Source organism: Amycolatopsis sp. NPDC003865 (genome assembly GCF_053605345.1).
This window is the reverse complement of record NZ_JBSGJA010000008.1, coordinates 55,522-110,995: the sequence shown is the minus strand read 5'-3', so window position 1 is coordinate 110,995 and position 55,474 is coordinate 55,522. Positions and strand designations below refer to the sequence as shown.

The window sequence follows — 55,474 nt, the reverse complement described above, 5'->3', positions numbered from 1 at the left end:
CGGTGCTGGAGTCCGCGGTGGCGCTGCCGGTGCTCGGCGCGACGGCGGTGGTCGGCGCGACCGGAGCCGTCGCCGGGTTCGTGTCGTCGGCGCTGAGCGGCGGCCCGCGCCGCGCGGTCGACTCGGTCGCCGGCGCGGCGACGACGCTCTGGCACAGCGCCACGGGCACCGGCGAGCTGCTGGGCCCCTCGACCGCGACCGGCCTGTGGGAGGGCGAACCCGGCGTCGAGAAGACCGCGGCCTGGGGAGACCCGGTCCCGCTCGGCACGCTCGCCCGGATCGGCCACGAGACCGGGACGACGGTGAACGACGTCTGCACGGCGCTCGTCGCGGGCGCGCTCGACCGCTACTTCACGGCACACGGCACGGTCCGCCCGGACCCGTCCGACCTCGGCTGGCTGATCCCGGTGAGCCTGTCGTCCTTCGACGACGAGCTGCCGGCGAACCTGGGCAACCACTTCTCACTGGTGCTGGCGCAGCTGCCGCTCGGGCGCCGGACGTTCGCCGAGCGCCTGGCCGAGGTGCACCGCCGGGTCGCCCGGATCCGCGACTCCTACGAGCCGGTGCTGACGTTCGGGGTGCAGTACGCGATCGCCCGCGGCCCCGCGGCGCTGGGCCGTCCGGTGAGCCGGTTCTTCGCGGGCAAGGCGGTCGGGGTGCTCACGAACGTGCCGGGCCCCCGGACCCCGATGACGCTGGCGGGCGCCCCGGTGGCGGGCATCGTGGGCTGGGCACCGTGCAGCGGCCGCCAGGCGATCACGATCTGCATCTTCAGCTACGCCGGCGAAGTGCGGTTCGGGTTCGGCACGGACCGCAAGCTGATCCCGGACCCGGAGACCCTGGTCGACGCGCTGGCGGCGGAGTTCGCGGCCGTCGGCGGCCGATAGCTCAGCGGGCCGCGTCGCGGAGGGCCGGGAGCTCCCGCTCGATCGCCTTGACCAGCACCTCCGTGTCCGGCACCGCGTCGGCGTCCGAAGTGATCCCGAACGTCACCTGTCCCGCGTAGCTGAGCATCGCCACGCCGATCCGCACCCGCAGGGCGATCGGGACGTACGGGTAGATCTCGACGATCGGCCGGCCGAGGGCGGACAGCGGTTCGGCCGGGCCGCGGACGTTCGTCGTCACCGTGACGATGTTGCGCTGCGGCAGGTGGGCGGCCGCCCGGATCGCCCACGCCACCGGGGCGAACGGCTCGCGCGCGGCCGTCGCGGTGAGCAGCGCGCCCGCCGCCGCCTCCTGGCCCGACTTCAGCGTGCCCAGGCGGCGGTGCACCCGGAGCAGGCGCTGGGCCGGATCCGGCAGGTCGACCGGCAGCAGCGGCAGCAGCAGCGAGACCTCGTTGTCCAGGGACGTCCCGGTCCGCACGGACACCGGGACCAGGGACCGCACGCTGTCGGCGGCCGGGGTCTCCCCGCGCTGCAGCAGCAGCTCGCGGAACCCGCCCGTGACGGCGGCCAGCAGGACGTCGTTCACCGTGACGCCGAACTTCCGGGCCACGGCCTTGACCTCGGCCAGCGGCACCGAAGCGGTCGTGTAGCGCCGGTCTCGGCCCAGCGGGCCGGTCAGCGGGGTCGGCGACGCCGGCAGCAGGGCCGAGGTCATCGTCACGAGGCCGCGGGCGACGTCGCTCACGCGGCGGGCCAGCCGGTTCGGGTGCAGCAGCTCGCCGGCCAGCGCACGGGCCTGGTCCCACGGGAAGCGCAGCAGCGTGCCGACCGCGTCCGCCAGCAGCTTCGCGGAGCCGGGGTCGGGTGACTCCCCGGCCGGCTCCGGGCCGGCCTCGGCGGTCCCGAACAGGATCGTCTGCAGCCGGGTCGCCGCGAGCCCGTCGGCGAGCGCGTGGTGCACCTTGGCCAGGATCGCCCAGCGCCCGCCCGGCAGGTCCTCGATCACCCAGAACTCCCACAGCGGCCGGTCGCGCTCGAGGCGTTCGCCCATCAGCAGCGCGACCAGCTCGCCCAGCGCCGCCCGGTCGTGCGGCGCCGGGAGCGCGACCCGCCCGAAGTGCGCGGGCGGGTCGAACGCGGGATCGTCCACCCAGGCCGGCGGCCCGAGGTCGAACGGCACCGTGCGGACTTTCTGGCGGTACCGCCGGATTCCGGCCAGCCGGCCGAGCACGGCGGCGACGAACTCGTCCTGGCCGGGTGCGGGTCCTTCGGCGATCGCCACCGAGGCGATCGCCAGCGACGAGCGGGGGTCTTCGTCCTCGATCTCGAGGAAGGCAGCGTCCAAGGGGCTGAGCCGGTCCATGCCGTCCTCTCAGTGGGCGATGTCGAGGACCACCCGGCGAACCCGGTCCGGCCCGGTCTGGGTGAACACGCGGAACGGCAGCTTCGCGCGCACCCCGACGGCGAACGTGCACTGGCCTTCGAAGGACCCGGCGAAGCGCACGGCCCGCAGGGACGGCCAGCCCGGCGTGCTCACGAGGGTGTCGCCGATCGCGGCGAGCACCCGGCCGGGCTGGTGGCCCGAGTCGTCGGTGCCGAGCGCGGGCGCCCGGACGACGACCTCCAGGGCCGCGCCGCCGGGCACCGGCAGCGGGTCGCCTTTCGGGTCGGTGGTCACGGCCGGGACGTACTGCACGGCGTAGCCGGCCTCCGCCGGGCCGTTGACGTCGAAGACCACGCGGTCGAAGCACGCGTGCCGCCCGGCTCGCACGAGGTAGAGCGCGTCGCGGCTCATCGTGTCCGAACCACGGGGATCCGTGCGCCAGCCCGCGGTCTCCGCGCAGGACGGTCTCGCCGGGGGTGGCGTCGGGACCGCCGGGGCCGGCTTCGCCGTGGTGGCCGGTCCCGGGGTCGCGGTCGTCGCCGTCGCCGGCGGCACCGAGGACGACGCCGAAGACGACGCCGGGGGCGGCGTTCCGGCCGGCGGGGAGGCGACCGGGCCGCTCCCGCACCCGGCGGCCGCGAGCCCGCACACCAGCGCGAGGAGGAGCGTCCGCCCGTGCACGGTCAGCTCGCCCGGTCGAGGGCGTCCCGGCGCAGGTGGTACTCCTCCTGGTCGATCTCGCCGCGGGCGAACCGCTCGTCGAGGATCCGCCGGGCGGTCTCGGCCGACGTCGGTGGCTGCGGCCCTCGCCGGGCGAGGACGACGGCGAGGCTGACGACCGCGGCCAGGACGAGCGCCATCAGCACGAGCATGCCGATGCCGCCGACCCAGCCCATGGTTGCGGGGTAGTGCCAGTACGGCATGACCGGCTCCTTTCCTAGTGGGCCTGGAAGTGCTTCGGGGGAGCGTCCAGCGGCTGCAGGACGTCGGAGAGGTCGCGGCGCGGCGTCGCCGGCACCGGGTCGGCGTTGGCGGGCGCCCAGCCGATGCGCAGCACCATCTGCGGGAACGAGCCCCCGGTGACGCGTTCGATCACGGTCTCCCGGACGTCGCGCAGCTCCAGCGGCTCGGTCAGCGGGCAGGACGACAGGCCGAAGGCGTTCGCCGTCAGCAGCACGGCGCTGGTGGCCTCCCCGGCGCGCAGCCGCGACATCCGGTCGTCGGAGGCGGTGCTCAGCACGAGCAGGACGGTTTCGTCGTCCTCGGCCTTGGCATCGGGCGGCTGGGCCAGCAGCGGGTCCGCGAACGGGCGGGTGCGCAGCGCGCCCGGGGTGTCGTCGGGCGCCGGGGTGTTGCGCGCGGGCACGCCGTCCGGCGAGATGTGGCGGCCGCTCCAGGCCGCCAGTTCCGTGCGGTAGGCGGGGTCCCCGGCGTGCCGCCGCGACGCTTCTTCGATCGCCGTCGCCAGGTAGTAGCGCGCCGAGTTCTCGGCGACCTGCAGCACGGTGCCTTCCAGCGCCGCGGCCTTGGCGAGCGCTTCGACGTGCCCGCGCGGCACGGCCCACGAGCTGTGCCGGCGCCGGTCGGTCCGCCGCCGCGGGATCGCCGCCGCCATCGCGATCTCGTCCTGCTCGGGATCGTGCCGGTGCAGGGTGATCGCGGCGAGGTGGTCGGGCTCGTCCGGGTTGGGCAGCCGGTGCACCTCGGCGCCCCAGCCGAGGGCGGCGAAGCCGATCCGGAGGTGGTGCAGTGCCGCGCCGCAGCTGAGGATCAGGTCGCGGCCGTCGGGATCGGTTTCCCCCAGCCGGCGGCCGGGGTCGGCGTAGAGGTGCAGGGAACTATGCCCGAGCCGCCAGAACCACGGCTGGGTGTTGTGCACCGACGGTGCGCGGACGGCCATGGCGACCGCGGTCCTGACGGTGAAGTCGTCCGGAAGTCCTCGCTCCATCATCGGCCTTCCTCGGGCTCGGGGGTCTGTTCGGTTTCGACCTTCGCACCGCGGCTCCGGCCGCCGGGAGGGCCGGAGTGCCTCAGCCCGAGGGACTTTGGGTGCTCCGGCACCAGGGCCGCGATCGCGCGGGCGAGCGACTCGGCCGGGGTGCCGGTCGTCGGCAGGGGGTGCGCTTCGGGCCACGGGTCGGCGTCCGCGGCCATCCGGTGCGCGATTTCCGGGGTGGCGTCGGACAGGGTGCCGGTCCGGGTGGTGATCCGCCGCGCGGCCGTCTCCTCGGGGACGTGGCACCGCACGGCGACGAGCGGGCTGTCCGTGCGCGAAGCCACGCCGGCCGCGAGCGCGCGGTGCCGGGCGGCGGTCCAGGACGCGTCCAGCACCACCGTCTCGCCGAGGCCCAGCAGCTCGCCGGCCCGGCGGACGAGCTCGGCGTAGGTCGCGTCCGTGTGGGCGGTGTCGTAGAGGCCCTGCCGGTAGCCTTCCGCGGGCCGCCGGACCGGGTCGAGCCCGGCCAGCTCCTTCCGCAGCCGGTCCGACCGCAGCAGCGTGGCGCCGGTCCGGTCGGCCAGCCCGGCGGCGATCGTGGACTTGCCGGTTCCGGGTTCCCCGCCGACGAGCAGCAGGCGCACCCGGCCGAGGCGCAGGTGCCACAGCGCGAGCTCGGCGTAGTCCCGGGCCAGCGCGGCCGCTTCGGCGTCGCCTTGGGCGTGGCGCAGGCAGGCGACCTTGACCCGGACGAACGCGCGGTAGGCGAGGTAGTGGTGCACCAGCGCCGGGGGAGCGGGATCGCCGGTGAACTCACGGTAGCCGGCCAGCAGCCGGGCACCCAGCTCGGGAGCGCCGAGCCGTTCGAGGTCCATGGCGAGGAAGGCGACGTCGTCGAGGACGTCGACGTGCCGGAGGTGGTCGTCGAATTCGAGGCAGTCGAGCACGCGGGGGCCGTCGTCGAGGCAGAAGACGTCGTCGGCGAGCAGGTCGCCGTGCCCGTCGACGACCCGCCCCTCGGCGATCCGGCGGTCGAACAGCGGCTCCCGGCCGGCCAGGAACTCCTCGGCGAGAGCCTCGGTCTCCAGGGCCGTGGCGGGGTCGAGCACGTCGCCGTGGAACGGCCGGACCTGCGCGAAGCTGTCCCGCCACCGGGCGCGGACGGCGTCGCGGGTCTCGTCGGCGTCGATCTCCGGCCCGCGCGCGGCCCGCGAGTGGAAGGCCGCGAGCTGCCGGGCCAGCCGCCGGACCGTCCCGTGCAGGGGCGCCCGCCGGCGGACCAGAGTGGACAGCCGCCGGTCCGCGGGCATCCGGCGCATGACGACCAGGTGGTCGCGGACCTCGCCGTCCGGGCCGGTCACGTCGGCGACGCCGAGGTAGACGTCCGGGGCCAGCCGCCGGTTCAGCTCCACCTCCCGGTGGCACACCCGCTCGCGGGTCTCCCGCGCGGAGAAGTCCAAGAAGCCGAGGTCGACCGGTTTCTTCAGCTTGTAGGCGAGGTCCCCGACGAGGAAGACCGCGCCGATGTGGGTTTCGCGCACCTCGGCCCAGGGTCGGTTCATCCCGCGAGCATCGGTCACCGCGCGGGACTCGCGCCGGGGACGAAAGTCACCGGGGCCGGGGACCGCGGCCACCTGTCGCGGGCCGGGCGGGCGCCCACCATGGACGGGTCGAGGGCAGGAGCGACGGGGAACGGAGTGACTCCCATGTCCACTGTGGAGCTTTCCGGCTGGACGCCCGCCGAGACGGAGGTGCTGGTCCGGTCGATGATGCGCGCGCCGTCGGTGCACAACACCCAGCCGTGGACGCTGGACGTCGCGCCGGGGGAGCTCCTGGTGCGCGAACGCGCCGAGCCGGTCCTCCCGCACCACGACCCGCACGGCCGCGACCGCGCGGCTTCGTGCGGCGCCGCGGTCGCCAACCTCGAGCTCGCGGTCCGGACGCTCGGCCGCACGGCCGAGGTGGCGTTCCTGCCCGAGGAGGACCAGCCGGACCTGGTCGCCCGGATCACCGCGGCCGGCTCCGAAGCACCGAGCGTCGAAGAGCTGCGGCGCTACGGCGCGATCGCGCGGCGGGCCAGCCATCGCGCGCCCTTCGACGGCCTCGCCGTCCCGGCGCCGGTGGTCCGCGGGATCGTCGCGGCGGGCGGCGCACCCGGCGTCGAGGCGCGGCCGCTCCGGCCCGGCCGCGAAGTCGCCGTGGTGACGCGGCTCCTGCACTTCGCCGCGGAAACCTTCCGGCGGGACAGCGGTTACCAGCGCGAGCTGTCGCTGTGGACGATCCGGGACGAACGCGCCCACCGCCACGGCGTGGGCCTCCCCGCCGGCCGCGTCCCGGCCGGCTCGGTGCCCTGGGCCGGGCTGGTCCGCCGGGCGACCGAGCTCCCGGAACCGGCCGAGCTCGAGCGCCGGCTCGCCGCCGAAACGCTGCTGGTGTTCGTCACCGCCGACGATGCCCGGCTCGACCACGTCCGCGCCGGGTACGCGCTGGAACGAGCCTGGCTCGCGGCGGTCGACGTCGGCCTGGCGGCCGGGGTGCTGACCCAGCCGCTGCACCTGGCGGCCGTCCGGTCCGCGCTGTGCGAAGACCTCGGGCTCGGCGGCTTCCCGCAGGCGCTCGTGCGCATCGGCTACGCGGCGGAAGCGGACCCGCTCGGGCCGCGCCGGGCCGTCGAAGAGGTGCTGCGCCACGGCGCCGCACCGGCCGGGCCCCGCGACCCGTGACCCCGCGGACGCGCCCGGTCGTCGACCGCGCGAGCCCCGGCTGCTCGCGGCCCGCGGGGAAACCGTCGGCGCGTTCGCGATCGCCGTGCCGGTGTCGGGGCGGGCCGCGGGCGCCGGGGCGGCGCTCGGCAACGCGGTCAGCCCGCTGCTCGTCACCGTGCCGGTCCGGGACGCGATCCCGCTCGGCGTGGGCGTAAGCGGGAAGCTGAAGGTCGTCTTCGAAGCGCTTTCCCACGCGGGAACCCTGACGATCTCGGAACTGGCGCTGCTGTGCCGCGAAGCCGGCTGAAGAGCGGCCTTTCGGCTCTCCCGCCGAGGACCCACGACCCTGCGGTGACCCGGCCCCGCGGACGACGATCGGAGTGAACGGAGGTCACGATGACGACCGGCGTGAAGCCCCCTCGACGGCCCGCCCGCACCCGGCTCGCCGGGTACTTCGCCGGGGTGGTGGTCAACGGTGTCCTGCTCGTGCTGATCAACGGACGGCCCGGCTGGGCGGTGGTGCCGTTCCTCACCCCCGCGTTCTCCTCCGTGGTCGGGGTCGTCGACCTCGCCCTGGTGGCCGGCGCGGTCACCGGCTTCGTGCACCTGTGGCACGACCCCGAGTGGCTGGTCGCCCTCGACGGCGTGGTGACGACGGCGGCCGGCCTGGTCGCGCTGGTGCGGCTGTGGCAGGTCTTCCCGTTCGACTTCGGCGGTTCGTCGTTCGACTGGGCCGCCGTGGCCCGCATCCTGCTCGCGGCCGGGTTCACGGGCTCCGTGCTCGGACTGGCCGTCGGGCTGGTGACCCTGGTCCGCGCCGGCCTCCGCAAGCCCCGCGGGTGACCTGCCCGCCGAACGAAAGGCACGGCCATGACCGACACCGCCGTCACCGGCGAAGACCTGCTGACCGACCGGTTCCTGCCGAGGTTCGACGTCACGCTGATCGAGCACGTGGTCGCCGACGCCGACGTCGGAGAAACCTGGCGAGCCGTGGCCGAGCTCGATCTGCTGCGCGTCCGGTCGCCGCTGACCGACCTGGCGGTGTTCAGGCGGACCACGGCGGCCGAGCTGAAGCCCTTCGGCCGCGGCACCGGGCTCCCCGGCTGGGTGCGGCTGGGCGAAACGCCGGGACGCGAAGTGGTCCTGGGCACGGTCGGGCGGTTCTGGCTGCCCGGCGTCGAGTGGTTCGACGTGCGGGCGATGACGCCCGCGGAGTTCGCGGAGTTCACCGAACCCGGCTGGTGCCGGGTCACGGCCGGGATTTCGGTGCGGCCCTACGGCTCCGCACGCACGTTGGTCACTTACGAAGCCCGGGCCGCCGCCACCGACCCGGGGTCGGCCCGCCGGTTCGCCCGGCATTGGCTGCTGGTCCGGCCCTTCGCGCGCTTCGTCATGCTGGCCACGTTGCGGACGATCCGCGACGACGCGGCGTCCCTCGTCGACGGCCGCCGCGCGCGGCCGGACGGCCCGGTGCACCGGTGGTACCGCCGCCAGTACCGCGGCGGCCGGCCCCACGGCGTGGCCCGGCTGATGAACCGCGGTGCCGCGCTCGCGTACGGGGCCGGCGTGCTGCCGAAGCGGGTCGTGACGCTCGAGGTGCCCGGCCGGGCCACCGGGCGGCTGGTCCGGGTTCCCCTCGTGGTCGCCGACCACGACGGCGAGCGCTACCTCGTGGCGATGCTGGGCGAACGGACCCAGTGGGTGCGCAACGTCCGCGCCGCCGGCGGGCACGTGCTGCTCCGGCACGGCCGCGACGAAACCGTGCGGCTGCAAGAGATCGCCCCCGAGGAGCGTCCGCCGGTGCTTCGCCGCTACCTGGCCGTCGCACCCGGGGCCCGGGCCCACATCGCGGTCGACCGGCGCGCTCCGCTGGAAGACTTCGCCCGGATCGCCGCGGACGTCCCGGTGTTCCGGATCGTGCCGGAGGTCCCGCCCGCAGGGGAGTGAGCTCACCGCGGCCGGGCCGCGCCGACCGCGGTGCGCAGGCGGGCGGCGGCGTGTTCCGGGACCACCGTCGTCACGGGGACGCCGGTCGCCAGCTCCAGCCCGGCCGGCACCTCCAGGCGGGGCACCACTTGCAGCGACCACGCGAGGAACGGCGCGCTCTCGTAGCCGCGGGGCGCGGTCCGCAGGACGACGTTGTACGCCGGATCGGCCAGCTCGGCGCGCAACGCGGCGAGCACCGCCCGCAGGCACCCGGCCGCCGCGTGGATCTCCTCGGCGGTCGCGGCCGCGAAGTCCGCCCGCGGGTGGTGCGGGACGATCCGGACCTCGTAGGCCGCGATCGGCGCGAACGGCGTGTAGGCGACCGCGTGGTCGTCGGCGAAGACGATCCGCTTGCCCTCGCTGAGCGCCGCCCGGAGGTGTTCGTCGGCCGGCCGCCGCCCCCGGTCGCGGTGGTGCGTGCGCGCGGTCTCCAGTTCGCGCCGGGTGCCGGCGGACAGCACCGGCAGCCCGGCCACCTGCGAGTGCGGGTGCGCCAGGGAGATCCCGGCCGCGAGGCCGTGGTTGCGGAACACGACGACCTGGGCGGCCGAGGGCCGCAGCGCCCGGAGGCGGTGCTGCCACGCCGTCAGGACGTCCGCGACCTCGGCTTCGGTGCCGGTCGCCAGATCCCAGTCGTGGCGCGGTGATTCGATGACGATCTCGTGCTTGTCGGACAGCGCGTAGCGGTTCGGGACCGCGCGCACCCGCCAGCCTCCGCCGGCATCGGGCAGCCGCCAGGTCTCCGGCGGGGTGTCCTCGCCGGCACCCGGGCAGAACGGGCACCCGGCCGGGCCGAGGTGGTGCGGGCGGTCCTGACGGCCGGGGGCGAGCACGGTCCAGTCCTCGGTCTCGGCGTTCCAGCGCAGTTCGCCGCCGTGCCACTGCCGGGTCGTCACGATGCTTCTCCTTCCAGGAAAGCGGTGCGGCACCGGGACGAGCAGAAGCGGTGGGTCTGCCCGTCGCGGACCGTGGTGGGCGCGCCGGGCGGGACGGTCAGCCCGCAGACCGGGTCGCGGTGGTCGGACCGGGTCAGCAGCGCGCCGGGCGGGTCGCCGTGGGCGAGGCCGTCCAGCAGGGTCAGCTCGTCGAGCAGGAGCCGGGGGAGGAGGAAGTGCCGCCGGACCCGCTCGCGGCCCGCCGCCCCCGTCGCCGCCGCGCGGACCGGGTCCCGCAGCAGCTCGAGCAGCGCCTTCGCGCACTCGTCGGTCGAGCCGACGAGCAGGCCGCCGGTGTCGTCGGCGACCTGCAGGGGGATCCCGCCCGCCCGGCCCGCGACGACCGGCGTGCCCTTCCACAGCGCCTCGGAGACGACGAGCCCGAACCCCTCGCGGACCGACTTCTGGATCATCACCGACGAACACCGCTGGAACGCGTTGACCTCCACGTTGCCGACGCCGGTGAGGTTGGTGAAGACGTGGATGTCCGGGTCGTCGCGACCGGCCTCGCCGATCTGGCGGTAGACGTCCCAGCCCTGGGGGTCGTCGAGCGCCATCGAGCCGACCAGCGCGAGCTGGAGCCCGGGTACCTCGGGCCGGATCAGGCGGAACGCGTCGATCACGCCCAGCGGGTCCTTCCACGGGTCGAACCGCGACACCTGCGTCACGAGCGGGCGGCCGGGTTCGATGCCGATCCAGTTGAGCACCGCGTGCGCGGTCCGCTCGTCGAGGGACATGTTCTTGGGACTGAGCGGGTCGATCGCCGGGCAGATGAGGTCCGCGCGGTCGCGCGGCAGCGTCGGGGGCACGAAGTCCGCCATCGTGAAGACCGTCGCGTCGTAGCGTTCGACGAACCCGCCGAGGTAGTCCCACGCGCCCGGCGCGGGCTCGGACGTGTCGATGTGGCAGCGCCACACCGACCGGGCCCGCCGACCGTCCGCATAGGACAGTACGGCGGCGGGCTGCGGATCGTGCACGAAGACGAAGTCGCAGTCCCGGAAGTCCGGGTCGGCCGACAGCTGTTCGGCGTTGCGGCGCGAGGTCTCTTCGTAGCGCCGGATGTCGGCGTCCGTGAGCGGTTCGGTGCCGCCCTGCAAGGCGTTGTGCAGCTTCTTCGTCACGGCGAAGAACTCCGGCTCGCCGCTGATGATCTTCCAGCTCGTGCGGACCCCGAGATCGGTGTAGAGCGGGACGACCGAGCGCAGCAGCTCGGAAACGCCGCCGCCGTAGGGGGTCGCGCTCAGGTGGAGCACCCGCGCGCCGCGCAGCCGGCCCGCGACCTCCAGCAGGGGCTCCACGATCCAGTCCGGGGCGACCGTCCGGTAGGCCGAGACGGACAGCGCACCGACGTCGACGGTCTGCATGGGGCGGCCTCTCACTCGACGGGCTCGCGTCCAGCGTCGGGCTTTCCGGGCTGCCACGGCCAGGGCCCAAAGTCACCGGAACCGCGGTGGCGGGAACGGCCGCAGGGCCCGCGGGACGAGGACTGTTTCCCCTGCGCCGCGCCCGCGGTCCCCGGCCATGCTGGCGGCAGGTTTCCGGCGGCGCGGAGGGCAGGAGCGATGGACACCAGGATGCGGTTGACCCGGCTGCGGCACAGCCTCCTGCCCGGACGCGGCTCGCCGGCCCGGCCGTCGGACCGGCTCCAGGCGCGGCTGCTGGGCCTGGTGATCCTCCTGTCGCTCGTGGCGGCCGCGGGAGCGGTGCTGCTCGGCATCGGCGTCTACGCGGTGGAGGCGGCGAAGTCCCGCGAACAGACGGCCACCCGCTACACCGTGGCAGCGACCCTGCTGACCGACGGTCCTTTGCCGGCCGCGGCCGGCCGCGGCGGCACGCCCTTCGACTCCGGCCCGGCCCGGGCGACCTGGTGGACCCGCGACGGGCAGCAGCGCGTCGGCGACGTCGACGCGCCGGCGGGCGCGGCCGCGGGCCGGCGGATCGACATCTGGCTGGATCGGACGGGTACGCCGAGCGAACGCCCGCTCACCGCGGCCGCGGCGGTCGTCGGTGGCCCGCTCGCGGCGCTGACCTTCTGGGCGGCCGTGACGTCGGTGCTCGTCGGTGGCTACCGCGTGGTGGTCTTCGTGCTGGACCGCCACCGCTTCGCCCAGTGGCAGCGGGAGTGGACCGCCCTGCAGACCGGCCGCCCGCGCCGCGACGACCAGAGCCCGGCCGGTTCCTGAGCGCGGGGATCCCCAGGCGCAGGCCCGGCAGACGGCGGACCACCGTGGCCGGAGCCCTTCCACCCGGCGGACGGTGAACGCGAGCGCCGCGGCGTCCGCGGACGGGTAGGGACCGGGCTCGACGTCCATCGCCCGATCGAGGGGCACGCCCGGGCCGGGGCATACCGCTGACGGCGGTCCGAACTTTTCCGGCCGCGACTGCAACAGCGCGGCGGAGCGGCGGCATCTTAAGGGGTGTGCAGTTCGAAGAGTTCTCGCGCGAGCAGCTGCCCGGTCTCGTGCGGTTCGCCGCCGTGCTGACCGGGGACCGGGAACTGGCCCAGGACGTCGTGCAGGACGCGCTCGTGCGGGCGCACCAGCGGTGGCGGCACGTGGCCGCCGCCGACCGGCCTGAGCTCTACCTCCGGAAGATGGTCGTCAACGGCTACCTCGGCTGGCGGCGCCGGTGGTACCAGCGGTCCGTGCGCCCCACGCCGGACGTGGCCCTGCTCCGGGAGCAGGCCGCGCCCGATCCGGCGCGGCGGATCGCCGACGCCGACCAGCTCGACGGGCTGCTCGCGCGGCTGAGCCGGGCCCAGCGCGCGTCGATCGTGCTGCGGTTCTACGAGGACCGCGACGACCAGGAGATCGCCGCGGTGCTCGGCTGCGCGCCCGGAACCGTGCGCAGCCACATCTCGCGCGGCCTGAGCTCGCTGCGCGTCGGGATCGAAGAAGGCAAGGAGAGCGTGTGATGACCGACCTCGACGAGCTGCGCCGCGTGCTGCGCGCGCAGGAGTCGCTGGCCCCCGACCCGGGTGCCGTGCTCGCCGGCGCCACCCGGCGGATCCGGCGGCGGCGGGCGACCAGCGTCGCCGCGGTGACCTTGACCGTGGCCGCGCTGGGTGCCGGCGCGGTCGGGCTGCTGGACCGGGGCAGCCCGGCGGTGACGCCGCCGGCCACGCTCGCGGGCCCGGGGTCGTCCGCGCCGAGCGCGGCACCGGACGCCGCGAAGGTGCCCCCGCCCGCGCCGGCGATCTCCCTCGAGGACAAGTCCTGGAACCTGCTGTTCTGGGCCGTCCAGCCACACTTCGCCAGCCTCCACTACGGGCAGGACCACCGGTACGGGTTCGAGATCCAAGTCCGCGACGGCCGCGCCCCCGCGGGCGCACTGCCCGCGAAACCCACGACCGCCGGGCAGCTCGCGCACCCGCAGACCGTCATGTGGCAGGACGGACCGCAGCGGTGGGTCCGGGTGGAGACCTCGAAGCCGGTGCAGGCCGCGGAAATGCTCGGGCTGCTGGCGAAGATCGGTACCACGCCACCGGCGCTCGCGTCCCCGCTGAAGTCCCTGCAGGTCCCCGACGGGCAGAAGGTCGCGACGTTCACCAGCGAGCCCGAGACCAACACCCTCGTGCTCTGCCCCGACCTCGAAGCGAACCTGGCACCGCTGCCCCCCGGGTGCTTCTCCCTGTTCGTGTTCCTGACCGGCACCGGCGAATCGACGGGCGCCGTCGACCCGAAGGACCCGCTGCCCGCGCACCTGAGCAAGAAGCTCGGCGGGTACACCCTCGAAATGAGCAGCTCCTACCCCAATAAGGCGGCCGCGCAGGCCCTGCTGGATTCCGTGCGGCTCAACCGATAGCGGGGCTGCGCGCCCGGCCGAAGGGGTTCCGATGCGTGGTTCCGTGCTCCTCGCCCTGGTCTGCCTCGTCGTCGGTGCGCTCACCGCGGCGGTCTGCCTCCGTCCGGTGCAGGCACCCGTCGCGGCGGAACGGCCGGTGGTGTACCTGCCCGTCCCGCCGGTCACGACCGCGCCGGCCGCGGTGGACGAGGTGGTGACCGTCGACGTCCGCGGCGAATGGTCGTGGGCGTTGCGCGACCTCGGCACCGGCGCCGTCGTCGGCGACGGGACGCTGCGCACCACGACCGAATCCCTGGTCGAGCTCTGGCTCGCCGCGGACTACCTCGCCTCCCGGGACTCGCCGCTCCCGGCCGCGGACGAGGCCAGGGTGACCCGGGTGGTCCGCGGCGGTGACGACCGCGCCGCGCAGACGCTGTACCGGCGGCTCGGCGGGGACGCCTCGCTCGCCCGGATGATCCGGACCTGCGGGCTGCGCGACACGCTGGTCCACCCGGGCCGGTGGGCCGAGACCACGATGTCCGCGCCCGACGCGAGCCTGCTCGGCCGGTGCGTGGCCCGCGGTCCGGGCCTGAGCCCGCGGTGGCGGGACAAGCTGCTCGACCTGATGCGGCAGGCCGGGCCCGGCGACGCGTTCGGCATCCCGGAGGCGCCGGTCTTCGCCGGGCTCCACCCGGCGCTCGGGAACGACCGGGCGCGGCAGGGGAACCGGTGGGCGGTGACCTGCCTGGCGATCTGGGACCGGTGGGTGCTCGCGGTCATGGTCCGCTACCCGGACCAGGGTGCCGGGTACCGGTACGGGGCGGAGGTCTGCAAGAGCGTCGCCCAGCAGCTGTTCGGCCGCACGGATCCCGGGGTGCGCCGGGCCGGTGGGTGATCGGCGGAACATCCGCGCGCACCCGCGGGTTGAGCGTGGCATGAGCCAACTCGTGGACCGCACGATCACCGCCCTGCGCACCGAGCACGACGCGCTCGCCGGCCTCGTCCGCACCCTCACCGACGAGCAGCTGGCCGCGCCCAGCGGCGCCGCGGAATGGACCGTCGCCCAGGCGCTCTCCCACCTCGGCAGCGGCGCGGAGATCGGCCGCGCGCCGATCGCGCGGGCCGCCGGGGAAACCGTGGCGGCCGAGGACAACCAGACGATCTGGGCCCGCTGGGACGCGTCCGCGCCGCGTGCGCAGGCCGAGGGGTTCCTGGCGCACAACGCCCGCTGGCTCGACACGGTCGAGGCGCTGACGGCCGGGCAGCGTTCCGCGCTGACCGTCGACCTCGGCTTCCTGCCGGAGCCGGTCCCGCTGGTGACCGCGCTGGGCATGCGGCTCAACGAGGTCGCCAACCACTCGTGGGACGTGCGGGTGGCGTTCGATTCCCAGGCCGGGGTGGACGCCGGATCGGCGGAGGTGCTCGTCGACCTGCTGACCGGGCCGCTGGGGTTCCTCGTGGGTTTCTTCGCGAAGCCGGCCGAGCTCACGCAGCCGGCGTCGGTCGCGGTCCCCGGCGGTGCCCTGGTGATCGACGACGCGGTGACCGTGGTGGACCACCTCGAGTCGCCGTCCGCGACGTTCACCGGCCCGGCGGAAGCGGTCATCCGGTTGCTCAGCGGCCGGCTGAAGGCGCCGTACGACCAGGGGGTCACGGTCGAAGGGAGCGTCACGCTCGAGGACCTGCGCCGGGTGTTCCCCGGGTTCTGAGGATCAGCACCCCCCGCTCGGCGTCGCGCCGGGCGGGGCGAACTCCAGGCGCAGCGCGCCGGAGCGGGGGACGACGAACGCGACGCCGTCCGACGGGCGCCACCGCGCGGTCACGAACACGTACTGCCCACCGGACTGGAGCAGCAGCTTCAACCCCGTGTACCGGTACTTGTACGCGGCTTCCGGCTGTCCGCAGCCGGCTTGCCGGACGCCTTCCGCCTCGAGGCTGAGGCTGCGCTCGCTGTAGACGGTGACGGCGGGCAGCGCGGGTATCCGTGCCGCGGCGGTGAACGCCTCCCGGACGCCGACCTGCGCCGAGTAGTCGGAGACCGCCCAGAACAGCCCGAAGGCCACGAGCAGGTACGTGGTGATCCATTCGGCGACCAGGAACGCCGGGGCGTGCGTACCGGGCACCAGCCGGCGCCAGCCGGTCACCGCGAGGACCACACCGGTCGCGAAGGCCAGCCCGGGCAATCCGGCGTAGAGGTCGAACGGGTCGGCGCCGAGCACCGCGGGCACGGTGACCCCGACCAGAGCCAGACCCGCGATCGTCGCGACCGGCGGACCGATGCGGGCCAGCGCAGCCCGGATCCGGTCCGGCAGCAGGAACCGCGCGAGCCGGACGACGGCGAACAGCACCAGCCCGGTACCCGCCGCGGCGCCGATCGGCAGGTGCAGCCCGAAGGCGCCGCGCGCGAGGATCTCTTGCGCGGTCTGGTCGAGCACGGTGTAGTGCACCCGGAAGTAGCCGAAGAACTGTTGCGTGTAGACGAGTCCGAAGAAGTACAGCAACGCGCTGAACAGGGCGAGGTTCGCCGCCACCGACGCGATCACCTTGAGCGCCTGCGAAGCCCCGGCCTTCGCGCGGGCGGCGCCGTCTTCGGGTTCGGGTCGCCGCAGGCCGGTGCGGCGGGCTCCGCGGCCGGGCACGGGCACCTACGGTGTTTCCGAAGGCGAGTCCGACGTGCTTCCCGCCGGCGGAGCCGGTTCCCCGGTGTCCGGGCACGGTGCGGTGTGGACGGTGACGACCCCGCCGCGCCCGACTTCCAAAGCCGGGGTGAGCAACACGGCGCACGCGGTTTCGCTGCCGTCGATCCGGACGGTGATCCCGCACCGCGGTCGCGGGCACCCCAGGCCCCGGGTGGCGTCGTCCAGTTGCCCTTCGAGGGAGTCCCGGACGTCCTTGGCCAGGCGGTCGTGCGACCCGACCTGGGTGCTGTCGTACCTGATCGGGCTGCCCAGCGCGCCGGGCGGGTCCGGGCTCCGCGACGGACCCGGTGCCGGCGGCTCGGAGGGCTCCGCCGAAGGTCCGGACGTCACCGGAGCCGGTTCCCCGGTCGTCGCCGCCGGGTTTCCGGGCGCGGACGTCCCGTCGCATCCCGCCACGAGCATCGCGGCCGCGGCCGCCGCGCTCCACCACACCTTCATCGACGGTTCGCCCCCTCACCTGGACTTCCTGGGTAGAGGAGGCGCGGATCCGCGAGAAAATACAACCACCGATCCGGTGACGGCGGGCAGTCAGCCCGCCGTGCACGATTCGACAAAAGCGCGGACGCCCGATTCGAGCGCGTAGTTCATCGACCCGCCGTTGGGTTCGAAACTAGTGTGCTCACCGGCGAAGTGGATGCGGTTCTCCGGCGCGCGGATGGCCGGCATCAGCTTGCTGTGCCCGCGCTCCGGCAGGACGTAGGACCCCTCGATCCACGGCTCGTGGTCCCACGCCACCGAAACCCCCAGTTCGAACTGCTCGTGCGCGCCCGGGAACATCGTGTCCACGTGGTCCAGCACGAACCGCACGCGCTCCTCCTCGGTCATCGCCGCGATCGCGCGGGCGCGCCAGCCCGTCATCAGCACCTCGAGGATGCGCCTCGGGCCCGGCTGGTTCGCCGTCGCGTCGCGGACCCAGCGGATCGGCAGGTCCGTCGACACCGAGACGTTGTGCCCCTTCCAGAACTGCTCGCGCACCTGGAGGTAGACCCGGACGATGGACGCGTACCGCAGTTTGCGCATCGCGTCGACCTTCGCTTCCGAGAGCCGCGCGTGGCTGACGTCGACGTGGCGGATCGCGCTGAACGGCACCGTCACCACGACCCGGTCGGCGCCGAGCCGGGCGAGCCGGCCGTGGTCGAGGTAGGTCACCGTGGCCGAGTCGTCGTCCTGGTCGAGCCGCACGACCGGCGCCCGGTAGCGGATGCGGTCGCGCACCCGGTGCGCGAAGGCGCGAGGCAGCTCGTCGGTGCCGCCGTCGATCTTCCCCCACCCCTCGGTCGAGGTGAGCAGCGAGCGGTAACCGCTTTCATGACGCAGCCACGACAACGCCGACGCCGAGAGCAGGTCGCCGCCGCGCATCTCGAGGAACATCGGTTCCATGAGGTCGATCGCCGTCTGCGACGCCCCGCGGGCGCGCAGCACTTCGTCCACGGAGGATCGGTCGAGCTCCTCGAGGTCGGCCGAGGGTGCCCAGTGCGGCGCGGTCAGGCCGGCGCCGAGCTCGTCGGCGGCCGCCGTGACGTACCGGGCGATCAGCTCGGGGACCCCCAGACCGCGCTCGTGGTCGGCGAGCGGCAGGCCGGCCGCGGCGAGGGAATCGGCGTCCGGGCGGACGAACCTGCCGTCGACGAAGTAGGAGAAGTCCTGGTCGAGCAGGTCCGACCGGTCCAGCCCGACGCCCAGCCGCTGCCGGTAGTGGGTGACGTAGTGGCATTCCGGCGTCACGGTCATCGCCCCGGCCTCGACCCGCAGGCCGTCGGCGAACGGCTGCCGCAGGGTGCGGGCCCGGCCACCGGCCCGTTCGGTGGCCTCGAGCACGGTGACCTCGCACCCCGCCCGGTGCAGCTCCCAGGCGGCGGCCAGGCCGGCCAGCCCCGCCCCGACGACGATCGCCGTCCGGGGCGGGCGCAGGCCGCGCAGGTCTTCGCCGAGGTGCCGGCGCAGGTCGGCGGAGGTGAGCGCGGGCACCGTCACCAGCTCCAGCCGCGCTCCGCGGGCGGGGTCCAGACGTTCGCCTTCTCCAGGTACGGGAAGACTTCGCCCATCAGCTCGATCTGCTCGGCGTCGTACATCACCGGCAGGAACATGAACCCGCGCACGCCGGTCTCGCGGTGCAGGTCCAGCAGCTGCCCGGCGACCGTCTCCGGCGACCCGACGAGCACCTTGCTGCCGCACGCCAGGCCGAGCGTCCGGGCGATGTCGTCGAACTCGCCCTCGTAGTTCTCCTGGTAGGTCTCGCTGCCGCCCATCAGCTCGGTCGCGATGTCCCGCGCGGCACCCATGTCGAGCGAGTCGCGCACCCAGGAGAACTTCTCCTGGGCCTCGGTGTCGGTCTTGCCCAGCAGCACGCCGACCGCGCCGGCCATGTTGACGTCCAGCGGATCCCGCCCGGCGGCCTCGGTGCGCCCGGCCAGCGAGTCGACCGTCTTGCGGACCTTCGAGTAGTCGTCCGGCAACGGCGTGAACGCGAAGTCGCAGGTTTCGGCGATCAGCTGCTGGCCCGCGGCCGAGACACCGGCGTTGAACAGGCACGGCCACGGCTGCTGCTCGATGTGCGGGCCGATCAGGCTGCCGCGCAGATCGTGGTATTCGCCGTGGAATTCGACGTGCTCACCGCGCGCGGCCCACAGCGTCTTGACCGCTTCGACGGCTTCGGTGGTGATCTTGTAGCGCAGGTCGTGGTCGGTGTCGGTGGGCGCGCCGAGCAGCTCGGCCTCCGGCGTTTTCCAGCCCGGCACGATGTTCCAGCCCCAGCGGCCGCCGCTGAGCGCGTCCAGGTTGGCGCCGAGGCGGGCGATGACGCCGGGGGAGAGGTAGCGGGTGTGCATGGTGGTGACGACGCCGATGTGCTGCGTCGCGGCCATCACGACCGGCGCGTAGATCGGCGCCGAGATGTGCGGCTGGGCGTGCCCGATGCGGGCGCTGTTCTCGCCGTGGGTGATGTAGCCGTCGGCGAAGAACACGTAGTCCATGCCGATGTCTTCGACGCGGCGGGCGAGGTCCATCTGCGTGGCCGGGTCGAGCGAGTCCGGGTTGCGGTCGGCGACCGCCTTGGACGTCGCGGTGGGCGTCGGCGAGCTGAGCCACATGAAACCGAATCGCAGCTGCCCGTCGGGGAGGCGGTCCTTGGTCGTGCCACGGGACATGCGCATCTCCTATCCGATGGTTGCTTTCCGGCAACCATACTAATCACTCGATAGGGTGATGTGTCAACCGTTTCGCTTGTGGATCAACGAAAGTGCGCAAAATATACTGTCCTCAGTGGACAGTTAACGAGTACACCGGGAAATCACTTCGCGTTCTCGAGGTCTGCCCGCAGGTATTCGGCCGTGAAGGACTTCTTGTCCTTGAGCAGCTTCTCCGGCGTCCCCTCGAACAGCACGCGCCCGCCGTGGCGGCCGGCCTCCGGGCCCAGGTCGATCACCCAGTCCGCGTGCTTCACCACGTCGAGGTCGTGCTCGATCACCACGACCGTGTTGCCGCCGTCCACCAAGCGGTCCAGCAGGTCCAGCAGGTGCCCGATGTCGGCCATGTGCAGACCGGTCGTCGGTTCGTCGAACAGGTAGACGTTGCCGGTCTCCCGCAGCCGGTGCGCGAGCTTGACCCGTTGGCGCTCGCCGCCGGACAACGTCGACAGCGGCTGTCCCAGCGTCAGGTACGACAGCCCGACTTCGGCCAGCAGGTCCAGCTTCTTCGTGATCGGCTCTTCGTCGAAGTAGCCGAGGGCCTCTTCGACGGTCAGTGCGAGGACCTCGACGATGTTCTTGCCCCGCAACGTCTTGTCGAGCACCTCGGGCCGGTACCGCTGCCCGTCGCAGGCTTCGCAGATCGTCGTCACCGGGTCCATGTACGCCAGATCGGTCTCGATGACGCCGCGGCCCTTGCACTCCGGGCAGCCGCCTTCGGAGTTGAAGCTGAACAGCCCCGGCTGCGCGTTGTTGGCTTCGGCGAACAGCTTCCGGATCGCGTCCATGACGTCCAGGTAGGTCGCCGGCGTCGAGCGCGTCGACACCCCGATCGCCGACTGGTCGATCAGCACGGCGTCCGGGTGCTGCTCGCGCAGCGCCCCCGAGACGAGGGTGCTCTTGCCCGACCCCGCCACCCCGGTCACCACGGTGAGCACGCCGGTCGGCACGTCGACCGTCACGTCGTGCAGGTTGTGCAGATCGGCCTTCTCGATGGGCAGCTGCCCGGTCGGCTCGCGGAACTCCTCCTTGAGTCCCGGGATGTGCGTGAGGCACTTGCCGGTCGGTGTGGAAGAGCGTCGCAGCTGCTTGACCGTGCCTTCGAAGACGACTTCGCCGCCGTGCGTGCCCGCGCCGGGCCCCATGTCGACGACGTGGTCGGCGATGGCGATGACGTCGCGGTCGTGCTCGACGACCAGGACCGTGTTGCCCTTGTCCCGCAGCTCGCACAGCAGCTCGTTGAGCCGGTGCACGTCCCGCGGGTGCAGCCCGACGCTCGGCTCGTCGAAGACGTAGGTCAGGTCGGTGAGGCTGCTGCCGAGGTGCTTGACCGTCTTGAGGCGCTGGCCCTCGCCGCCGGACAGCGTCGAGGTCTCGCGGTCGAGGCTCAGGTACCCCAGCCCGATCGCTTCGACGCGGTCGAGTGCCGCCAGCGCGCCGGCCAGTACCGACTTCGCCGCCGGGATGTCCAGGGACTTCAGCTCGGCGATCAGCTCGCTGACCTCCATCGCGCAGTGGTCGGCGATGTTCTTGCCGTGGATCTTCGACGCCAGCGCGGCCTGGTTCAGCCGGCCGCCCTTGCAGACCGCGCACGGCCCTTCGGCGACGATCTTCTCCACCTCGCGGCGGTCGCGCTCCTTGAGCGTGTCCAGGCCGTTCTTCAGGTAGCGGCGGGTCAGCTTGACGACGACGCCCTCGTATTCGTTCGAATAGTTCTGCCGCTTGCCCGAGCGGTCCACCCGAAACCCGCCGCCGTGCAGCAGCAGGTCCCATTCCTTCTTCGTGAACTTCTTGAGCGGCTTGTCCGGGTCGAACAGCCCGGACTGGGCGTAGAGCTGCCACATGTAGGTGCCGATGGCGAACAGCGGCGAGTCCAGCGCGCCCTCGTTGAGCGTCTTGTCGTAGTCGATCAGCAGGTCGAGGTCGAGTTTCGTGGTCCGGCCCAGCCCCTGGCACTCCTCGCACATGCCCTGGGGGTCGTTGAACGAGTACAGGTTCGACGACCCGGCGCTGGGCTTGCCGTACCGGGAGAACAGCACGCGCAGCATCGCGTGGATCTCGCTCATCGTCCCGACGGTCGAGCGGGCGTTGCCGCCGATCGGCTTCTGGTCCACCACGATCGCCGTGGACAGGTTGCTCATCCGCTCCGCGCGCGGGCGCTCGTGCTTGGGCAGCCGGTTGCGGATGAACCAGCTGAACGTCTCGCTGAGCTGGCGCTGCGACTCGACCGCGATCGTGTCGAACACGATCGACGACTTGCCCGAGCCCGAGACGCCGGTGAACACGGTGATCTCGCCCTTGGGGATGCGGAGCGAGACGTTCTTCAGGTTGTTCTCGCACGCACCCTCGAGCACGATGTGGCCGCCGGTGCGCCGGGTCTGCCCGTTCGCCATGACCTGCGCCTCCTCGTCCCGGAGCGGCGGGTGCGCGGCACCGGGGTCGATCGGACGATTGGTTTCCGTTCGGCAATCACTTTACCAGTCGGTGGCCTTCGCGGCCGCGCGAGGAGCGTCGTGCTCCGAGGGTGACCTGCCGGCGAACGCGAAGTGATATCCTCTGATCTTCCGACTGCGGCGCGCTTTCCCTCGAAAGCTGAGGTGGGCAATGACGAAGTTCCACGGTTCCCCGACCGCTCCGCCGGGCCGTCCCGGCGAACTGGAGAACGCGCTGTCCTATCTCCAGTGCGTACTGGTGGCGCGGCGCACGCGCGCGACCCCGGAGAAGATCACCTGGTCGCAGTACGACGTGCTGGAGACGCTGCGGATCCACGGCCCGCTGACGCCCTCGGCGATCGGGGAGTCCCTCGGGATCTCGCGGCAGAGCACGTCCAAGCTGCTGCGCGTGCTCAAGGACCAGTTCCTCATCGAGCAGACCTCGCGCGGCACCGACCGGCGCGAGCAGACGACGTCGCTGACCGAAGAGGGCGAAGAATTCCTCATGCGCGCAGCTCAGGGGCGTCGGGAGACCGCGAAGGTCGCCGGGGCGGCGCTGACCGCGGGCGAGGCGAGCCTGTTCGCCGAGCTCTGCCAGAAGGTCGCCGACTCCCTGCACTCCACACCCCAGCCTTTCCCGCTCCGCGACGTCTGAGCCGCGCCGGTCACGCCCGGCCCCCAGTCGTGCACTCCCGGTGGCGAGTGCCCTGGGGGCCGCCGGCCCAAACGCGGCCGGCGCGATGTCACCCGGCGTGCACGCCGGGCCTTCACATCCCTCGCTGGGCCGATCGGAGCAGCGCGCACCGCTGATGGTCGTCAATCCGCACCGGATCCGCGCGCCCGAGTTGCGGTGCCCGCGGCCGCCGGTACGGTTCGCGCGCGAATTCACGGCTATTCACCATTTTCTCAGGTAATCGATTTCACGCGATAAGCGCGACGCTCGGTTATTTGAGTTTCGAACGAATTCGGGGCGGGTTGACAGCCTCTGGGGCCCTTTGCATACTGGTTGCTGAAAAGAAATCATCTCGTCTGAATTGATCATTGCTGCCGCCGTTCGTGCGGCGCCATCGGACCGGGGGATCCCATGCTTGTCGACGGAAATCCGGCCGGGTACGAAGAACTCGTGCTGCCGCGGCTGTTCGAGCGCGCCGCCGCCGGCCATCCACATCGGACGGCCCTGAGCGGCGACGGTCCCGAAGTGTCCTATGCGGACTTGAACGCCCGCGCCAACCGGCTCGCCCGGATCCTGCGCATGATGCAGGTCCGCGACGGCGCGCCGGCCGGGCTCTACCTCGACCGCTCGGCGGACCTCGTGGTCACGCTGCTCGCGGTCCTCAAGGCCGGCGGGTGCGTCGTCCCGCTCAACCCGGCGTACCCGGCCCGGATGATCCGCCACATCGTCGAGGCGACCGGCCTGCGGACGATCGTCCACCAGGGGCAGCCGTCACTGGCCGAGGCGGACCTCCCGGTCCGGCAGGCGCACGTCGCCGACCTGCTCGGGGAAAGCGCTTCACAGGACGGCGGCGACCTGCCCACCGCGCCCGCCGCCGGGGACGACGCGTTCGTCCTGTTCACCTCCGGGTCCACCGGGCGGCCCAAGGGCGTCCGGCTGGCCCACCGCGGCCTCGCCCGGCTGGCCGTCGCCGACCCGAAGCTGACGATCACCGCCGACGACTGCCTGGTGCAGCTGGCCGCGTTCTCCTTCGCCGCCTCCGGCAACGAGTTCTGGCTGAGCCTGCTCAACGGCGCCGAGCTCGTCCTGCTCCCGCCCGGCCTGCCGTCGCTGTCCGATCTGCGGGACGTCGTCCGCAAGCGCGGCGTCAGCGTGCTGAGCCTGCCCTGCGGGCTGTTCAACCTCCTGGTCGACAACGAACTCGACGTCCTGCGCGAGCTGCGCGTGATCATGGTCAGCGGCGACTTCCCGTCGCCCGCGCACCTGGCGACCGCGGCGGAGAACACCGGCGCCGCGATCTTCAACGGCTACGGCTGCACCGAGAACTCCGCCATCTCCTCGCTGTACCCGGTCACGCCCGAGGTCCGCGAACTCGACCGGGTGCCGGTCGGCAAGCCGCTGGCCGGCGTCACCATGGACGTGCTCGATCCCGACGGCAGGCCGTGCCCGCCCGGCGACGTCGGCGAGCTGGTCGTCGGCGGCCTCGGCGTCGCCAACGGCTACCTGAACCCGCCGGACGCGCCGGCCGCGAAGTTCGTCGACGGCGGCACGCGGTACCGCACCGGCGACCTGGCCCGGCTCACCCCCGACGGCGACGTCGTGCTCGTCGGGCGGTCCGACAGCCTCGTCAAGATCCGCGGGTTCCGCGTCGAGACCAGCGCCGTCGAACTCGCCCTCAAGTCCATCGACGACATCGAGCACGCCGTCGTCAAGGCGTTCGGCGACGAGGCGGGCGAAAAGAGCCTCGTCGCGTTCTACACGACCTGGAGCGGTCAGGAGATCGGCGCCGGCGAACTGATCGCGCAGCTCGCCGACGCGGTGCCGGAGTACATGATCCCCTCGGACTTCCACCGGCTCGACGCGATGCCGGCGAACCTCAACGGAAAGATCGACCGGGCCGCCCTGCACGACCCGCGCGCCCGGTCCCGGAAAGAAAAGGAGCAGCCCATGACGAACCCCCTCGAAACGGTCATCCTGCAGATGTGGCGCGACATCATCGGCACCGACGACTACTCCGCCACGGACCCGTTCGTCGGGCACGGCGGCAATTCCCTGCACTTCGTGAAGTTCGCTTCCGGGCTGCAGTCGGTCTTCGCGGTCGAAGTGCGCCCCGAAGACGTGTTCCGGCACGGCACCGTCCGGGGCCTCGCCGAGCACATCGAGTCGCTGCGGGCGGGCACCCCCGCCCGCTGAGCCGGCAGACCGAACCGACGCACGGGGGGTCCGCGATGATCGGAGAGGTACTGACACCATGGAAAACCCACTCGAGTCGGTGATCCGCCGGATCCGCTCCGGCGTCACCGCCGACGGTGCGGCCGGCCACGAGCAGTTCGCCGGGCTGCTCAGTGCGCTGCTGGGGGTCACCCTGGGGGCCGAAGACGTCCGGCGCCACGAGGATCCCGCCGACCTGGCCCGGCACATCGACGACCTGCGCGGGGGCCCGCCCGGGCTGACCGCGACCGCGGCGGACGGCCCCGCCCCGGCGTCCTACGGCCAGCGCGGCATCTGGTTCATCGACCAGTACTCGCCACGCCCGGCGGCCTACAACGCGCCGTTCGTGTTCACCGTCAAGACGCCGCTCGACACCGGCGTGCTGCACGAAAGCCTGCTGGCGCTGATGGCCGGGCACGAAGTCCTGCGCACCACGTTCTCCGCGGAAGACGGCGACGTCCGCCAGCACGTCGGCGCGGAACCGGCCTGCGATTTCTCGGTCGTCGCCCTGAGCGCCGGCCGTCCGCTGGACGAGGTCGTGGCCGAGGTGGTCGACACCGAGTTCGACCTGGCCGCCGGGCCGCTGGTCAAGGTCGTCTGCGCGGTCGAGCCCGACGGGCCGGCGCACGTCGTGTGCAGCATCCACCACATCGTCTTCGACGCGGCGTCGGCCGGGGTGTTCCTCACCGAATGGTTCACCCGCTACCACGCCGCCCTCGCCGGGGACGCCTACGACGAAGGCGAACCCCGGCCGCAGTACCGCGATTTCGCCCGCCGGCAACGGGAAACAGTCCGCGGCGACCGCCTGGAAGAACTGCTCGCGCACTGGGAGACCCGGCTCGCCGGGCCGCTGCCGCTGCTCGACCTGCCCGCCGACCGCCCACGGCCGCAGGAGCAGTCCCACCGCGGCGACATCGTCCGCTTCGACCTCCCGCCCGAGCTGACCGACCGGCTGCGCGCGCTCGCCGCCGACGAAGGCGTCACGCTGTTCATGCTCCTGGAGGCTGCCTACGCGGCGTTCCTGCACCTGCACACGCGCCAGGACGACCTGCTCGTCGGCAGCCCGGTCTCGTTGCGGGACCTGCCCGAGACGGCGGACATGCTCGGGTACTTCGTCAACATGGTCGTCTTCCGCCACCGCGTGCGGGCGGACCTGCCGCTGCGCGAACTGTACGCGCAGTCGCGCACCGAGGTCACCGAAGCGCTGCGGCACAAGGACGCGCCGTTCGAGAAGGTCATCGAGCGGGTCAACCCGCCGCGCAGCCCGAGCCACGCGCCGGTCTTCCAGACCATGTTCGTGCTCCCCGACTCCGACTGGGCGGCGCTGGACCGGCTGGGTCTCGACGCCGACCTCGACCTCTACGTCAGCCGCAGCTCCAAGTACGACCTCTCGCTGATCGTCGAACAGGACGGAACCGCACTGCGCGGGGTGTTCGAGTACGACACGGCCTTGTTCGACCGCGAGACCGTCGAGGCGTTCGGCGACCGGTACGTCCGGCTGCTCGACGCCCTCGCCGACCACCCCGGCGGCACCGTCGGCGACCTGGGGCTGCTCTCGGAAGAGCAAGAACAAGAGGTCCTGGAATGGTGCGCGCCGCCGCCGGAGGACACCACCCGCCGCCCGGTCGCCGAGCTGTTCGAGACCCAGGCCGCGGTGACCCCGGACGCGCCCGCGCTGGAGCACGGCGACCGCGTGCTGACCTACCGCGAACTCAACGGCCGCGCCAACCGCCTGGCCCGGGACCTGCGGGCGAAGGGCGTCGGACGCGGCGACCGCGTCGGCATCCACATCCCGCGGTCGCCGGAGATGGTCGTCGCGCTCCTGGGCGTGCTGAAGGCGGGCGCCGCGTACGTGCCGGTCGACCCGTCCTACCCCGCCGAGCGGATCGACTACATGCTCGCGGACTCCGGCGTCGCGCTGGTGCTGGAGTCGGGGGAGCCCGAAGCCGGCGACGAAACCGACCTGGGGCGGCTGAAGAGCGGCGACGACGAGATCTACGTGATCTACACCTCCGGCTCCACCGGCCGGCCCAAGGGGGTCGTGCTCACCGAGGCCACGGTCACCAACCTCGTCGAATACCTGCGGCGCACGTCGCCGGTCGGCGCGACCGGCCGGACGCTGCAGTACATGACGCTGTCCTTCGACGTGTCGGTGATGGAGATCCTGGGGACGCTCTGCGCGGGCGGCACGCTCGTGCTGATCGACGAAGACCTGCAGAAGGACCTGCACCGGCTGAGCGACTTCCTGCGCGAACGCCGGATCTCCCGCACCTACCTGCCGTACGTGGCCGTGCAGCAGCTGGCCGCCGTGGCCGAGGACAAGCCGTTCCCGGACCTGGTGGAGATCGCCTCCGTCGGCGAGCAGCTGGTGATCACCCCGCAGATCCGCGAGTTCTTCGCCCGCCGCCCGGAAATCCGGTTCCTCAACATGTACGGGCCGTCCGAGACGCACCTCGCCTCGGCGCACGAGCTGACCGGGGACCCGGCCGGGTGGCCGGAGGCACCGTCGATCGGCGGCCCGATCGGGGGCCTGTCGATGCTGGCCCTCGACGAGGGCGGCCGGCTCGTCCCGCCCGGCGTGCCGGGCGAGCTGTACCTCGGCGGCGACCTGCTTTCGCCCGGCTACCACGGCCTGCCCGAGCAGACCCGGGAACGGTTCGTGGAGACGCCGTTCGGGCGCCTCTACCGGACCGGCGACCTGGTCCGCTACGACCGCGGCGGCGAGTTCGCCTACCTCGGCCGCGCCGACACCCAGATCAAGATCCGCGGCTACCGCGTCGAACCCGCCGAGGTCGAGGCGGCGCTCAACGAGCTGCCCGGCGTCCGCGCGTCCGCCGTCGCCGCGGTGGCGTTCGGCGCGGGGGACCGGCGGCTGGCCGGCTACCTCGTCACCGACGACGAGATCGACCCGGTCGCGGTGCGGTCCGCGCTGTCCGGGACGCTGCCGGACTACCTGGTGCCGTCGCACTTCGTGCGGCTCGCCGCGCTGCCGACCGCGCCCAGCGGCAAGATCGACCGCAAGGCGCTGCCGGACCTGTTCGACCCCGGCCCGGCGGGTGCGTCCCGGCCGCCGGAGACGCCGACCGAGCTGGCCGTCGCCGAAGCGTGGACCGACCTGCTGGGCACCGGCGGCGTCGGCGTCGACGAGGACTTCTTCGCCGCCGGCGGGCACTCGATCCTGGCGACCGAGCTGATGTACCGGCTGCGCAAGCGGTTCGCCGTCGACGTCCCGCTGCGGACGCTGTTCGACGACCCGACCGTCGGCGGGATGGCCGCGCGCATCGACGCGCTGGTGGCCGGGACCGACGACGGCGGCCGCGTCGACCTGCGCGCCGACGTGAAGCTGCCGGACCACATCCGCGCCACCGGGAGCGCGGCCACCGCCGAAGACGTCCTGCTCACCGGCGCGACCGGGTTCCTCGGCATCCACCTGCTGCGCGAGCTGCTGGCCGGGACGGCGAACCGGGTGCACTGCCTGGTTCGCGCGCCGGACGCCGGGAGCGCGTGGCAGCGGATCGCCGAGACGGCCGAGCGGTACGGCATCGGCGAGTCCCTCGACCGCGACCGGGTCACGGCGGTGCCGGGCGACCTCGCCGCCGACCGGTTCGGACTGTCCGGACCGGACTACGACGACCTCACCCGCCGCGTCGGCACGATCCACCACACGGCCGCGCACATCAACTTCGTCGCCCCGTACGCATCGGTGAAACAGGCCAATGTGGACGGTCTGGTCCGGGTCGTCGAATTCGCGGCGACCGGCCCGGTCAAGCCGGTGCACTACACCTCGACCGTGGCGGTGTTCTCGCCGAAGCCGCGCGCCGAGCCGATCACCGAGGACGACGTCCCGGACGACGCGGACGACCTCACGATCGGTTACACGCAGAGCAAATGGGTCGCCGAAGAGATCGCGCGGCTGGCCCGCGACCGCGGGGTGCCGGTGACGATCTACCGCATCGGCCGGATCGCCGGCAACAGCGAAACCGGCGCCCTGCAGACCGAGGACTTCCTCTGGCGGCAGGTCAAGAGCTTCCTCGAGCTGGGCGTCGTCCCGCCGCCCGAGGAGCACGACACCGACCTGCTGCCGGTCGACTTCGTCGGCCGCGCCCTGGTCCGGCTCTCGCGGGCGCGGCCCGCGGAAAACCGGACGTGGCACCTGTTCAACCCGGACATCAAGACGTTCGACGTCGTCTACCGGGCCATCCGCGAACTGGGGTACCCGCTCGAGGAAATCCCGGTGGGGGAGTGGCGGGCGGCGCTCGCCGACCGCGCCAACCCGCTGTCCGCGATGGCGCCGCTCTACCAGGAAGGCGCGCTCGACATCGGCGACAACACTTACGCCAACGAGCGCACCGGACGCGAACTGGCCCGGCTGGGCCTGCGCTGGCCGGAGATCACCCCGGCCGTGTTCACGAGAATGATCGGCTATTTCCGTGAAACGGGCGAATTCACCGGCTGAGGCCGCTTCGCCCCCGTTCTTTCCCGATTTTCCCTCTCCAGCAAGGAATGCGCGATGAGGAAGACGCTGCCCGCACGGGTCCGGCCGGTGCTGCACCGCACCCCCGATCCGGGCGCCGAGCCCCTGACCGGCTACCCCGCCGCCCAGCAACCCGAGTGGCCCGACCCGCACGCGCTCGCCGAGGTCCGCGACACCCTGGCCGAGCGCGAAGACGTCGTCGGCCCCGCCGAAGTGCTGCAGCTGCGGTCCCTGCTGGCCCGCGCGGCCGAAGGCGAGTTCTGCGTCCTGCAGGCCGGCGACTGCGCCGAGGACCCGGCCGACACCGGCGTCCGGGCGGTCGCCCGCAAGGTCGGCATGCTCGACACGCTCGCCGAGGTGATGCGCGTCGGCTCCGGACGTCCGGTCCTGGAGGTCGGCCGGATCGCCGGCCAGTACGCCAAACCGCGCTCGGCGAACGTCGAGGAGGTCGACGGCCGGGAGCTGCCGGTCTACCGCGGCCCGATCGTCAACAGCCCCGAGCCGACGCCCGAGGCCCGCACACCGGACCCGGCCCGGATCCTGGCCGCGCACCGGGCCGCGCTCGACGTCCGCGCGTCGATCGGGCGGCTCGGCCGCGGCGCGGAGGCCGACCCGGCCGGGCGGATCTGGACCAGCCACGAAGCACTGCTGCTGGACTACGAGGTCCCGCTCGTGCGGCAGCTGCCGGGCGGCCGCCGCTACCTGGCGTCGACGCACTGGCCGTGGATCGGCGAGCGGACCCGGCGCCCGGACGGCGCGCACGTGCACCTGCTGTCCACTGTGGTCAATCCGGTGTCGGCGAAGGTGAGCGCGAAGGCGTCGATCGACGAAGTCCTCGAACTGTGCGGGCGGATCGATCCCTTCCGCACCCCCGGGCGGCTCACGCTGATCCCGCGCTTCGGTGCCGCCCGGATCGGGCAGCTCGCCCCGCTGGTGCGGGCGGTGCGCGACGCCGGGCACCCGGTGCTGTGGCTGTGCGATCCCATGCACGGCAACACCGTCGTCGCCGACGACGGGCTCAAGGTCCGGTGGCTCGAGGACATCATGAACGAGCTGCGCCAGTTCGTCCGGATCGTCACCGTCGAAGGCGGCGCGTGCGCCGGGCTGCACGTGGAGGCCTCGCCGAGCGAGATCTCCGAGTGCCACGGCGCCGGCATCACGGCCGCCCGCGGGCCCGGTTACACGACGCTGTGCGACCCGCGGCTGAACCTGACCCAGGCCGTCGCGCTGACCGCGCACTGGCAGCCGGAGACCACGAGCGAACTGAGGATGGAGCTGGCGTCATGACCGTGACCCTGGTGACCGGCGCGGCGAGCGGCATCGGCGCCGCCACCGCGACCCTGCTCGCCGAGCGCGGGCACACCCTGGCGTTGTTCGACCGCGACGAGGCCGCCCTGACCGACGTGGCGAAGCCCCTGCTGGACGACGGTCGCAGCGTCTACACCTACACCGTGGACGTCACCTCCAGCGCGGAGGTCGACGCCGCCGTCGAGCGGGTCGAGAACGGCTTCGGCCCCATCTCCGGCCTGGCGAACGTCGCCGGCGTGCTCCGAATGGGCCGCGTGGCCGAGCTGTCCGACGAGGACTGGAACGCGACCTTCGCGGTCAACGCGACCGGCGTGTTCCACGTCTGCCGCGCGGTGTCCCGCCGGATGGCCACGCGGAAGACCGGCTCGATCGTCACCGTAGCCTCGAACGCCGCGGGCGTGCCGCGCAGCCACATGGCCGCCTACGCCGCGTCCAAAGCCGCCGCGACGAGCCTGACCCACAGCCTCGGCCTGGACCTCGCCCCGCTGGGCATCCGCTGCAACGTCGTCGCACCCGGTTCGACCGACACCCCGATGCTCCGGTCCATGTGGACGGACGAGACCGGCTCGAAGTCCACTTTGGACGGCGACCCCGGGCAGTTCCGGCTGGGCATCCCGCTCGGGCGGATCGGCTCGCCCGAGGACGTCGCCCGCAGCGTGGCGTTCCTGCTGTCCGACGAAGCCCGGCACGTGACGCTGGCGACCCTGCTCGTCGACGGCGGCGCGGCGCTCGGCGCGGTCTGAAGGAGGCCTGATGAGCGGCATCACGATCGAACCGTACGACCTGCCCACGACCGTCCCGGCCAGCACCGCGGACTGGCGGCCCCACCCGGGCCGGGCGGCCCTGCTGATCCACGACATGCAGCGCTACTTCGTCGGCTTCTACGCCCAGGACAGCGAGCTGCGGCGCAGGCTGGTCGCCAACATCGTCCGGGTCCGCGAGACCGCGGACCGGCTCGGCATCCCGGTGTACTACACCGCCCAGCCCGGCTCGATGACCCCCGAGGACCGCGGGCTGCTGCACGACATCTGGGGCCCGGGCATGAAGGCCACCCCGGCCGACCGGCAGGTGATCGACGAGCTCACCCCGACCCCGGCGGACCTCGTGCTGACGAAGTGGCGCTACAGCGCGTTCCACCGCACCGACCTGCTCGACCGGTTGCGCGCGGCCGGGCGCGACCAGCTCGTCGTCTGCGGGATCTACGCCCACGTCGGCTGCCTGATCACCGCGGTCGAGGCGTTCACCCACGACATCGAGACGTTCTTCGTCGCGGACGCGGTCGCCGACTTCGGCCCGGCCGAGCACCGGCTGGCCGTCGACTACGCCGCGCGCAACTGCGCGGTCGCCACCACGACGTCGGCGCTGGTCGGGGAGCTGGAAGGCGCGGTGGTCGCGTGAGCCCGCTGCCGATCCGCGCGGGGTCGCCGTACGCGATCCTGCACCGGCCCGGCAGCGGCCGCGGCGACCACGTCGAGGTCGTCTCGGGCCCGGTCCGCACGGCCGAGCGGCTGGCCGACCTGACCCTCGACGACGGGTCGTGGGAAGGCCGCGGCCGGCACACCAAGCTGGTCCTGCTCCCGTACCGCCAGCTCGCCGAGCGCGGCTACGACTGCCCGGACGACCGGGTCCCCCTGCAGGTCATGGACATCGAGTCCCAGGTGACGCTGACCCTCGCCGAGACCCTGGCCGCACTGCCGGACCGGGCGCCGCCGCTGGAGGACCGGGCGTTCGACCTCGGCGACGACGAGTACGCCCGCACGGTCGAACGCATCCTCGACGCCGAGATCGGCGCCGGCGAGGGCGCGAACTTCGTGCTCTCCCGCAGCCTGCGCGGCCGGTTCCCGGGCTTCGACGACGACGTGGCCCGGGCGGTGTTCAAGCGCCTGCTCGGCGCGGAAGCCGGCGCGTACTGGACGTTCCTGGTCTTCACCGGCGAGCGCTACCTGCTGGGCAGCACGCCGGAGCAGCACGTCCGGCTGTTCGACCGCACGGTCACGATGAACCCGATCAGCGGCACCTACCGCTATCCGGAAGGCGGCGCCGACGCCGGCGGGCTCCTGGAGTTCCTCCACGACGAGAAGGAAGCCGACGAGCTCTGCATGGTCGTCGACGAGGAACTGAAGATGATGGCCGAGCTGTGCGACCGCGGCATCCGGGTGTCCGGGCCGCGGCTGCGGCGCATGTCCCGGCTGGCGCACACCGAGTACTCGCTCGAGGGCGAGACCGGCAAGCCGCTGACCGAGGTGCTGCGGCACACGCTGCTCGCGCCGACCGTCACCGGCAGCCCGCTGGTCAACGCCTGCCGGGTGATCCGCCGCTACGAGCCGCAGGGACGCGGCTACTACAGCGGCGTCATCGGGCTCGTCGGCAGCGACGACGACGGCCGCCGCTCGCTGGACTCGGCGATCCTCATCCGCACCGCCGACATCTCGCCCGGCGGCGACGTCCGGCTGGCGGCCGGGTCGACGATCGTGCGCGAGTCCGCGCCGCTGTCCGAAGCCGCCGAGACGACGGCGAAGGTGTCGGCGGTCCTGAAGTCCCTGTCCGGCGAGGCCCGCCAGGCCGTGACCCCGCCGCCGCCGACGTCGTCGGACGAGGTGCGCTCGGCGCTGAAAGCGCGCAACAGCGGGAAGTCACGGTTCTGGCTCGACGGCGTCCGGCCCGGCCGCGGCGCGCGGGTGCGGATCGCGATCGTGGACGCCGAAGACGCGTTCACCGCGATGCTGGCCTACCAGCTGAAGTCGGTGAACTGCGCGGTGACGACCGTGCCGTGGGACGCGCCCGAGCTGCCGGACCACGACCTGGTGCTGCTCGGCCCCGGACCCGGCGACCCCAACGACGTCGAGGGCGCGAAGGTCGGGCGGCTGCGCGCGCTGGCCGCGGAGCTGCTGCGGTCCGGACGTCCCCTGGCCGGGGTCTGCCTGGGCCACCAGGTGCTCTGCGCCGAACTGGGGTTGCCCGTCCAGCGGCTCGCGCGGCCCAACCAGGGGCGCCAGGCGCACGTGACGATCGACGGCGAGCGCCGGGCCGTGGGGTTCTACAACAGCTTCGCCGCGCGCACTCCCGACGACCGCGTCGAAGTGCCCGGCCGCGCGCCCGCCGAGGTCGTCCGCGGCCTCGACGACCAGGTCATCGGCCTGCGGGGACCGCGGCTGGCGACCATCCAGTTCCACGCCGAATCGTTCCTCACCGAGGACGGCCCGGCCATCCTGCGTGATGTCGTCGACCACGCCACCGAAGGAGGAAACCCATGACCACGACCGCCCCGGCGTTCGACCGCGCCCGGCTGAGGACCTTCCTCGGCCACTTCACCACCGGCGTCACCGTCGTCACCTACCGCCGCGGCGAACTGGTGCGCGGCGCGACGGTCAACGCGTTCACGTCCGTGTCACTCGACCCGCCGCTGGTCCTCGTTTCCCTGGACCGGCGCAGCCGCTCGGTCAACCACCTCGGCGACGGCCCGTTCGTCGTCAACATCCTGGCCGAGGACCAGCGCGACGTCGCCCTGCACTTCGCGGGCAAGCCCCTGGCGGAGGACGCCGTGCCCTGGGCCGACCTCGACTCACCGGTACCGCGCCTGGCGGGCACGGTCGGGCACGTCGAATGCACCCCGTGGCGCGCCTACGACGGCGGCGACCACGTGCTGCACGTCGGTGAGGTCACCGGCCTCGACCTGGCGGGCGGACGCCCGCTGCTGTTCTTCGGCGGCGAATTCCCGCGCCTGGCCGAAGCACCCGAAGCACCGCACTGGTCGTGGTCGCTGGACGGCCCGACCCCCCAACGATGGGAGCCAATCAGGTGAGCGAGACGACCACCCGGCCGCTGACCGGGGACGAGTACCTCGAAAGCATCCGCGACGACCGCGAAATCTGGGCCTACGGCGAACGCGTCGACGACGTCACCAAGCACCCGGCGTTCCGCAACACCGCGAGGATGACCGCCCGGCTCTACGACGCGCTGCACGACCCGGAGAAACAGGACGTGCTGACCACACCGACCGACACCGGCAGCGGCGGGTTCACGCACAAGTTCTTCCGCGCCCCCAAGTCCACACCGGACCTCCTGGGTGACCGGGACGCGATCGCCGAATGGGCCCGGATGAGCTACGGCTGGCTCGGCCGCAGCCCGGACTACAAGGCGAGCTTCCTCGCCACCCTGGGCGTCGACCCGGGCTACTACGGCGAGTTCGAGGGCAACGCGCGCCGCTGGTACGCCGAGGCGCAGGAGAAGGTCCTGTTCTGGAACCACGCGATCATCAACCCGCCGGTCGACCGGCACAAGGCGGCCGACGACGTCGGGGACGTGTTCGTGCACGTCGAGGAGGAACGCGACGACGGCCTGGTCGTCAGCGGCGCCAAGGTCGTCGCGACCGGGTCGGCCCTGACCCACGGCAACTTCATCGCCCACTACGGGCTGCCGGTGAAGAAGCGCGAATTCGCGCTGGTGGCGACGCTGCCGATGGACTCGCCGGGGCTGAAGCTGATCTGCCGGCCGTCCTACGCGCTGCAGGCGGACACGATGGGCAGCCCGTTCGACTACCCGCTGTCGAGCCGCCTCGACGAAAACGACACGATCTTCGTGCTCGACAAGGTGAAGATCCCGTGGGAGAACGTCTTCGTCTACGGCGACCAGGCCAAGGCGGCGACCTTCCTGTCCGCGTCCGGGTTCCTGAACCGGTCGACGTTCCACGGCGTGACGCGGCTGGCGGTCAAGCTGGACTTCCTGGCCGGGCTGCTGCTCAAGGGCGTCGACGTCACCGGCACCAAGGACTTCCGCGGCATCCAGACCCGGATCGGCGAGGTCATCGCCTGGCGCAACATGTTCTGGGGCCTGAGCGACGCGATGGCGCTGAACCCGGATCCGTGGAAGGACGGCGCGCTGCTGCCGAAGCTCGACTACGGCATGGCCTACCGCTGGTTCATGACGATCGGCTACCCGCGCGTGCGCGAGATCATCCACCAGGACCTCGGCAGCGCGCTGATCTACCTGAACTCGCACGCGAGCGACTTCCAGAACCCGGAGCTGCGGCCCTACCTGGACAAGTACGTCCGGGGTTCGTCCGGCTACGACGCCGTCGAGCGGGTCAAGCTGATGAAGCTGATCTGGGACTCCGTCGGCACCGAGTTCGCCGGCCGCAACGAGCTCTACGAGCGGAACTTCTCGGGCAACCACGAGAACGTGCGCATCGAGATGCTCACCGCGCAGCAGGCGTCCGGCCAGGTCGACGGCTACAAGGGGTTCGCCGAGCAGTGCCTGGCCGAGTACGACCTCGACGGCTGGACCGCCCCGGACCTGATCAACCCCGACCGGCTCTGACATGTGTCCGGAAGGGACGGAGGGCCTCCCCGCGGTGCGGGAAGGCCCTCCGGTCGTACCGATCTCAGCTCTCGACGAGCATCAGGCAGAACCCGTCGTGGCCGCGGCTGCCGACGGTCTGCACGGTCGTCGCGGTCACGCGCGGTTCGTCGGCCACCAGCCGGTTGAAGCGCCGCACACCCCGAACCGCGGGGTTCGGGCTGCCGGCCTCGACGACGAGCCCGTCGAGCACCACGTTGTCCACGACGATCACGCTGCCCGGCCGGGTCAGCTCCAGCGCCCAGCCGAAGTACTCCGGGATGTTCGCCTTGTCGGCGTCGATGAACACGAAGTCGAACGGCTCACCGCCGGCCAGCTCGGGCAGGGTGTCGAGCGCCTTGCCGACGCGCAGGTCGACCACGTCGGACAGCCCCGCGTTGTCGATGTTCCGCCGGGCCACCTCGGCGAAGGACGGTTCGGCCTCCAGCGTGGTCAGCGTGCCGCCCTCGGGCAGCGCCCTGGCCAGCCAGATCGCGCTGTAGCCACCGAACGTGCCGATCTCGAGGATCCGGCGCGCGCCGTGAGTGCGGGCGAGCAGGTGGAGGAACTTGCCCTGGTTGGGCGCCACCGCGATCTCCGGCAGCCCGGCCTCGGCACTCGCCTTGGCCGCGAGGTCCAGGGCGGCGTCGTGCTCCACCATCAGGGTCGAGGTGTAGGTGTCGATTTTCGTCCACTGGTCTTCGCTCATGTCTTCCGATCGTACTTGAGGATCGCGTCCGGCTTAAGGGAGAATCGAGATTCTTTTGCCGCCAACTTGATTTCCCGGCGGCAATCAATGTAGGCTCGAAGGAGATCGGGAGGTTGATATCACAGCCCTCCCGCCGATCGATCGAAGCCACTCTCGAGGCGCCGTCTGGGAATGTTCGCCCGGCGCCGGAAGAAAGGATGGCGACCATGACCGACCACGCCGTGGCGACCCTCGAGTCGCCCCGCCTCGCCCCGCTGCGCGCGGCGACCTTCCACCACCTCGGGATCCAGACCGCCGACCTGGACAACTGTGTCTCCTGGTACCAGGACTTCTTCGGGTGCAAGGAAAACTGGTCTCTGGAGGAGTTCTCCGAACTGACCACGAGCCGGCTGCCCGGCATCGTCAAGCTCGTCGAACTGCGCGCCGGCGGCACCCGGTTCCACCTCTTCGAGCGCGCCGGCGAGGGAGCCGGGGCGCCCGATCCCGGCGACGCGCAGTTCCAGCACGTCTGCATGGAGGTCGGCTCGCCCGCGGAAATGCGCGCGTGGCAGCGCCACTGGATCAAATTGTACGAATCCGGCCGGTACCATTTCACCCGCGACGAGCCGGCGACGGAGATCGTCACCGACGCCGACGGTGTGCAGAGTTTCTACGCGTTCGACGTGAACGGCCTGGAATACGAATTCACCTGGATTCCGGAGGCCGCCTGATGACCGTCCCCGTGCTCACCGAGGTCCCCGTGCGCGAGGGGTGGGACTTCGGCGACTTCCCCTACGGTCTCGAACCGCTGACCATCCCGGACGCGGGTACCGAACCCGGCGGCGACGGCCCCTGCTCCCGGTTCGCGGGCCTGTGCACGCACTTGGAGCACATGTCCCGCGGCGGCGTGCCCGGCACCCTCGAGCCCGTCGAATCGTCCGACCGGCTCTACTGGTTCCGCTGGATCACCGGCCACCAGGTCACGTTCGTGCTGTGGCAGCTGGTCGCCCGCGAACTGGCGCTGGCCGAGCGCGGCGAGCGCGACCGTGAAGCGGCACTGGCCTCGGCGGCCCTGTTCACCCGCGGCTTCAGCGCGATGCTGCTCTACACCAGCTCGACGCCGATCGACGTCTACCACGAGGTCATCCGGCCGAGCATGTTCCTGCAGCACCGGGGGTTCAGCGGTACCTGGGCGCCGGACTTCGCGCCGGTCCGCGACCTCTACCGCGGCAAGGGCCTGCCGGACGACGACTCGCCCGGGGTCGCGGCGCTGCGCGAAGAAGTCGGCTTCTACCAACGGGTCCACGGCGGGATCGCGGCGAAACTGGTGCCCAGCGGCCGCTCGCTGCTGCAGGACGCGTCCGGCGCGGCCGAGCCGACCCACCCGGACGTGCTGAGCGTCGTCTACGACAACTACTTCATGACGCTGCGGGCGCCCACATCGCTGGCCGACGTCGTGGCCCAGCTGCTGCGCCGGCTCAACGCCGTGGCGCTGGACGTGTCCCAGAACGGCGTCGATTCCGTGTCCGATGCCGAGGACCCGCCGAAGGAGCTGACCAGTCCCGAGGTCCGCGCCTGCGAGGCCGGGTTCGTCGGCCTGCTCGCCGACGTCGCCGCGTGCGCCGCCGGATCGCCGGCGGACTGAGCCGTGCGCCACGGCATCGTCCTGCTGCCCGAGCAGCGCTGGTCCGCCGCGCGGGACCGCTGGCGCCGCGCCGAAGAGCTCGGGTTCGACCACGCCTGGACCTACGACCACCTGATGTGGCGCTGGCTGCGCGACGAAACCTGGTTCGGCTGCCTGCCGACGCTGACCGCCGCGGCGGGCGTGACGTCGAAGATGCGGCTCGGTTCCCTCGTCGCGACGCCGACGTTCCGCCACCCGGTGCCGTTCGCCAAGGAGCTGATGACGCTCGACGACATCTCCGATGGCCGGCTGATCTGCGGCGTCGGCTCCGGGGCCGGGGGCTACGACGAGAGCGTCTTCGGTGCCGCGCCCGGTGGTAGCCGCTCCGCGCGGTTCGCGGAGTTCCTCGAGCTGACGGAACTCCTGCTGCGGCAACCGCTCACGTCGTACGAAGGCCAGTACTACCGGTGTGCGGACGCGCGGATGGAACCGGGCTGCCTGCAGCGGCCGCGGGTGCCGCTGGCGGTCGCGGCGACCGGCCCGAAGGCGATGGGCCTGGCCGCGCGGTACGGCGAAACGTGGCTCACCGCGGGCGCGCCGGGCCGGTTCGACGCCCGCCGCTGGGACCAGGTCGTGCCGGAGCTGAAGGACCAGCTCCGGGCGTTCGAGGACGCCTGCGCCGCGGCCGGGCGGGATCCGGCGCCGGCCGGGAAGCTGCTGGTGACCGGCGCGACCGTCGGGGGCGTGCTGGACTCCGCGCAGTCCTTCCGGGACGCCTCGGGCACCTTCGGCGACCTCGGCTTCACCGACCTGGTCGTGCACTGGCCGCGCGAGACCGAGCCGTATCAGGGGGACGAGCGCGTGCTCGACGAACTGGACCTGGCCTGAAAGGAGCAGCATGCCCGCGTACGAGATCGTCAACATGTTCGCCGACCACGTCTACGCCGGCAGCGCGCTCGGCGTCGTCCCGCGGGCCGGCGACCTCGACACCGCGGGCATGCAGGCGCTGGCCCGCGAGATCAACCACACCGAGACGGCGTTCGTCCTGCCGCCCACCGGCACGGGCGCCCACTACCGCGTGCGGGTCTTCACCCCCGAGGCGGAATCGCCGTTCGGCGGGCACTCCAGCGTCGGCACGGCGGTGACGCTCGCGAGGCTCGGCCTGGTGCCCGCCGGGCGGGTCGTGCAGGAGTGCGGGCCGAAGCGGCTGCCCCTGGACGTGACCGCCGAAGCGGGCAAGATCACCGCGAACGACCCCCTGGAGAGCGAGCCGCTCGACCCGGGGACCCTGCTCGGCGCCGTCGGCTTGCCCGCCCCCGCAGCCGACGGCGCCCGCCCCGCCGCGTGCGGCTTCGGCCCCGCGTTCCACTTCCTGCCCGTGCGCGCGGACGCCGTCGCGGCCGCGGAACCGGACTTCGCGGCCATGGCCGCCGCCGAACTCGCCGACGTTCTGGTGTTCGGCTGGGACGCGGTGACGCGCACCGCGCACGGCCGCCTGTTCGCGCCCGGCTACGGCATGCCGGAGGACCCGGCGTGCGCCTCGGCCGCGCTCGGCCTCGGCGTCTGGCTCGTCGAGGCGGGGTGGCTCGCCGGCGACGGCGTGCACGACTTCACGCTGCACCAGGGCCGCGAGCAGGGCCGTCCGTCCACCATGTACTGCTCGGTCCGGGTCGACGGCGCCCGGCCGGTGTCCGCGTCGGTCTCCGGGGCCGTGCTGCCGGCCGGCACCGGAGAGCTGGCCGACCCGGAGAAGGGAAGCTGACGTGCTCGACCGACCCGAACTGCTCGGCACCCGCGGAGCCGTGTCCTCCACGCACTGGCTGGCTTCGGCCGCCGGTGCCGCGATGTTCGACCTCGGTGGCAACGCCTTCGACGCGGCCGTCGCGACCGCGCTGGTCGTCCAGGTCGTCGAACCGCACCTCAACGGCCCGGGCGGGGACGTCCCGATCCTCGTCCACGACGGCGAGACCGGGAACGTGGAGGTCATCTGCGGCCAGGGCCCGATGCCGGAAGCCGCGACACCCCAGGCGTTCCACGACCGCGGCGTCGACGCGATCCCCGGCTCGGGCCTGCTGCCGGCCGTCGTGCCCGGCGCGTTCGGCGCGTGGCTGCGGCTGCTGCGCGACCGCGGCCGGCTCGACCTCGGTACCGTGCTGGCCCCGGCGATCGCGTACGCCGAAGACGGCTTTCCGCTGCTGCCCAAGGCCGCCGACATGATCGAGGTTCTCGCACCGCTGTTCCGCGAGGAGTGGACCGCCTCCGGCGAGGTCTACCTGCCGGACGGCCGGCCGCCCAAGCCGGGGTCCCGGCTGCGCAACCGGCCACTGGCCGCGACCTACCGGCGGATCCTCGCCGAGGCCGAAGCCGCCCCGGGCGGGCGCGAGAACCGGATCGACGCCGCCGTCGCGGTGTTCTACCAGGGGTTCGTCGCCGAGGCGATCGACAAGTACCTGGCCACGGCCGAACCCCTCGACTGCACGGGCCGCCGCAACGGCGGCCTGCTCACCGGCCACGACCTGGCGTCCTGGCGGCCGACGATCGAGCCGGCGCTGACCGCGGACTACCGCGGCCACACCGTGCACAAGGCGGGCCCGTGGTCGCAGGGCCCGGTGTTCCTGCAGCAGCTGGGCCTGCTCGAAGGCTTCGACCTGGCGGCGATGGACCACGGCGGCGCCGAGCACCTGCACACGGTCGTCGAATGCGCGAAGCTCGCCTTCGCCGACCGGGAAGCCTTCTACGGCGACCCGGCGCACACCGACGTCCCGCTCGGCCGGCTGCTCGACCCGGAGTACGCCGCGGCCCGCCGTGAACTGGTGGGGGAGCGGGCCTGCGGTTCCCTGCGCCCGGGTCCGGGCGGCTGGTTCCCGGAGCCGCCGCTGCCCGCCCCGGCCGACCCGGACTGGCGCCGCCAGCTCGCCGACGGGATCCCGGCGGTGGTGAAGCTGACCGCGGCCAAGGGCGACACGTGCTGCATCAGCGCGGCGGACCGCGACGGCAACATGGTCGTCGCGACGCCGAGCGGCGGCTGGCTGAAGAGCTCGCCGCTCATCCCGGGCCTCGGCTTCCCGCTCGGCACCCGCGGCCAGATGGCCCTGCTGCAGGAAGGGCACCCGAACACGGTCGCACCGGGCAAGCGCCCGCGCACGACGTTGAGCCCGACGCTGGTGACGCGCGAAGGCCGCCCGCACCTGGCGTTCGGCACCCCGGGCGGCGACCAGCAGGACCAGTGGACGCTGAACTTCTTCGTCAGCCACGTCGACGGCGGCCTGCGCCCGCAGGCGGCGATCGAGCAGCGGGCGTTCCACACCGACCAGGTCCCGTCGTCGTTCGCGCCGCGCTGCGCCCGGCCGAACCGCCTGGTAGTCGAGGCCGGGTGCCCGGCCGAAGTGGTCGCCGAGCTGCGCGAGCGGGGCCACGACGTCGTGCGGGCGGCGGAGAAGTCCCTGGGCAAGGTCTGCGCGACGGGCTTCGCCGACGGGTTCGTCCTGGCCGCCGCGAGTCCCCGGGGGCAGCAGGCGTACGCCGTCGCCCGCTGAGGGCTACCACGGCACGGGCTCGCCGTGGCGGTCCAGGAACCGCAGGCCGGGCTTGCCCGCCTCGGCTTCGAGCACGTCGACGACCGCCGGCACGGTCTCCTCGGGGGCCAGCGGCGCGTCGGGCCCGCCGAGGCGCGTCCGGTTGTGGCCCGGGTCGATGAGCAGCTTGGTCCGCCCGTCCCCGGCGGTCCGGGTCGCGTAGCTGCGCATCAGCTGGTTGAGCGCGGCTTTGCTGGCCTTGTACAGCTCGTAGCCGTACTCGGTGTTGAGCGAGACGCTGCCCTGCTCGGACGACATGACGGCGATGGTTCCCCCGGCGTCGACCAGCTCGCCCAGTGCTTCGACCGTCCGCAGTGGACTCAGCGCGTTGGTGACCATCACCTCGGTGAAGACGTCCGTGGGGACGTCGCCGATGGGCGTGTTCCCGCGGTCGATCGCGGCGTTGACGAAGAGCAGGTCGAGCCGGCGCCCGGCCAGGCGCTCGCGTAAGGCGGCGAGCTGGTCGGCGCTCGTCATCTCCAGGGATTCGATCTCGAGCCGGTCGTCGGGGCGGTCGCCGCGGGTCGTCGCGATGACGTGCCAGCCGCGGCTCGTCAGCTCACGGGCGAGGACGAGCCCGAGGCCGCGGGAGGCGCCGACGACGAGCGCTTGCTTGGGTGACACGGGTACTCCTTCGGGGTGGTGTGCTCGCGAGGCTAGACGCGACGTTGCGTCTAGACAAGACGCGGCGTCCGGTCAGCGGTGGCCGGGTAGGGTGACGCGCATGCCCGACAGCCCCCGCCCGCGCTCCGGCAACAAGCGCGACGAAACCGCGCGCCTGGCCGTGCTCCACGCGGCGGACGACCTGCTCGTGGAACACGGCTACGCCGCGCTGACCGTCGAGGCGATCGCGCGCCGCGCCGGCGTCGCCAAGCAGACGATCTACCGCTGGTGGCCGTCGAAGGGGGAAATCCTCCTCGACACCCTCATCGAGGACAGCGCCAGGTGCTTCCCGGTGCCGTCCGGGAAACCGACGGCCGAAGCCATCCGCGGCTACCTCCGGGCGTTCGCGCGGTTCCTGACCGGCAACCCGGCGGGCCGGGTCCTGCTGGCGCTGCTGGCCCAGGCGCAGCACGACCCGGTCACGGCCGAGAGCTTCCGGGAGCGTTACCTGGATCCGCGGCGCGAGCTGGAGCGCGCGCTCCTCACCCGTGCGATCGAGGCGGGCGAGATCGCACCGAAGCTGGGTCCGGACGCGGCGCTCGACGCGTTGGTCGGGCCGCTGGTGTACGCCGCGCTCACCGGTGCGGCGGTGCCGCGAGGCATGGTGAACACGCTCGTCGAGGACGTGCTCAAGCCGTCGTCCGCGAACTGAGACCGCCGGCCGCCCCGCGTCTCGGTTGCCGCACGTAGCGTCGGGTGCATGCGGGCGGAGCTCGAAACCACCGGCGACAGCGCGCTGTCCACCGGTCGCCGCGCGTGGACGGTCGGCGTGATGTGCACGGCGGTCGGCCTGGTGATCGCCATGGTGACGATCGTCAACGCGGCGCTGCCCGCGCTCGCCGCCGACACCGGCGCCAGCCAGGCGGAACAGACGTGGATCGTCGACGTCTACACGCTCGTGCTGGCCGCGCTCGTGCTGCCGGCCGGCGCGCTCGGGGACCGGTACGGACGCCGCGGCGTGCTCGTCGCCGGCCTGCTCGTGTTCGCCGTCGGCTGCGCCGCGCCCGTCTTCCTCGACACCTCGACCTGGCTGATCGTGGCCCGGGCGGTCACCGGGTTCGGTGCCGCGATGATCATGCCGGCCACGCTGTCGATCATCACCGCGAGCTTCCCGGCCGGCCGCCGCGGGCGGGCCATCGGGATCTGGGCCGCGGTCGCCGGCGTCGGCGGGCTCGGCGGCCTGGTCCTGGCCGGGGTGCTGCTGCGGCACTTCTCGTGGCATTCGGTGTTCCTCGGGCCGGCGGCACTGTCGGTGGTCCTGGTGGCCGCGAGCCTGACCGTGCCGACGTCCCGCGACCGCGCCCCGCACGCCTTCGACGCCGGCGGCGCGGTGCTGAGCGCGTCCGCGATCGGGGCCGTCGTGTTCGGCATCCTGCGCGTCGCCGACCTCGGCTGGGGCCACGGCGTGGTCCTCGGGTCGATCGCGGGCGGGCTGGTGCTGGGCGCGCTCTTCGTCGGTTTCGAGCTGCGGCGCACGTCCCCGTTGCTGGACGTCCGGCTGTTCGGCAACGCGGCTTTCGCGGCCGGCTCGGTTTCGGTGACCGTCCAGTTCACCGCGGCGTTCGGGATGTTCTACGCGCTGGCGCAGTACTTGCAGCTGGTGCAGGGGTATTCGGCGCTGAAGTCGGGGCTGGCGCTGTGGCCGGTCGCGGTGTCGCTCTTCCCGCTGTCGCTGGCTTCGGCGCCGCTGGTGCGCCGGTTCGGGCTGCGGGTGGTGACGTGCGCCGGGCTCGCGGTGATCGTCGCCGGCATGGTCCTCATCGGACAGCTGGACGCCGGAAGCGGTTACCCCGCCTTGGCGATCGCGGTGTGCGTGCTGGGCGCGGGCATCGGGGTGACGGCCCCGGCGGCGACGAGCGCGATCCTCGACAGCGTCCCGCCGTCGGAGTACGGCGTGGCGTCGGCGGTGAACGACGCGACGCGCGAAGTCGGTGCGGCACTGGGGATCGCGCTCGTGGGCAGCGTCCTTTCGGCCGCCTACCGGGATTCGGTGGGCCCGGCGACGGCTGCGCTGCCGCCGGCGGCACGGGAAGCCGCGGAGGGCTCGCTGGCGGGCGCGCTCGCGGTGGACGCGCACCTGGCGCCGGCCGCACGCGCGGCTTTCGCGCACGGCATGGGGATCAGCATGCTGGCGCTGGCGGCCGTGGTGGTGGCGGGCATCGTCGCGACGGCGCTGCTGGTGCGCCGGTGACCGGTGTATCTGGTGGCGGCCGGCGGTCCCTTTGTCTTCAGGAAACCGACGATTCTCCTGGAGGGGACATGCCGGAACTGCACATCAAGACGCTGAAGTGCGTGAAGAAGGACGACCTGGTCGGCAAGGACGAGATCCTCGTGCAGCTGAACGGCGTCACGGTCTCGGGCCCGCACAAGCTGGGCAAGGGCGACACCGTCACGCTGAACACGCTGCGCGGCTTCACGACCTCGACGAAGGTGACGCTGGTCGACCAGGACGGGGGCAAGGACGACGCCCTCGGCACGGTGACGATCACGGACACGCAGGCGGGAATCGGCACGCTGACGGCGTTCTTCAACGCGTTGGCGGGCGCCGACTACCACATGACGTACGACGTGCACGCCGACAAGTGATCACCCGGTGACGGGCTCGGCGGTCCACGAAGCCAGGATCCGCAATCCATCGCGGGCCGCCGAGCCGGGTTCCGCCGTCAGGACCATCAACCGCTGCCCGCTGCCGTCCGGGCTTTCCCACATGTCGCAGTCCAGCGTGAGCTCGCCGACCACCGGGTGGCGGTAGTGCTTGAGGCCGTAGCCCTGGCTCGTCACGTGGTGGGCCGCCCACCACGTCCGGAACTCCGGGTGGTGCACCGCCAGCTCGCCGACGAGCTCCGCCAGTTCCGGCGCGTCCGGGTCCCGCGCGGCTTCCAGGCGCAGGGCCGCCACCGCCGTGCGGGCCGCTTCGGCCCAGTCCGCGTGCAGCGCGCGCACCAGCGGGTCGGCGAAGAGCAGGTACACGTAGTTGCGGCGGTTCGCGGGGTAGCGCGCGAAGTCGGTGAACAACGCGGCGGCCGAGTCGTTCCACGCGACGATGTCCAGGCGGCGGCCGAGCACCATCGCGGGCGTCTCCGCGAGCTGGTCGAGGAGCCGTTTCATGGCCGGGCGCAGCTTCTCGCCCGCCCGGCGCCGCGGCCGGCGGAAGGGCTTGCCCGCCAGTTCGTACACATAGGACTGCTGGTCGTCGTCGAGCCGCAGCGCGCGGGCGAGGGTGGCGAGGACCGAAGCCGACGCCTGCACCCGCCCCTGTTCCAGCCGCGTCAGGTAGTCGACGCTGATCGCGGCGAGCTGCGCGACCTCTTCGCGGCGGAGCCCGGCCACGCGCCGCGGCGAGGGGGGTTCCGGCAGGCCGACGTCGCGCGGGTTCAGCTGCGCCCGGCGCGCCTTGAGGAAGTCGCCGAGCTCCTTCGGCTGTCCGGTGGGCTCCATGCGTCCGATTGTCCCCCGCGGCGAGCGGCCGTGGGTGGGCAGGTTTCGTCCCCCGGTGTCAGCCGCGCAGCTCGGCGGCCTGCTCCCGGAGCGCCTCGACGACCGCCGTGGCGCCCGCCGAGCGGCCGGGCCGGGTGACCACCACCGCACTCCGCCCGCGCCACGCCGGGTCCTCGACCGGCACCACCACGACCCCGGCCGGCACCGACTTCGCCGCGACGCCCGGCAGCAGCGCGATCCCCAGCCCGGCCGCCACCAGGCCCAGGCGGGTCGTCCAGCTGCCGGCCGCCGGACCGACGCGGGGCTCGGCGAGCGTCGGCCACGCGCCGAACTGGGGCTCGCCCCGGCCGCCGCGGCCGACGATCCACGTCTCTTCGCGCAGGTCCGCGACGCCGGCGCGCCGGTGGCGGGCGAGCCGGTGCCCGGCCGGGACCGCGACGCGCAGGTCGTCCTCGATCAGCACGTCCTGGTGCAGGCCCGCGAGGTCGTAGCCCGGCAGCCCCTCGCCGACGCCGATCACCACCACCTCGGTGCGGCCGCCGCGCAGCCGGGCGAGCAGCGCCGGGGTCGCTCCTTCGTCGAGGGTGACGACCAGCCCGGGGTGCCGGGTGCGCAGGACGGCCAGCGCCCGGGGGAGCAGGACCGCGGCCGCGGCCGGGAACGCGCCGACCGACAGCCGGCCGGCCAGCCGGTCGCGCAGGCCGGCCAGCTCCTGCTCCGCGGTGTCGACGACCGCGAGCGCGGTGGCGGCGTGGCGGGCCAGCGACGCGCCGGCCGGCGTCGGGCGCACGCCGCGCGCGTGCCGCTCGAACAGCGCCGTGCCCGCGGCCGCCTCCATCATCGCCACCTGCCGCGAGATCGCGGACTGCGTGAAGCCCAGCGCCGCGGCCGCCGCCGTGAACGAGCCGGTCGCCGCGACCTCGCGGACCACGCGCAGGCCGGCCAGCGTCACTTCGCTCATGCCGTCAGCCTAGCCATGAGTAGCTCGCATGGCTTCCATGAGAAGACATCGCTGGTGCTCATGGGCCGGAAAGCTCAGCATGGAACCATGATCTGGTTCATCACAGGAGCTTCGAAGGGCTTCGGCCGCCACTGGACCGAGGCCGCCCTCGAGCGCGGCGACCGGGTCGCCGCCACCGCGCGCACCCCCGAGCAGCTCGGCGACCTCGTCGAGGAGTTCGGCGACGCGGTCCTCCCGCTCCGCCTCGACGTCACCGATCGCGCCGCCGCGTTCGCCACCGTCCGCCGGGCCGCCGACCACTTCGGGGGGCTCGACGTCGTCGTCAACAACGCCGGCTACGGGCACTTCGGCCGCGTCGAGGAACTCACCGAGGACGAGGTCCGCGCGCAGCTGGAGACGAACTTCTTCGGCGCGCTCTGGGTCACCCAGGCGGCGCTGCCGATCCTGCGCGCGCAGCGCCGCGGCCACATCATCCAGGTCACCAGCGAAGGCGGTGTGGTCGCGTTCCCCGGCATCGGCGCCTACCACGCGTCGAAGTGGGCGCTGGAGGGCCTTTCCCAGTCGCTGGCGCAAGAAGTCGCGGAGTTCGGCGTCCACGTCACCAACCTGGAGCCCGGGCCCTACGCCACCGAGTGGCTGGAAGTCGGCTCGCGCCGCAGCACGCCGAACCCGGACTACCCGGCCGCCGGCGAGGGGAACTGGGACGTCGGCGACCCGCACGCGACCCGGGCGGCGATCCTCGACCTCGTCGACGCCGCCGACCCGCCGCTGCGGATGTTCCTCGGCAAGTCCCTCGCCGCGGTCACCGACGAGTACCGGGCCCGGCTCAAGACGTGGAACGACTGGCAGGACGTGGCGGTGCGGGCGTTCGGCTGAGCGCCGCGTGCGGGTCGTCCGCGGGCAGCCACCCGAGGTCCGGCGCGCCGACGTCCCGGGTGAGCGCCGCGATGGTCGCGCGGACCGGCGCGCGGGTCTCGTCCCGGCGGGACACCAGCGACCACGTCCAGAACGGCGCCGGCCCGGTCACCGCCCGGCGCGCGAGGTCCGGCGGCACCGGCGCGGTCTGGCCCTTGGGGGAGTTGAGCACCGGGCGCCGCAGCCGCCGGACGTGGTCGAAGAACGCCGGGCCGGTGACGCCGCCGTCGTGGATGCGCACGACGTGCGCACCGGTGGCCGCCGCGAACTCCTCGGCGTAGTCGTTCCACGACGCCCAGCTCGCGGTGTCGGCGTCGACGAGCACGACGACGTCTTTCGCGGCGACGTCGGCGGCGCCGGTGCCGATCGCGTGGAGGCGGTCGGCGCCGAGCAGGTGCGCCTCGAGGTCGTGCTCGGCCAGGTCGGCGGCCCGCGCCCAGCAGATCGCCAGGTCGATGCTCCGGTCGGCGACCCGGCGCAGCTGGGCGTGCGAAGGCAGCACCCACGTGTCGACGTGCAGGTGCGCGACGCCCGCGACGCGGTCGAGCAGGTCGGCGGGCCGCCAGTTGACGTAGCCCAGCCGCACCGGCTCGCGCGCGGCGATCCCGGCCGCCGAGCGCCGCAGCTCGTCGGCCTGCTCCAACAGCGCGCGGACCCGCGGCAGCAGCGACTCGCCGCATTCGGTGAGGGTGACCGAGCGGCGGTCGCGGTCGAACAGCCGCACGCCGAGGTCGCGTTCGAGGGCCTTGATCTGCTGGGACAGCGAAGGCCCGGCGATGTGCAGCCGCTCCGCGGCCCGGCCGAAGTTCAGTTCCGTGGCGACGGCCACGAAGTACCGAAGCTGGCGTAGCTCCATACCGGGAGCTTAGTGCGGTGGGAGGTCCGGCCTCCCAGCTGAGAGCGGACCGGTCGTGGCGAACCCGGGTGAGCGGGCACATCCTCGGCTGAGGAAGCACCACTCACCAGGAGGTTTTCATGAGCACCCAGAAGGTCGCGGTCGTCACCGGCGCCTCGCAGGGCATCGGCGCGGCCGTGGTCGAGGCGTACCGGAAGCTCGGCTACGCCGTGGTCGCGAACTCGCGGTCCATCACCCCGTCGGGCGACGCCGGCATCCTCGCCGTCCCGGGCGACATCGCCGACCCGGCGGTCGGCGCCCGCGTGATCGAGCAGGCGCTGGCGACGTTCGGCCGCGTCGACACGCTGGTGAACAACGCCGGTGTCTTCGTCGCGAAGCCGTTCACCGACTACACCGACGCCGACTTCGACCTCGTGACCGGCGTGAACCTGCGCGGCTTCTTCGAGGTCACGAAGCGCGCGATCGCCGCGATGCTCGAAGTCGGCGGCGGGCACGTCGTCAACGTCACGACCAGCCTGACCGACCACGCCAACAGCGCGGTGCCCTCGGCGCTGGCGTCGCTGACCAAGGGCGGGCTGAACGCGGTCACGAAGTCCCTGGCGATCGAGTACGCCACGCGCGGCGTGCGCGTGAACGCCGTGTCGCCGGGCATCATCCGCACCCCGATGCACCCGGCGTCGACGCACGAAGCGCTCGCGGGCCTGCACCCGGTCGGGCGCATCGGCGACCCGGGCGACATCGTCGACGCGGTCGTCTACCTGGAGGGCGCGCCGTTCGTGACGGGCGAGATCCTGCACGTCGACGGTGGCCAGAGCGCGGGACACTGACGGCATGGACATCCTCGAAGGAGTGCTGAAGGCCTGGAAGTCGGCGGTCGACGCGCACGAGCCGGCCCGGGTCGCCGAGCTGTTCACCGAAGACGCGATCTTCCAGGGCCTGCACCCGTACAGCGTGGGCCGCGACGGCGTGGCCGCGTACTACGACTCGCAGCCGCTCGGCATGACGGCGGACTACCGGGTCGTGGAGTCCCGGCGGCTCGCGGAGGACGTGGTCCTCGGGTACGCGGCGGTCGACTTCGGCTTCACGGACCGCCCGGCGCTGCCGGTCCACCTGAGCGTGGTCCTCCGGCGCGCGGATGACGCGTGGCTGATCGCGCACTACCAGGTCTCGAGGTTGTGACCGTGGAATTCCTCGTCGACATGCGGACCACGGTCCCCCCGGGAACCCCGGACGAAGAGGTGGCGGACACGCGCCGCCGCGAGGCGGCGCGGAGCCGGGAACTGGCGGCGCAGGGGCACATCCTGCGGTTGTGGAAGCCCCCGGAAGGCCCGGGGGAGTGGCACACGATCGGGTTGTTCGCGGCCACGGACGAGGCAACGCTGCAGGCGGTGCTCGAGTCGATGCCGCTGCACCCGTGGATGGCGGTGACGGTGACGCCGCTGAAGCCGCACCCGAGCGACCCGGCCGGCCGGTGAGCGCGCCGCCCACCGGCCCCGGCCGGCGGGCGGCGCTCGATCAGCTCTGCGGTGCGTCTTCGGGAGCGGGCATGTGCCGGATGCTGTCGCTGCCCTTGTGGTCGTGGGCGCGGGCGTACCGGGAATCCAGCAGCCGCCCCAGTTTGTGCGCCGCGCCCGTGCAGGCATCGTCCACAGTGGTCGCGTGGTGGGTGACCGCGACGGGCTGCTTGCCGCCCGGTCGCGCTTCGATCACGCACTTCTTGTCTTCGGGCTTGCTGCCGCCGTCCTCGCTGAGGTGCACCTCCACCCGGGTCAGCCATCCACCGAACCGGGAGAGGCTGTTCTCCAGTTCGGTGGTCACGTAGGTGGCCAGTCCTTCGCCACCGTGGATGTTGTGGCCGGTGTTGACCTGGATCTGCACGAGCACCCTCCAAGAGCGGGGACAGCGATGAATCCGGTCAGTACCACGGTCACGGCCGGTTCAAACCTGGGATGCGCCGGGTTTCGACGAGCCTGGTGTCGTAGTGGGCACCGTCCACCACGGTGGTCTCGACCAGTGCTTCGAAGTGCTTCATCCGCTTGAGCCTGCGGAGGAACTTCCGGTCGCCGAGCTTCCCGGCCGCGGCCTCCGTACCGTGTTCGAAGCACCCCGCCACGATGACGAGTTCCGACGTATCCGGTGCGAGGGGGTTCGGCGTCCGGATGATCACGGCGTGGTCGCTGACCGGGTAGCCCGACTCGTCGTACTGCGGGGCGAGCACCCGGCCGGCTCTCAGGTCGTGGATCACGGCTGCCTCGTGCTCCGGATCATCGGCGAAATCGAAGGAGATCGTTCCGCGCAGCTTCGCCAGCATCGTTCTCGTCACGGCATTCGCCACCGGTCCGCCGATCAGGACGAGGTCCGAACTCAGCTCACGCGGTGACAATTGCTTCGACTCCGCGAGCCTCCCGGCGAAGCCGAGCTTGCGCAGCTGTGCTTCGATCTCCACAAGGGCCCCGATGTCGCCCATGCCCACCACGCCGGCTCTGGCCCACCGACGCTGCGATCCGAAGTCGTGCGCTCCCAGGACGATGAGCGGGTGACGGCCACCCAGCGCCCGCCAGAACCTGCGTGCGCGAAACAGCTTGAGGCGCCGTCTCGCGGTGGTCGCCGACCAGACCAGCGCACCGCCGATCGCGGCCGCGATCAGGTTGCTGGAAATGTCGGGGAAGGCTTGGACCAGCCACGCGCCGACGTTTCCGACAGCCAGGCTCATCGGCAGACACTCCTCGTCGACATGATCCTCCTGTTCCAGTCGCGATGGGCCGCCGACCTGTTACCGCCCGCCGGTTCTCATGCTCCTGTGTGGACATGCGCGCACTCCCGCGACCGCTCGGGTTCGCTCACGCTACCGGGAACCGGCACGGCCGCCGGCCGCCGGCCGCGGGACGAAGTCGGGGAGCGCGGCGAGGCTGTGGCGCACGGCCTCGGCGCCGTACTCGAACATCTGCCGCTCGTAGTCGCCGACCGCATCGACGAGGTCCCGGCGGCCCTCGGTCAGGCAACGGCGCAGCAGGTCGGCGTCGCGCAGAGCGGTGTTCGCGCCGTTGCCGCCGGTCGGTGACGTGGCGTGGATGGCGTCGCCGAGGAGCGTGACCGGGCCGGGTGCCCAGCGCTGCCGGGGTTCGACCACCCGGATGGACAGCAGGGTGCTGTTGTCCGGATCGGACTGCTCGACGAGGGCCCGCAGGTCCGGGTGCCAGCCCTCGATCCTGGACAGCACGGCCTCCTGCGGGGTCAGCTCGCCGAGCGAGCCGTCCGGCGGCAGGATCATGGCCCAGCGCACATAGTCGCGGACGTCGGGCAGGACCACCTCGGGCGCCAGCTCTTCGGCGGCCTGCTTCGGCGGGGTGCGGAAGCGCATCGCGCCGAGCAGCAGGCTCACGCCGTCGCCGGCGATCTTCGACCCGAAAGCCCGCGACAGCCCGGCGAACTGGCCGGTCAGCGGCGTGCGGCCGATGACGAACCGGACGCCGGTGTCGGTCGGGGTGGTCCGCGGCGACAGCACCGCGCGGACGGCGGAGCCGACCCCGTCCGCGCCGACGAGCAGGTCGGCGACGACCGGATCGGCGTGCTCGAACCGCGCTTCGACCCGGCCGCCGGCCAGCAGCTCGTAGCCGGTCAGCGGGGCGCCGGTGCGCACGCTGAGCCCGGTGAGCAGCAGGTGGCGCAGCACGTGCCGGTCGACCACGGTCCCGGCCCGGCCGGGGCCGAGCTCGCCGATCCTGTTCAGCCGCGGGTCCAGGACCAGCCGCTCGCCGTAGGCGTCGCCGGCGATCGCGTCCAGCAGCGGGTGCCAGCGGGGTGGCAGGCAGCCGCGCAGGGCCGCCAGCCCGGTCGGGTCCAGCACGAGCCGGTAGCCCTGGAACCGCGCGGTGACGGCCGGGTCGCGCTCGTGGACGCCGGCCTCGATCCCGGCCCGGCGCAGGCCTTGCGCCAGGCACAGACCGCCCAGCCCGGCTCCGGCGATGGTCACCTTCATCGAACTTAGTTCGTCGCTCACGAACTAAGTTCTACCATGCGAACTTAGTTCGGTCCCCGTTATAGTCGCCGGCATGCCTCCTGATCCCCGGCAACGCCGAGCAGCCCGGCACGCCCGGCCCGCGGGCGACCCCGCCGCGCCGGCGTCGCCCAAGACGCCGATCACGGCCGACCGGATCGCCGACGCGGCCCTGCAGGTGGTGGCGACCGAGGGATACAACGCGCTGACCATCCGCCGGGTGGCGGCGGTGCTCGGCAGCGGGCCGTCGTCGCTGTACGCGCACATCGTGAACAAGGACGACATCGACGACCTGCTCATCGGCAGGCTCTGCGCGCGGATCGTGCTGCCCGAACCGGACCCGGCCACGTGGCGGACGCAGATCGTCGAGGCGTACACGCAGATCCGCGACCAGTACCTGAGGTATCCGGGAGTGTCCCGGGCGGCGCTGGCCACGGTCCCCACCAACCTCGAGGCGCTGCGGGTCCGCGAAGGGCTTTTCGCGATCTTGCTCGCCGGGGGGATCGAGCCGCGGACCGCCGCGTGGGCACTCGACGCGCTGTCCCTGTACGTGAGCGCGTACGCGTTGGAGCAGTCGCTGGTCCAGCAGCGGCGCAAGCACCCGGACGACGACTGGGTCCTCGGCCGCGAGGAGCTGCTGAGCCGGTTCACCGCGTTGCCGGCCGGGACGTTCCCGCAGACCCGGCGGCATGCGGCGGAGCTGACGTCGGGGAGCGGGAACGACCGCTTCGAGTTCACGCTCGCCTTGATGGTCGACAACCTCGGAGGGCGGTCCGGGTAGTCAGGCCGGACCGGTCGTCGTCGAAACCGTAGGCGAGCACCTTCAACGCCAGCGAGACAGCCACCACAAGCACGCGTCGAACCGCGTCTGCCACTTCTTCGCCTTCACGTCCAGCCGGACGCCGTGGTGCCACATGAACAGCAGGACGGTGGCGCTCGCGCCGAGCAGGGTCAGCAGGCTGCCGACGACGATCGGCCCGGTGTGCTTGTCGCCTTCGTCGAATTCCGCGCGCCGTTCGTCCGGCCACACCCGGATCTGCACCCGGCGCCCCGGGACGATCACTCTTCCCTGGTTGTGCTCGAACGTCTCCGTCCTGGTCACCCCGTCGGGTCCGGTGTACCGGACGTCCGCGGTGAGGTGCTCCCGGACGCCGGTCGCGACGACCCGCCCGGGGAAGAGCCCCGCCGACCGGTTCACGTCCGCGGCCATCGAGATGCCGGTCCACACGACCGCGATCCCGCCGACCAGCACCACGAGGGGAAGCCACAACAGGGCGGCCTCGGGCAGCCAGGACTTCGACGACGTCATGTCTCCAGTACGCCGGGAAGGCCATGACGGTTGCCCGGCGGTCCGGAAGCGCTTGCGCCCACGCCGTGCCGGGCGTGCACGTCCGCCGGATGCTCGCCCTCCGGCCGGTTCAGTGCCGGCAGGCGGTCGCGCCGTGGCAGGAGGTCATCGCCTGCAGGGTGTCGTGCAGCCGGTTCGCTTCGTCCGGGGCCAGCTGGGCCGCGGTGTTGCGCAGTTCATCCGGGTCCGAGCGGCGGTCGTAGTACTCCTTGGTGCCGTCGGTGTACTCGACGTAGGTGAACGTGGCGCCGCGGATCGCTTCGTAGGTGCTCGGGTTGCCGCTGTTCTTCTTCGGCTTGTCCGGATCCGCTTTGTCGAAGTCCGGGCCGTGGTGCTCGACCAGAGCGGCCGTGCGCCAGGCTCGCGGTGTGGTTCCGGTCAGCAGGGGCACCAGGCTCTCGCCGTCGACCCGCGGAGGCGTGGCGGCGCCGGCGAGTTCCTCGAACGTCGGCCGCAGGTCGATGTTCTCCACCGGCTGGTCCACCGTCGCGCCGGCCTTGACGCCGGGCCCGGTGACCACCAGCGGCACGTGCACGTCGGTGTCGAACGCCGTCTGCTTTCCGGGGGTGAGGCGGTATTCGCCCATGTGGTAGCCGTTGTCCGAGGTGAAGACGATGTCGGTGGCACCGCGGACGCCCGCCTTGTCCAGCGCGTCCTGGACGGTGCCGACCAGCTTGTCGACCGACTGGACGGCTTGCGCGCGTTTGCGGAAGTCCTTGTCGATGGTCTTCTTTTCCTTGTCCGTCAGCGGTGTGCGGGACGCGAGCCACGGCGGCGCGGCGGAAGGCAGCGCGTCGAAGGCGGGCCCGCGCGGCGCGGTGAGGCCGGGAAAGGCGTCGGCGTCCCGGGGAGCCGGGGTGTAGGGGCCGTGCGGGGCGAAGGTGGCGAGCTCGATCGCGAACGGCGTGTGCGCGGCCGCCGAGCTCGAGACGAACTGCGCGGCCTTGCCCGCCATGACGTCGACGAGGTAGTCCTCGGGCTTCTTGCCGTAGTGCTTGACCGTGCTGTTTTCGTTGAGGTCGTAGTCGAATTCGCCGTAGCCGTTCCCGGCGACGTCCCATTCGTTCCAGCCCGGCGGCACGGCATCGGTCTGGGGGTCGTACCCGTTGAGGTACTTGCCCATCATGGCGGTGCGGTAGCCGGCCTGCTGCAACGACGTGGCATAGGTCGAGTTGTCCTCGCCGCGGCCGTGGAACACGGCGTAGCCGCCGTCCTGGCCACCGTTGGTGAACACGCCGGTGTCGTGCGGCAGCATGCCGGTGAACAGCGACGCCCGCGACGGGCAGCACAGCGAGTCGGTCACCGTGTAGTTGGCGAAGGAGGTGCCGGTCTCGGCCATTTCCCGCACGTGCGGCATGTACTGCAGCAGGTTCATCGAGAGATCGTCGGTGAGCACCAGAACGACGTTCGGCTTGCTGCCCGCCGCGCCGGAGGGCTGGGAAGGCGCCGAGCTGCCGGTACTGCACGCCACCGCGGT

Annotated in this window: 54 protein-coding genes (2 of these 54 running past the window's edge); 32 read left to right on the top strand and 22 right to left on the bottom strand. The window is 72.7% G+C overall.

The window, feature by feature from the left end; genetic code table 11:
• Positions 1-887, top strand: the 3' portion of a protein-coding gene (locus tag ACWEVP_RS20410) for a WS/DGAT domain-containing protein (protein ID WP_452064120.1). The gene continues 631 nt to the left of window position 1, outside the view; the window shows 887 of its 1,518 coding nt (coding positions 632-1,518); its start codon lies beyond the left edge, outside the window; the stop codon is at positions 885-887.
• 1 nt (position 888) lies between these two features.
• Here the strand turns inward: ACWEVP_RS20410 and ACWEVP_RS20405 are convergent, their stop codons facing one another.
• Genes ACWEVP_RS20405 through ACWEVP_RS20385 form a run of 5 tightly spaced genes read right to left on the bottom strand, consistent with a single transcriptional unit; the run spans position 889 to position 5,769 of the window.
• Positions 889-2,250, bottom strand: a complete 1,362-nt coding sequence (locus ACWEVP_RS20405; RefSeq protein WP_452064119.1) for a wax ester/triacylglycerol synthase family O-acyltransferase — start codon at positions 2,248-2,250, stop codon at positions 889-891.
• A gap of 9 nt (positions 2,251-2,259) precedes the next feature.
• Positions 2,260-2,952 carry an AMIN-like domain-containing (lipo)protein gene (locus ACWEVP_RS20400; protein WP_452064118.1) on the bottom strand — a complete coding sequence of 231 codons (693 nt, stop codon included), beginning with the start codon at positions 2,950-2,952 and terminating at the stop codon, positions 2,260-2,262.
• 2 nt (positions 2,953-2,954) lie between these two features.
• A complete protein-coding gene (locus ACWEVP_RS20395; RefSeq protein WP_452064117.1) occupies positions 2,955-3,194 on the bottom strand; it encodes an SHOCT domain-containing protein in 240 nt (79 codons plus the stop codon).
• Between the two features lie 14 nt (positions 3,195-3,208).
• Entirely contained in the window at positions 3,209-4,219 is a 1,011-nt protein-coding gene (locus ACWEVP_RS20390) for an Acg family FMN-binding oxidoreductase (protein ID WP_452064359.1), read from the bottom strand.
• Positions 4,219-5,769, bottom strand: a complete 1,551-nt coding sequence (locus ACWEVP_RS20385) for a bifunctional aminoglycoside phosphotransferase/ATP-binding protein (protein ID WP_452064116.1) — start codon at positions 5,767-5,769, stop codon at positions 4,219-4,221. Before ACWEVP_RS20385 ends, ACWEVP_RS20390 begins: the two co-directional genes overlap by 1 nt.
• 144 nt (positions 5,770-5,913) lie before the next feature.
• Here ACWEVP_RS20385 and ACWEVP_RS20380 point away from each other — a divergent pair, with 144 nt between their 5' ends.
• From ACWEVP_RS20380 to ACWEVP_RS20365, 4 genes are all read left to right on the top strand, one after another.
• A complete protein-coding gene (locus ACWEVP_RS20380) occupies positions 5,914-6,930 on the top strand; it encodes an Acg family FMN-binding oxidoreductase (RefSeq protein WP_452064115.1) in 1,017 nt (338 codons plus the stop codon).
• A 91-nt stretch (positions 6,931-7,021) separates the two neighbouring features.
• Positions 7,022-7,219, top strand: a complete 198-nt coding sequence (locus ACWEVP_RS20375) for a hypothetical protein (protein ID WP_452064114.1) — start codon at positions 7,022-7,024, stop codon at positions 7,217-7,219.
• 89 nt (positions 7,220-7,308) lie between these two features.
• Positions 7,309-7,755, top strand: a complete 447-nt coding sequence (locus tag ACWEVP_RS20370) for a hypothetical protein (RefSeq protein ID WP_452064113.1) — start codon at positions 7,309-7,311, stop codon at positions 7,753-7,755.
• 27 nt (positions 7,756-7,782) lie between these two features.
• Complete coding sequence (locus tag ACWEVP_RS20365; protein WP_452064112.1) at positions 7,783-8,859, top strand: nitroreductase/quinone reductase family protein; 1,077 nt, start codon at positions 7,783-7,785, stop codon at positions 8,857-8,859.
• Between the two features lie 2 nt (positions 8,860-8,861).
• Here ACWEVP_RS20365 and ACWEVP_RS20360 read toward each other — a convergent pair whose 3' ends face one another.
• Together ACWEVP_RS20360 and ACWEVP_RS20355 are read right to left on the bottom strand one after the other, a co-directional pair.
• Entirely contained in the window at positions 8,862-9,794 is a 933-nt protein-coding gene (locus ACWEVP_RS20360; protein ID WP_452064111.1) for a galactose-1-phosphate uridylyltransferase, read from the bottom strand.
• Complete coding sequence (locus ACWEVP_RS20355) at positions 9,791-11,197, bottom strand: glycosyltransferase (protein ID WP_452064110.1); 1,407 nt, start codon at positions 11,195-11,197, stop codon at positions 9,791-9,793. Before ACWEVP_RS20355 ends, ACWEVP_RS20360 begins: the two co-directional genes overlap by 4 nt.
• Before the next feature lie 198 nt (positions 11,198-11,395).
• Between ACWEVP_RS20355 and ACWEVP_RS20350 the strand changes: the two genes are divergently transcribed.
• The 5 genes from ACWEVP_RS20350 (at position 11,396) to ACWEVP_RS20330 (ending at position 15,325) form a co-directional block, all read left to right on the top strand.
• Entirely contained in the window at positions 11,396-12,016 is a 621-nt protein-coding gene (locus tag ACWEVP_RS20350; RefSeq protein ID WP_452064109.1) for an Rv1733c family protein, read from the top strand.
• A gap of 236 nt (positions 12,017-12,252) precedes the next feature.
• Positions 12,253-12,747, top strand: a complete 495-nt coding sequence (locus ACWEVP_RS20345; RefSeq protein ID WP_452064108.1) for a SigE family RNA polymerase sigma factor — start codon at positions 12,253-12,255, stop codon at positions 12,745-12,747.
• Complete coding sequence (locus ACWEVP_RS20340; protein WP_452064107.1) at positions 12,747-13,637, top strand: hypothetical protein; 891 nt, start codon at positions 12,747-12,749, stop codon at positions 13,635-13,637. Before ACWEVP_RS20345 ends, ACWEVP_RS20340 begins: the two co-directional genes overlap by 1 nt.
• Positions 13,638-13,668: 31 nt before the next feature.
• A complete protein-coding gene (locus ACWEVP_RS20335) occupies positions 13,669-14,511 on the top strand; it encodes a serine hydrolase (protein ID WP_452064106.1) in 843 nt (280 codons plus the stop codon).
• A gap of 40 nt (positions 14,512-14,551) precedes the next feature.
• Entirely contained in the window at positions 14,552-15,325 is a 774-nt protein-coding gene (locus tag ACWEVP_RS20330) for a maleylpyruvate isomerase family mycothiol-dependent enzyme (RefSeq protein ID WP_452064105.1), read from the top strand.
• 3 nt (positions 15,326-15,328) lie between these two features.
• Here the strand turns inward: ACWEVP_RS20330 and ACWEVP_RS20325 are convergent, their stop codons facing one another.
• The 5 genes from ACWEVP_RS20325 to ACWEVP_RS20305 form a co-directional block, all read right to left on the bottom strand.
• Positions 15,329-16,255, bottom strand: a complete 927-nt coding sequence (locus ACWEVP_RS20325) for a hypothetical protein (RefSeq protein WP_452064104.1) — start codon at positions 16,253-16,255, stop codon at positions 15,329-15,331.
• Between the two features lie 6 nt (positions 16,256-16,261).
• Positions 16,262-16,753, bottom strand: coding sequence for a hypothetical protein (locus tag ACWEVP_RS20320; RefSeq protein WP_452064103.1), 492 nt, complete (start codon positions 16,751-16,753; stop codon positions 16,262-16,264).
• Between the two features lie 90 nt (positions 16,754-16,843).
• A complete protein-coding gene (locus ACWEVP_RS20315; protein ID WP_452064102.1) occupies positions 16,844-18,283 on the bottom strand; it encodes a flavin monoamine oxidase family protein in 1,440 nt (479 codons plus the stop codon).
• A 2-nt stretch (positions 18,284-18,285) separates the two neighbouring features.
• A complete protein-coding gene (locus ACWEVP_RS20310; RefSeq protein ID WP_452064101.1) occupies positions 18,286-19,461 on the bottom strand; it encodes an LLM class flavin-dependent oxidoreductase in 1,176 nt (391 codons plus the stop codon).
• 143 nt (positions 19,462-19,604) lie between these two features.
• Positions 19,605-21,893, bottom strand: coding sequence for an ATP-binding cassette domain-containing protein (locus ACWEVP_RS20305; RefSeq protein WP_452064100.1), 2,289 nt, complete (start codon positions 21,891-21,893; stop codon positions 19,605-19,607).
• Between the two features lie 211 nt (positions 21,894-22,104).
• Between ACWEVP_RS20305 and ACWEVP_RS20300 the strand changes: the two genes are divergently transcribed.
• The 9 genes from ACWEVP_RS20300 to ACWEVP_RS20260 all read left to right on the top strand — a co-directional run bounded on the left by ACWEVP_RS20300 (position 22,105) and on the right by ACWEVP_RS20260 (position 35,914).
• Entirely contained in the window at positions 22,105-22,587 is a 483-nt protein-coding gene (locus ACWEVP_RS20300; RefSeq protein ID WP_452064099.1) for a MarR family winged helix-turn-helix transcriptional regulator, read from the top strand.
• Positions 22,588-23,016: 429 nt separating this feature from the next.
• Positions 23,017-24,798, top strand: a complete 1,782-nt coding sequence (locus ACWEVP_RS20295) for a non-ribosomal peptide synthetase (RefSeq protein WP_452064098.1) — start codon at positions 23,017-23,019, stop codon at positions 24,796-24,798.
• A gap of 58 nt (positions 24,799-24,856) precedes the next feature.
• Positions 24,857-29,272 (top strand): non-ribosomal peptide synthetase family protein, encoded by a 4,416-nt coding sequence (locus ACWEVP_RS20290; RefSeq protein ID WP_452064097.1) that lies wholly within the window; start codon positions 24,857-24,859, stop codon positions 29,270-29,272.
• A 54-nt stretch (positions 29,273-29,326) separates the two neighbouring features.
• Positions 29,327-30,577 carry a 3-deoxy-7-phosphoheptulonate synthase gene (locus ACWEVP_RS20285; protein ID WP_452064096.1) on the top strand — a complete coding sequence of 417 codons (1,251 nt, stop codon included), beginning with the start codon at positions 29,327-29,329 and terminating at the stop codon, positions 30,575-30,577.
• Positions 30,574-31,341, top strand: a complete 768-nt coding sequence (locus ACWEVP_RS20280) for a 2,3-dihydro-2,3-dihydroxybenzoate dehydrogenase (RefSeq protein WP_452064095.1) — start codon at positions 30,574-30,576, stop codon at positions 31,339-31,341. Before ACWEVP_RS20285 ends, ACWEVP_RS20280 begins: the two co-directional genes overlap by 4 nt.
• A 10-nt stretch (positions 31,342-31,351) precedes the next feature.
• Positions 31,352-31,996 (top strand): isochorismatase family protein, encoded by a 645-nt coding sequence (locus tag ACWEVP_RS20275; protein WP_452064094.1) that lies wholly within the window; start codon positions 31,352-31,354, stop codon positions 31,994-31,996.
• Positions 31,993-33,852 carry an anthranilate synthase family protein gene (locus tag ACWEVP_RS20270; protein ID WP_452064093.1) on the top strand — a complete coding sequence of 620 codons (1,860 nt, stop codon included), beginning with the start codon at positions 31,993-31,995 and terminating at the stop codon, positions 33,850-33,852. Before ACWEVP_RS20275 ends, ACWEVP_RS20270 begins: the two co-directional genes overlap by 4 nt.
• A complete protein-coding gene (locus ACWEVP_RS20265; protein ID WP_452064092.1) occupies positions 33,849-34,400 on the top strand; it encodes a flavin reductase family protein in 552 nt (183 codons plus the stop codon). Before ACWEVP_RS20270 ends, ACWEVP_RS20265 begins: the two co-directional genes overlap by 4 nt.
• Entirely contained in the window at positions 34,397-35,914 is a 1,518-nt protein-coding gene (locus tag ACWEVP_RS20260; protein ID WP_452064091.1) for a 4-hydroxyphenylacetate 3-hydroxylase family protein, read from the top strand. Before ACWEVP_RS20265 ends, ACWEVP_RS20260 begins: the two co-directional genes overlap by 4 nt.
• Before the next feature lie 64 nt (positions 35,915-35,978).
• On the opposite strand, the gene ACWEVP_RS20255 is transcribed toward ACWEVP_RS20260, so the two are convergent.
• Positions 35,979-36,641: an O-methyltransferase gene (locus ACWEVP_RS20255; RefSeq protein WP_452064090.1), complete on the bottom strand. Its 663-nt coding sequence runs from the start codon at positions 36,639-36,641 to the stop codon at positions 35,979-35,981.
• Between the two features lie 206 nt (positions 36,642-36,847).
• On the opposite strand from ACWEVP_RS20255, the gene ACWEVP_RS20250 reads away from it, so the two are divergent.
• From ACWEVP_RS20250 to ACWEVP_RS20230, 5 genes are read left to right on the top strand one after another with little or no spacing between them, the layout of a single operon-like run.
• Positions 36,848-37,351, top strand: coding sequence for a VOC family protein (locus tag ACWEVP_RS20250; RefSeq protein WP_452064089.1), 504 nt, complete (start codon positions 36,848-36,850; stop codon positions 37,349-37,351).
• A complete protein-coding gene (locus ACWEVP_RS20245) occupies positions 37,351-38,265 on the top strand; it encodes a hypothetical protein (protein WP_452064088.1) in 915 nt (304 codons plus the stop codon). Before ACWEVP_RS20250 ends, ACWEVP_RS20245 begins: the two co-directional genes overlap by 1 nt.
• A 3-nt stretch (positions 38,266-38,268) precedes the next feature.
• On the top strand, positions 38,269-39,132 hold the full coding sequence (locus tag ACWEVP_RS20240) for an LLM class flavin-dependent oxidoreductase (RefSeq protein ID WP_452064087.1): 864 nt from the start codon (positions 38,269-38,271) through the stop codon (positions 39,130-39,132).
• A 10-nt stretch (positions 39,133-39,142) separates the two neighbouring features.
• Entirely contained in the window at positions 39,143-40,006 is an 864-nt protein-coding gene (locus tag ACWEVP_RS20235; protein ID WP_452064086.1) for a PhzF family phenazine biosynthesis protein, read from the top strand.
• 1 nt (position 40,007) lies between these two features.
• Positions 40,008-41,780, top strand: a complete 1,773-nt coding sequence (locus tag ACWEVP_RS20230) for a gamma-glutamyltransferase family protein (RefSeq protein WP_452064085.1) — start codon at positions 40,008-40,010, stop codon at positions 41,778-41,780.
• Positions 41,781-41,783: 3 nt separating this feature from the next.
• On the opposite strand, the gene ACWEVP_RS20225 is transcribed toward ACWEVP_RS20230, so the two are convergent.
• Entirely contained in the window at positions 41,784-42,443 is a 660-nt protein-coding gene (locus ACWEVP_RS20225; RefSeq protein ID WP_452064084.1) for an SDR family NAD(P)-dependent oxidoreductase, read from the bottom strand.
• A 100-nt stretch (positions 42,444-42,543) separates the two neighbouring features.
• Here ACWEVP_RS20225 and ACWEVP_RS20220 point away from each other — a divergent pair, with 100 nt between their 5' ends.
• The 3 genes from ACWEVP_RS20220 (at position 42,544) to ACWEVP_RS20210 (ending at position 45,068) form a co-directional block, all read left to right on the top strand.
• Entirely contained in the window at positions 42,544-43,134 is a 591-nt protein-coding gene (locus tag ACWEVP_RS20220) for a TetR/AcrR family transcriptional regulator (protein WP_452064083.1), read from the top strand.
• A 48-nt stretch (positions 43,135-43,182) separates the two neighbouring features.
• Complete coding sequence (locus ACWEVP_RS20215) at positions 43,183-44,673, top strand: MFS transporter (RefSeq protein WP_452064082.1); 1,491 nt, start codon at positions 43,183-43,185, stop codon at positions 44,671-44,673.
• 68 nt (positions 44,674-44,741) lie between these two features.
• Positions 44,742-45,068: a hypothetical protein gene (locus tag ACWEVP_RS20210; protein ID WP_452064081.1), complete on the top strand. Its 327-nt coding sequence runs from the start codon at positions 44,742-44,744 to the stop codon at positions 45,066-45,068.
• Here ACWEVP_RS20210 and ACWEVP_RS20205 read toward each other — a convergent pair whose 3' ends face one another.
• Together ACWEVP_RS20205 and ACWEVP_RS20200 are read right to left on the bottom strand one after the other, a co-directional pair.
• Positions 45,069-45,920: a helix-turn-helix domain-containing protein gene (locus ACWEVP_RS20205; RefSeq protein WP_452064080.1), complete on the bottom strand. Its 852-nt coding sequence runs from the start codon at positions 45,918-45,920 to the stop codon at positions 45,069-45,071. It abuts the gene before it with no gap.
• Positions 45,921-45,978: 58 nt separating this feature from the next.
• Positions 45,979-46,881, bottom strand: a complete 903-nt coding sequence (locus tag ACWEVP_RS20200; RefSeq protein ID WP_452064079.1) for a LysR family transcriptional regulator — start codon at positions 46,879-46,881, stop codon at positions 45,979-45,981.
• Between the two features lie 87 nt (positions 46,882-46,968).
• On the opposite strand from ACWEVP_RS20200, the gene ACWEVP_RS20195 reads away from it, so the two are divergent.
• Entirely contained in the window at positions 46,969-47,757 is a 789-nt protein-coding gene (locus ACWEVP_RS20195) for an SDR family NAD(P)-dependent oxidoreductase (RefSeq protein WP_452064078.1), read from the top strand.
• Here the strand turns inward: ACWEVP_RS20195 and ACWEVP_RS20190 are convergent.
• Positions 47,708-48,652 carry a LysR family transcriptional regulator gene (locus tag ACWEVP_RS20190; RefSeq protein WP_452064077.1) on the bottom strand — a complete coding sequence of 315 codons (945 nt, stop codon included), beginning with the start codon at positions 48,650-48,652 and terminating at the stop codon, positions 47,708-47,710. The genes ACWEVP_RS20195 and ACWEVP_RS20190 overlap by 50 nt on opposite strands.
• A gap of 119 nt (positions 48,653-48,771) precedes the next feature.
• Between ACWEVP_RS20190 and ACWEVP_RS20185 the strand changes: the two genes are divergently transcribed.
• The 3 genes from ACWEVP_RS20185 to ACWEVP_RS20175 are packed head-to-tail and all read left to right on the top strand — an operon-like array spanning position 48,772 to position 50,127.
• Positions 48,772-49,479 (top strand): SDR family NAD(P)-dependent oxidoreductase, encoded by a 708-nt coding sequence (locus tag ACWEVP_RS20185; RefSeq protein WP_452064076.1) that lies wholly within the window; start codon positions 48,772-48,774, stop codon positions 49,477-49,479.
• Positions 49,480-49,483: 4 nt separating this feature from the next.
• Positions 49,484-49,831, top strand: coding sequence for an SgcJ/EcaC family oxidoreductase (locus ACWEVP_RS20180; protein ID WP_452064075.1), 348 nt, complete (start codon positions 49,484-49,486; stop codon positions 49,829-49,831).
• Between the two features lie 2 nt (positions 49,832-49,833).
• Positions 49,834-50,127 carry a muconolactone Delta-isomerase family protein gene (locus ACWEVP_RS20175; protein ID WP_452064074.1) on the top strand — a complete coding sequence of 98 codons (294 nt, stop codon included), beginning with the start codon at positions 49,834-49,836 and terminating at the stop codon, positions 50,125-50,127.
• A 40-nt stretch (positions 50,128-50,167) separates the two neighbouring features.
• Here the strand turns inward: ACWEVP_RS20175 and ACWEVP_RS20170 are convergent, their stop codons facing one another.
• The 3 genes from ACWEVP_RS20170 to ACWEVP_RS20160 all read right to left on the bottom strand — a co-directional run bounded on the left by ACWEVP_RS20170 (position 50,168) and on the right by ACWEVP_RS20160 (position 52,652).
• Entirely contained in the window at positions 50,168-50,530 is a 363-nt protein-coding gene (locus ACWEVP_RS20170) for an HPF/RaiA family ribosome-associated protein (protein WP_452064073.1), read from the bottom strand.
• Between the two features lie 49 nt (positions 50,531-50,579).
• A complete protein-coding gene (locus tag ACWEVP_RS20165; protein WP_452064072.1) occupies positions 50,580-51,365 on the bottom strand; it encodes a hypothetical protein in 786 nt (261 codons plus the stop codon).
• A 132-nt stretch (positions 51,366-51,497) separates the two neighbouring features.
• On the bottom strand, positions 51,498-52,652 hold the full coding sequence (locus ACWEVP_RS20160; protein ID WP_452064071.1) for an FAD-dependent oxidoreductase: 1,155 nt from the start codon (positions 52,650-52,652) through the stop codon (positions 51,498-51,500).
• A gap of 52 nt (positions 52,653-52,704) precedes the next feature.
• Between ACWEVP_RS20160 and ACWEVP_RS20155 the strand changes: the two genes are divergently transcribed.
• Complete coding sequence (locus tag ACWEVP_RS20155; protein WP_452064070.1) at positions 52,705-53,430, top strand: TetR/AcrR family transcriptional regulator; 726 nt, start codon at positions 52,705-52,707, stop codon at positions 53,428-53,430.
• Positions 53,431-53,472: 42 nt separating this feature from the next.
• Here ACWEVP_RS20155 and ACWEVP_RS20150 read toward each other — a convergent pair whose 3' ends face one another.
• The gene (locus tag ACWEVP_RS20150) at positions 53,473-53,958 is read right to left on the bottom strand and encodes a hypothetical protein (protein ID WP_452064069.1); all 486 of its coding nucleotides are present in this window, start codon (positions 53,956-53,958) and stop codon (positions 53,473-53,475) included.
• A gap of 109 nt (positions 53,959-54,067) precedes the next feature.
• Positions 54,068-55,474, bottom strand: the 3' portion of a protein-coding gene (locus tag ACWEVP_RS20145; protein WP_452064068.1) for a sulfatase family protein. It continues 54 nt past the right edge of the window; 1,407 of the gene's 1,461 nt are visible here — the last part of the coding sequence; its start codon lies off the right edge, out of view; the stop codon is at positions 54,068-54,070.

Excerpts from the sequence above, each read along its gene's own strand:
- ACWEVP_RS20405 (WP_452064119.1), bottom strand. The coding sequence starts at position 2,250 with ATGGACCGGCTCAGCCCCTTGGACGCTGCCTTCCTCGAGATCGAGGAC.
- ACWEVP_RS20395 (WP_452064117.1), bottom strand. The coding sequence starts at position 3,194 with ATGCCGTACTGGCACTACCCCGCAACCATGGGCTGGGTCGGCGGCATC.
- ACWEVP_RS20390 (WP_452064359.1), bottom strand. The coding sequence starts at position 4,219 with ATGGAGCGAGGACTTCCGGACGACTTCACCGTCAGGACCGCGGTCGCC.
- ACWEVP_RS20385 (WP_452064116.1), bottom strand. The coding sequence starts at position 5,769 with ATGAACCGACCCTGGGCCGAGGTGCGCGAAACCCACATCGGCGCGGTC.
- ACWEVP_RS20380 (WP_452064115.1), top strand. The coding sequence starts at position 5,914 with ATGTCCACTGTGGAGCTTTCCGGCTGGACGCCCGCCGAGACGGAGGTG.
- ACWEVP_RS20370 (WP_452064113.1), top strand. The coding sequence starts at position 7,309 with ATGACGACCGGCGTGAAGCCCCCTCGACGGCCCGCCCGCACCCGGCTC.
- ACWEVP_RS20365 (WP_452064112.1), top strand. The coding sequence starts at position 7,783 with ATGACCGACACCGCCGTCACCGGCGAAGACCTGCTGACCGACCGGTTC.
- ACWEVP_RS20355 (WP_452064110.1), bottom strand. The coding sequence starts at position 11,197 with ATGCAGACCGTCGACGTCGGTGCGCTGTCCGTCTCGGCCTACCGGACG.
- ACWEVP_RS20350 (WP_452064109.1), top strand. The coding sequence starts at position 11,396 with ATGGACACCAGGATGCGGTTGACCCGGCTGCGGCACAGCCTCCTGCCC.
- ACWEVP_RS20340 (WP_452064107.1), top strand. The coding sequence starts at position 12,747 with ATGACCGACCTCGACGAGCTGCGCCGCGTGCTGCGCGCGCAGGAGTCG.
- ACWEVP_RS20335 (WP_452064106.1), top strand. The coding sequence starts at position 13,669 with ATGCGTGGTTCCGTGCTCCTCGCCCTGGTCTGCCTCGTCGTCGGTGCG.
- ACWEVP_RS20330 (WP_452064105.1), top strand. The coding sequence starts at position 14,552 with ATGAGCCAACTCGTGGACCGCACGATCACCGCCCTGCGCACCGAGCAC.
- ACWEVP_RS20320 (WP_452064103.1), bottom strand. The coding sequence starts at position 16,753 with ATGAAGGTGTGGTGGAGCGCGGCGGCCGCGGCCGCGATGCTCGTGGCG.
- ACWEVP_RS20310 (WP_452064101.1), bottom strand. The coding sequence starts at position 19,461 with ATGTCCCGTGGCACGACCAAGGACCGCCTCCCCGACGGGCAGCTGCGA.
- ACWEVP_RS20305 (WP_452064100.1), bottom strand. The coding sequence starts at position 21,893 with ATGGCGAACGGGCAGACCCGGCGCACCGGCGGCCACATCGTGCTCGAG.
- ACWEVP_RS20300 (WP_452064099.1), top strand. The coding sequence starts at position 22,105 with ATGACGAAGTTCCACGGTTCCCCGACCGCTCCGCCGGGCCGTCCCGGC.
- ACWEVP_RS20295 (WP_452064098.1), top strand. The coding sequence starts at position 23,017 with ATGCTTGTCGACGGAAATCCGGCCGGGTACGAAGAACTCGTGCTGCCG.
- ACWEVP_RS20290 (WP_452064097.1), top strand. The coding sequence starts at position 24,857 with ATGGAAAACCCACTCGAGTCGGTGATCCGCCGGATCCGCTCCGGCGTC.
- ACWEVP_RS20285 (WP_452064096.1), top strand. The coding sequence starts at position 29,327 with ATGAGGAAGACGCTGCCCGCACGGGTCCGGCCGGTGCTGCACCGCACC.
- ACWEVP_RS20280 (WP_452064095.1), top strand. The coding sequence starts at position 30,574 with ATGACCGTGACCCTGGTGACCGGCGCGGCGAGCGGCATCGGCGCCGCC.
- ACWEVP_RS20275 (WP_452064094.1), top strand. The coding sequence starts at position 31,352 with ATGAGCGGCATCACGATCGAACCGTACGACCTGCCCACGACCGTCCCG.
- ACWEVP_RS20265 (WP_452064092.1), top strand. The coding sequence starts at position 33,849 with ATGACCACGACCGCCCCGGCGTTCGACCGCGCCCGGCTGAGGACCTTC.
- ACWEVP_RS20255 (WP_452064090.1), bottom strand. The coding sequence starts at position 36,641 with ATGAGCGAAGACCAGTGGACGAAAATCGACACCTACACCTCGACCCTG.
- ACWEVP_RS20250 (WP_452064089.1), top strand. The coding sequence starts at position 36,848 with ATGACCGACCACGCCGTGGCGACCCTCGAGTCGCCCCGCCTCGCCCCG.
- ACWEVP_RS20245 (WP_452064088.1), top strand. The coding sequence starts at position 37,351 with ATGACCGTCCCCGTGCTCACCGAGGTCCCCGTGCGCGAGGGGTGGGAC.
- ACWEVP_RS20235 (WP_452064086.1), top strand. The coding sequence starts at position 39,143 with ATGCCCGCGTACGAGATCGTCAACATGTTCGCCGACCACGTCTACGCC.
- ACWEVP_RS20220 (WP_452064083.1), top strand. The coding sequence starts at position 42,544 with ATGCCCGACAGCCCCCGCCCGCGCTCCGGCAACAAGCGCGACGAAACC.
- ACWEVP_RS20215 (WP_452064082.1), top strand. The coding sequence starts at position 43,183 with ATGCGGGCGGAGCTCGAAACCACCGGCGACAGCGCGCTGTCCACCGGT.
- ACWEVP_RS20210 (WP_452064081.1), top strand. The coding sequence starts at position 44,742 with ATGCCGGAACTGCACATCAAGACGCTGAAGTGCGTGAAGAAGGACGAC.
- ACWEVP_RS20205 (WP_452064080.1), bottom strand. The coding sequence starts at position 45,920 with ATGGAGCCCACCGGACAGCCGAAGGAGCTCGGCGACTTCCTCAAGGCG.
- ACWEVP_RS20200 (WP_452064079.1), bottom strand. The coding sequence starts at position 46,881 with ATGAGCGAAGTGACGCTGGCCGGCCTGCGCGTGGTCCGCGAGGTCGCG.
- ACWEVP_RS20195 (WP_452064078.1), top strand. The coding sequence starts at position 46,969 with ATGATCTGGTTCATCACAGGAGCTTCGAAGGGCTTCGGCCGCCACTGG.
- ACWEVP_RS20190 (WP_452064077.1), bottom strand. The coding sequence starts at position 48,652 with ATGGAGCTACGCCAGCTTCGGTACTTCGTGGCCGTCGCCACGGAACTG.
- ACWEVP_RS20185 (WP_452064076.1), top strand. The coding sequence starts at position 48,772 with ATGAGCACCCAGAAGGTCGCGGTCGTCACCGGCGCCTCGCAGGGCATC.
- ACWEVP_RS20180 (WP_452064075.1), top strand. The coding sequence starts at position 49,484 with ATGGACATCCTCGAAGGAGTGCTGAAGGCCTGGAAGTCGGCGGTCGAC.
- ACWEVP_RS20165 (WP_452064072.1), bottom strand. The coding sequence starts at position 51,365 with ATGAGCCTGGCTGTCGGAAACGTCGGCGCGTGGCTGGTCCAAGCCTTC.
- ACWEVP_RS20155 (WP_452064070.1), top strand. The coding sequence starts at position 52,705 with ATGCCTCCTGATCCCCGGCAACGCCGAGCAGCCCGGCACGCCCGGCCC.
- ACWEVP_RS20150 (WP_452064069.1), bottom strand. The coding sequence starts at position 53,958 with ATGACGTCGTCGAAGTCCTGGCTGCCCGAGGCCGCCCTGTTGTGGCTT.